Origin of the sequence: Rhizobium sp. NZLR10 (assembly GCF_019685125.1) — a bacterium.
Classification (GTDB): domain Bacteria; phylum Pseudomonadota; class Alphaproteobacteria; order Rhizobiales; family Rhizobiaceae; genus Rhizobium.
In genome coordinates this window covers 1-56,837 of sequence record NZ_JABDWE010000013.1, presented here as the reverse complement: position 1 = coordinate 56,837, position 56,837 = coordinate 1, and the positions used below count along the sequence as shown (strand labels likewise).

General features: G+C 60.4%; 53 protein-coding genes and 2 pseudogenes (1 of these 55 running past the window's edge). 25 read left to right on the top strand and 30 right to left on the bottom strand.

The window, feature by feature from the left end; translation table 11 throughout:
* Positions 1–2,484: the 3' portion of a sensor domain-containing phosphodiesterase gene (locus HJB82_RS19650; RefSeq protein WP_207583238.1), read on the top strand. It extends 429 nt beyond the left edge of the window; the window shows 2,484 of its 2,913 coding nt (coding positions 430–2,913); its start codon lies beyond the left edge, outside the window; the stop codon is at positions 2,482–2,484.
* A 142-nt stretch (positions 2,485–2,626) separates the two neighbouring features.
* On the opposite strand, the gene HJB82_RS19645 is transcribed toward HJB82_RS19650, so the two are convergent.
* From HJB82_RS19645 to HJB82_RS19625, 5 genes are all read right to left on the bottom strand, one after another.
* Positions 2,627–3,109, bottom strand: a complete 483-nt coding sequence (locus HJB82_RS19645) for a hypothetical protein (RefSeq protein WP_221141065.1) — start codon at positions 3,107–3,109, stop codon at positions 2,627–2,629.
* Between the two features lie 653 nt (positions 3,110–3,762).
* Positions 3,763–6,840, bottom strand: a complete 3,078-nt coding sequence (locus HJB82_RS19640) for a type I restriction endonuclease subunit R (RefSeq protein ID WP_221141063.1) — start codon at positions 6,838–6,840, stop codon at positions 3,763–3,765.
* A gap of 8 nt (positions 6,841–6,848) precedes the next feature.
* Complete coding sequence (locus tag HJB82_RS19635) at positions 6,849–7,433, bottom strand: hypothetical protein (protein ID WP_221141061.1); 585 nt, start codon at positions 7,431–7,433, stop codon at positions 6,849–6,851.
* Between the two features lie 2 nt (positions 7,434–7,435).
* Entirely contained in the window at positions 7,436–8,776 is a 1,341-nt protein-coding gene (locus tag HJB82_RS19630; RefSeq protein WP_221141059.1) for a restriction endonuclease subunit S, read from the bottom strand.
* Positions 8,773–11,010, bottom strand: a complete 2,238-nt coding sequence (locus HJB82_RS19625; RefSeq protein WP_221141057.1) for a class I SAM-dependent DNA methyltransferase — start codon at positions 11,008–11,010, stop codon at positions 8,773–8,775. The genes HJB82_RS19630 and HJB82_RS19625 overlap by 4 nt, the downstream gene beginning before the upstream one ends.
* 606 nt (positions 11,011–11,616) lie before the next feature.
* Here HJB82_RS19625 and HJB82_RS19620 point away from each other — a divergent pair.
* The 4 genes from HJB82_RS19620 (at position 11,617) to HJB82_RS19605 (ending at position 15,760) form a co-directional block, all read left to right on the top strand.
* Positions 11,617–12,042 (top strand): hypothetical protein, encoded by a 426-nt coding sequence (locus HJB82_RS19620; RefSeq protein WP_221141055.1) that lies wholly within the window; start codon positions 11,617–11,619, stop codon positions 12,040–12,042.
* A 330-nt stretch (positions 12,043–12,372) separates the two neighbouring features.
* On the top strand, positions 12,373–14,553 hold the full coding sequence (locus tag HJB82_RS19615; RefSeq protein WP_221141054.1) for a methyl-accepting chemotaxis protein: 2,181 nt from the start codon (positions 12,373–12,375) through the stop codon (positions 14,551–14,553).
* A gap of 159 nt (positions 14,554–14,712) precedes the next feature.
* The gene (locus tag HJB82_RS19610; RefSeq protein WP_221141052.1) at positions 14,713–15,021 is read left to right on the top strand and encodes a Dabb family protein; all 309 of its coding nucleotides are present in this window, start codon (positions 14,713–14,715) and stop codon (positions 15,019–15,021) included.
* 154 nt (positions 15,022–15,175) lie between these two features.
* The gene (locus tag HJB82_RS19605; protein ID WP_221116900.1) at positions 15,176–15,760 is read left to right on the top strand and encodes a cation transporter; all 585 of its coding nucleotides are present in this window, start codon (positions 15,176–15,178) and stop codon (positions 15,758–15,760) included.
* 12 nt (positions 15,761–15,772) lie between these two features.
* Here HJB82_RS19605 and HJB82_RS19600 read toward each other — a convergent pair whose 3' ends face one another.
* Genes HJB82_RS19600 through HJB82_RS31665 form a run of 4 tightly spaced genes read right to left on the bottom strand, consistent with a single transcriptional unit; the run spans position 15,773 to position 18,432 of the window.
* Complete coding sequence (locus tag HJB82_RS19600) at positions 15,773–16,672, bottom strand: metal ABC transporter solute-binding protein, Zn/Mn family (RefSeq protein ID WP_221132245.1); 900 nt, start codon at positions 16,670–16,672, stop codon at positions 15,773–15,775.
* 16 nt (positions 16,673–16,688) lie between these two features.
* On the bottom strand, positions 16,689–17,561 hold the full coding sequence (locus tag HJB82_RS19595) for a metal ABC transporter permease (RefSeq protein WP_221116898.1): 873 nt from the start codon (positions 17,559–17,561) through the stop codon (positions 16,689–16,691).
* The gene (locus HJB82_RS19590) at positions 17,558–18,307 is read right to left on the bottom strand and encodes a metal ABC transporter ATP-binding protein (RefSeq protein WP_221116897.1); all 750 of its coding nucleotides are present in this window, start codon (positions 18,305–18,307) and stop codon (positions 17,558–17,560) included. The genes HJB82_RS19595 and HJB82_RS19590 overlap by 4 nt, the downstream gene beginning before the upstream one ends.
* The gene (locus HJB82_RS31665) at positions 18,304–18,432 is read right to left on the bottom strand and encodes a hypothetical protein (RefSeq protein WP_259669774.1); all 129 of its coding nucleotides are present in this window, start codon (positions 18,430–18,432) and stop codon (positions 18,304–18,306) included. The genes HJB82_RS19590 and HJB82_RS31665 overlap by 4 nt, the downstream gene beginning before the upstream one ends.
* Positions 18,433–18,941: 509 nt before the next feature.
* Here HJB82_RS31665 and HJB82_RS19585 point away from each other — a divergent pair.
* Positions 18,942–19,151 carry a hypothetical protein gene (locus HJB82_RS19585; protein WP_221132246.1) on the top strand — a complete coding sequence of 70 codons (210 nt, stop codon included), beginning with the start codon at positions 18,942–18,944 and terminating at the stop codon, positions 19,149–19,151.
* 396 nt (positions 19,152–19,547) lie between these two features.
* Here HJB82_RS19585 and HJB82_RS19580 read toward each other — a convergent pair whose 3' ends face one another.
* Positions 19,548–20,033, bottom strand: coding sequence for a peroxiredoxin (locus HJB82_RS19580; protein ID WP_221141050.1), 486 nt, complete (start codon positions 20,031–20,033; stop codon positions 19,548–19,550).
* A gap of 142 nt (positions 20,034–20,175) precedes the next feature.
* Positions 20,176–21,015 (bottom strand): protein-disulfide reductase DsbD domain-containing protein, encoded by an 840-nt coding sequence (locus HJB82_RS19575; RefSeq protein WP_221141048.1) that lies wholly within the window; start codon positions 21,013–21,015, stop codon positions 20,176–20,178.
* A 139-nt stretch (positions 21,016–21,154) separates the two neighbouring features.
* Here HJB82_RS19575 and HJB82_RS19570 point away from each other — a divergent pair, with 139 nt between their 5' ends.
* From HJB82_RS19570 to HJB82_RS19560, 3 genes are all read left to right on the top strand, one after another.
* Positions 21,155–21,760 carry a YqgE/AlgH family protein gene (locus HJB82_RS19570; protein ID WP_207583225.1) on the top strand — a complete coding sequence of 202 codons (606 nt, stop codon included), beginning with the start codon at positions 21,155–21,157 and terminating at the stop codon, positions 21,758–21,760.
* Between the two features lie 100 nt (positions 21,761–21,860).
* Positions 21,861–22,052 (top strand): CsbD family protein, encoded by a 192-nt coding sequence (locus HJB82_RS19565; protein ID WP_007632797.1) that lies wholly within the window; start codon positions 21,861–21,863, stop codon positions 22,050–22,052.
* A 94-nt stretch (positions 22,053–22,146) separates the two neighbouring features.
* Positions 22,147–23,214 carry a putative zinc-binding metallopeptidase gene (locus HJB82_RS19560; RefSeq protein ID WP_221141046.1) on the top strand — a complete coding sequence of 356 codons (1,068 nt, stop codon included), beginning with the start codon at positions 22,147–22,149 and terminating at the stop codon, positions 23,212–23,214.
* A 288-nt stretch (positions 23,215–23,502) separates the two neighbouring features.
* Here the strand turns inward: HJB82_RS19560 and rnhA are convergent, their stop codons facing one another.
* The 5 genes from rnhA to HJB82_RS19535 all read right to left on the bottom strand — a co-directional run bounded on the left by rnhA (position 23,503) and on the right by HJB82_RS19535 (position 27,194).
* Positions 23,503–23,958, bottom strand: coding sequence for a ribonuclease HI (rnhA, locus tag HJB82_RS19555; protein WP_207583223.1), 456 nt, complete (start codon positions 23,956–23,958; stop codon positions 23,503–23,505).
* On the bottom strand, positions 23,955–24,920 hold the full coding sequence (locus HJB82_RS19550) for a homoserine kinase (RefSeq protein WP_207583222.1): 966 nt from the start codon (positions 24,918–24,920) through the stop codon (positions 23,955–23,957). The genes rnhA and HJB82_RS19550 overlap by 4 nt, the downstream gene beginning before the upstream one ends.
* An 80-nt stretch (positions 24,921–25,000) precedes the next feature.
* Positions 25,001–26,002 (bottom strand): 4-hydroxy-3-methylbut-2-enyl diphosphate reductase, encoded by a 1,002-nt coding sequence (ispH, locus tag HJB82_RS19545; RefSeq protein ID WP_207583221.1) that lies wholly within the window; start codon positions 26,000–26,002, stop codon positions 25,001–25,003.
* A gap of 63 nt (positions 26,003–26,065) precedes the next feature.
* A complete protein-coding gene (locus tag HJB82_RS19540) occupies positions 26,066–26,821 on the bottom strand; it encodes an SURF1 family protein (RefSeq protein WP_207583220.1) in 756 nt (251 codons plus the stop codon).
* On the bottom strand, positions 26,814–27,194 hold the full coding sequence (locus HJB82_RS19535; protein ID WP_207583219.1) for a DUF983 domain-containing protein: 381 nt from the start codon (positions 27,192–27,194) through the stop codon (positions 26,814–26,816). The genes HJB82_RS19540 and HJB82_RS19535 overlap by 8 nt, the downstream gene beginning before the upstream one ends.
* A gap of 119 nt (positions 27,195–27,313) precedes the next feature.
* Between HJB82_RS19535 and HJB82_RS19530 the strand changes: the two genes are divergently transcribed.
* Positions 27,314–27,955: a chloramphenicol phosphotransferase CPT family protein gene (locus tag HJB82_RS19530; protein ID WP_207583218.1), complete on the top strand. Its 642-nt coding sequence runs from the start codon at positions 27,314–27,316 to the stop codon at positions 27,953–27,955.
* Positions 27,955–28,395 carry a GNAT family N-acetyltransferase gene (locus tag HJB82_RS19525; RefSeq protein WP_207583217.1) on the top strand — a complete coding sequence of 147 codons (441 nt, stop codon included), beginning with the start codon at positions 27,955–27,957 and terminating at the stop codon, positions 28,393–28,395. The genes HJB82_RS19530 and HJB82_RS19525 overlap by 1 nt, the downstream gene beginning before the upstream one ends.
* A 31-nt stretch (positions 28,396–28,426) precedes the next feature.
* Here the strand turns inward: HJB82_RS19525 and plsY are convergent.
* The 7 genes and pseudogenes from plsY to coxB all read right to left on the bottom strand — a co-directional run bounded on the left by plsY (position 28,427) and on the right by coxB (position 34,531).
* Positions 28,427–29,103 (bottom strand): annotated as a pseudogene (gene plsY / locus HJB82_RS19520) (glycerol-3-phosphate 1-O-acyltransferase PlsY).
* Between the two features lie 118 nt (positions 29,104–29,221).
* Positions 29,222–30,100 carry a cytochrome c oxidase subunit 3 gene (locus tag HJB82_RS19515; protein WP_207583215.1) on the bottom strand — a complete coding sequence of 293 codons (879 nt, stop codon included), beginning with the start codon at positions 30,098–30,100 and terminating at the stop codon, positions 29,222–29,224.
* Positions 30,101–30,160: 60 nt separating this feature from the next.
* Complete coding sequence (locus HJB82_RS19510) at positions 30,161–30,769, bottom strand: cytochrome c oxidase assembly protein (protein WP_207583214.1); 609 nt, start codon at positions 30,767–30,769, stop codon at positions 30,161–30,163.
* Entirely contained in the window at positions 30,766–30,906 is a 141-nt protein-coding gene (locus HJB82_RS19505) for a hypothetical protein (protein ID WP_207583213.1), read from the bottom strand. Before HJB82_RS19505 ends, HJB82_RS19510 begins: the two co-directional genes overlap by 4 nt.
* Positions 30,906–31,856: a heme o synthase gene (locus HJB82_RS19500; protein ID WP_207583212.1), complete on the bottom strand. Its 951-nt coding sequence runs from the start codon at positions 31,854–31,856 to the stop codon at positions 30,906–30,908. Before HJB82_RS19500 ends, HJB82_RS19505 begins: the two co-directional genes overlap by 1 nt.
* A 66-nt stretch (positions 31,857–31,922) precedes the next feature.
* A complete protein-coding gene (ctaD, locus tag HJB82_RS19495; protein ID WP_207583211.1) occupies positions 31,923–33,629 on the bottom strand; it encodes a cytochrome c oxidase subunit I in 1,707 nt (568 codons plus the stop codon).
* 17 nt (positions 33,630–33,646) lie between these two features.
* Positions 33,647–34,531 (bottom strand): cytochrome c oxidase subunit II, encoded by an 885-nt coding sequence (gene coxB / locus HJB82_RS19490; RefSeq protein WP_207583210.1) that lies wholly within the window; start codon positions 34,529–34,531, stop codon positions 33,647–33,649.
* Between the two features lie 317 nt (positions 34,532–34,848).
* On the opposite strand from coxB, the gene HJB82_RS19485 reads away from it, so the two are divergent.
* The 3 genes from HJB82_RS19485 to HJB82_RS19475 all read left to right on the top strand — a co-directional run bounded on the left by HJB82_RS19485 (position 34,849) and on the right by HJB82_RS19475 (position 37,838).
* Complete coding sequence (locus HJB82_RS19485; protein WP_207583209.1) at positions 34,849–35,514, top strand: invasion associated locus B family protein; 666 nt, start codon at positions 34,849–34,851, stop codon at positions 35,512–35,514.
* A gap of 399 nt (positions 35,515–35,913) precedes the next feature.
* Complete coding sequence (gene tldD, locus HJB82_RS19480; protein WP_221116890.1) at positions 35,914–37,329, top strand: metalloprotease TldD; 1,416 nt, start codon at positions 35,914–35,916, stop codon at positions 37,327–37,329.
* 17 nt (positions 37,330–37,346) lie between these two features.
* Positions 37,347–37,838 (top strand): GNAT family N-acetyltransferase, encoded by a 492-nt coding sequence (locus tag HJB82_RS19475; protein WP_221141044.1) that lies wholly within the window; start codon positions 37,347–37,349, stop codon positions 37,836–37,838.
* A 19-nt stretch (positions 37,839–37,857) separates the two neighbouring features.
* Here HJB82_RS19475 and HJB82_RS19470 read toward each other — a convergent pair whose 3' ends face one another.
* Positions 37,858–38,175 (bottom strand): pyrophosphatase, encoded by a 318-nt coding sequence (locus tag HJB82_RS19470; protein ID WP_207583206.1) that lies wholly within the window; start codon positions 38,173–38,175, stop codon positions 37,858–37,860.
* An 83-nt stretch (positions 38,176–38,258) separates the two neighbouring features.
* Positions 38,259–39,542 carry a D-alanyl-D-alanine carboxypeptidase family protein gene (locus tag HJB82_RS19465; protein WP_207583205.1) on the bottom strand — a complete coding sequence of 428 codons (1,284 nt, stop codon included), beginning with the start codon at positions 39,540–39,542 and terminating at the stop codon, positions 38,259–38,261.
* A gap of 220 nt (positions 39,543–39,762) precedes the next feature.
* Between HJB82_RS19465 and HJB82_RS19460 the strand changes: the two genes are divergently transcribed.
* Positions 39,763–40,800: a polysaccharide deacetylase family protein gene (locus HJB82_RS19460; RefSeq protein WP_221116888.1), complete on the top strand. Its 1,038-nt coding sequence runs from the start codon at positions 39,763–39,765 to the stop codon at positions 40,798–40,800.
* 6 nt (positions 40,801–40,806) lie between these two features.
* Here HJB82_RS19460 and pdxH read toward each other — a convergent pair whose 3' ends face one another.
* Positions 40,807–41,427, bottom strand: a complete 621-nt coding sequence (pdxH, locus tag HJB82_RS19455) for a pyridoxamine 5'-phosphate oxidase (RefSeq protein ID WP_207583203.1) — start codon at positions 41,425–41,427, stop codon at positions 40,807–40,809.
* A gap of 65 nt (positions 41,428–41,492) precedes the next feature.
* On the opposite strand from pdxH, the gene HJB82_RS19450 reads away from it, so the two are divergent.
* From HJB82_RS19450 to HJB82_RS19435, 4 genes are all read left to right on the top strand, one after another.
* Positions 41,493–41,951, top strand: a complete 459-nt coding sequence (locus tag HJB82_RS19450) for an RT0821/Lpp0805 family surface protein (RefSeq protein WP_037079276.1) — start codon at positions 41,493–41,495, stop codon at positions 41,949–41,951.
* A gap of 284 nt (positions 41,952–42,235) precedes the next feature.
* Positions 42,236–43,441, top strand: a complete 1,206-nt coding sequence (locus tag HJB82_RS19445) for a DnaJ C-terminal domain-containing protein (protein WP_221141042.1) — start codon at positions 42,236–42,238, stop codon at positions 43,439–43,441.
* A 122-nt stretch (positions 43,442–43,563) separates the two neighbouring features.
* Entirely contained in the window at positions 43,564–44,382 is an 819-nt protein-coding gene (fabI, locus tag HJB82_RS19440; protein WP_207583200.1) for an enoyl-ACP reductase FabI, read from the top strand.
* A 21-nt stretch (positions 44,383–44,403) separates the two neighbouring features.
* A complete protein-coding gene (locus HJB82_RS19435; protein ID WP_207583199.1) occupies positions 44,404–44,994 on the top strand; it encodes a histidine phosphatase family protein in 591 nt (196 codons plus the stop codon).
* Between the two features lie 14 nt (positions 44,995–45,008).
* On the opposite strand, the pseudogene HJB82_RS31660 reads toward HJB82_RS19435, so the two are convergent.
* Together HJB82_RS31660 and HJB82_RS19430 are read right to left on the bottom strand one after the other, a co-directional pair.
* Positions 45,009–45,203, bottom strand: a pseudogene (locus HJB82_RS31660) (type II toxin-antitoxin system HicA family toxin).
* Between the two features lie 91 nt (positions 45,204–45,294).
* Positions 45,295–45,555: a DUF1344 domain-containing protein gene (locus HJB82_RS19430; protein WP_003569889.1), complete on the bottom strand. Its 261-nt coding sequence runs from the start codon at positions 45,553–45,555 to the stop codon at positions 45,295–45,297.
* Positions 45,556–45,795: 240 nt separating this feature from the next.
* On the opposite strand from HJB82_RS19430, the gene HJB82_RS19425 reads away from it, so the two are divergent.
* The 3 genes from HJB82_RS19425 (at position 45,796) to ribB (ending at position 51,392) form a co-directional block, all read left to right on the top strand.
* Positions 45,796–48,969: an EAL domain-containing protein gene (locus HJB82_RS19425; protein WP_221141040.1), complete on the top strand. Its 3,174-nt coding sequence runs from the start codon at positions 45,796–45,798 to the stop codon at positions 48,967–48,969.
* 209 nt (positions 48,970–49,178) lie between these two features.
* Positions 49,179–50,276 carry a chorismate synthase gene (gene aroC / locus HJB82_RS19420; RefSeq protein WP_207583197.1) on the top strand — a complete coding sequence of 366 codons (1,098 nt, stop codon included), beginning with the start codon at positions 49,179–49,181 and terminating at the stop codon, positions 50,274–50,276.
* A 12-nt stretch (positions 50,277–50,288) separates the two neighbouring features.
* A complete protein-coding gene (ribB, locus tag HJB82_RS19415) occupies positions 50,289–51,392 on the top strand; it encodes a 3,4-dihydroxy-2-butanone-4-phosphate synthase (RefSeq protein ID WP_221116887.1) in 1,104 nt (367 codons plus the stop codon).
* Between the two features lie 168 nt (positions 51,393–51,560).
* Here the strand turns inward: ribB and HJB82_RS19410 are convergent, their stop codons facing one another.
* A complete protein-coding gene (locus tag HJB82_RS19410; RefSeq protein WP_221117811.1) occupies positions 51,561–52,751 on the bottom strand; it encodes a winged helix-turn-helix domain-containing protein in 1,191 nt (396 codons plus the stop codon).
* Between the two features lie 230 nt (positions 52,752–52,981).
* On the opposite strand from HJB82_RS19410, the gene HJB82_RS19405 reads away from it, so the two are divergent.
* The 3 genes from HJB82_RS19405 to HJB82_RS19395 are packed head-to-tail and all read left to right on the top strand — an operon-like array spanning position 52,982 to position 54,852.
* On the top strand, positions 52,982–53,656 hold the full coding sequence (locus HJB82_RS19405) for an energy-coupling factor ABC transporter ATP-binding protein (protein WP_221141038.1): 675 nt from the start codon (positions 52,982–52,984) through the stop codon (positions 53,654–53,656).
* On the top strand, positions 53,656–54,264 hold the full coding sequence (locus HJB82_RS19400) for an energy-coupling factor transporter transmembrane protein EcfT (protein ID WP_221141036.1): 609 nt from the start codon (positions 53,656–53,658) through the stop codon (positions 54,262–54,264). The genes HJB82_RS19405 and HJB82_RS19400 overlap by 1 nt, the downstream gene beginning before the upstream one ends.
* A gap of 24 nt (positions 54,265–54,288) precedes the next feature.
* Positions 54,289–54,852: a biotin transporter BioY gene (locus tag HJB82_RS19395; protein WP_221117813.1), complete on the top strand. Its 564-nt coding sequence runs from the start codon at positions 54,289–54,291 to the stop codon at positions 54,850–54,852.
* Here HJB82_RS19395 and HJB82_RS19390 read toward each other — a convergent pair.
* The gene (locus tag HJB82_RS19390; protein ID WP_207583191.1) at positions 54,825–56,072 is read right to left on the bottom strand and encodes an acyltransferase; all 1,248 of its coding nucleotides are present in this window, start codon (positions 56,070–56,072) and stop codon (positions 54,825–54,827) included. The two genes, HJB82_RS19395 and HJB82_RS19390, sit on opposite strands and share 28 nt — an antisense overlap.
* Positions 56,073–56,837 lie beyond the last annotated feature (765 nt).

Sequence of the window (56,837 nt, the reverse complement as noted above, 5' to 3'; positions counted from 1 at the left end):
GATCGGCAGCCGAGCGACGAGGCCGACGTCTTCCGCATTACGCTGAACCCCGGCGCCGTCATCACCTTCGTTGCCGAGCTGTCGACGCCGGAGCTGCCGCAGATCTATCTCTGGGAACCGAACGCCTACAAGGACACGATCAACGCCTTCACGCTCTATCGCGGCATCGTGCTCGGCATTGCCGGCCTGCTGGCGGTGTTCCTGACCATCCTCTTCGTCGTCAAGGGCACTTCGATGCTGCCGGCGACCGCCGCACTCGCCTGGGCGGTGCTCGGCTATATCTGCGTCGACTTCGGTTTTCTCGGCAAACTGATCAGCGTCGCCTCCGCCGACCAGCGAATATGGCGCGCCTGCGCGGAAGTGGCGCTCGCCTCCAGTTTCGTCATCTTCCTATTTACCTATCTCAACCTCAACCGCTGGCATGCGCATCTCGGCTACGCGACGCTTGCCTGGGTGCTCGGCCTTGCCCTGCTCTTCGGCGTGGCGATCTACGATCCGTCGATTGCCGCCGGCATCGCCAGGCTTTCCTTCGCGCTGACGGCGGCGACCGGGCTGCTGCTGATCATCTATCTCGGCTTCAATCGCTACGACCGCGCCATCCTCCTGGTGCCGGCCTGGGCGCTGACGCTCGTCTGGCTGTTCGGGGCATGGATGACGGTCACCGGGCGGCTCGACAACGACATCATCCAGCCGGCACTCGGCGGCGGCCTGGTGCTCATCGTGCTTCTGATCGGCTTCACCGTCATGCAGCATGCTTTTGCCGGCGGCGCCTTCCAGCAGGGGCTGTTTTCCGATCTTGAGCGGCAATCGCTGGCGCTGACCGGATCCGGCGACATGGTGTGGGATTGGGACGTGGCGCGCGACCGCGTCGTCACCATTCCCGACGTCTCGACCAAGCTCGGCCTTTCCCCCGGCACCATGCATGGCGCAGCGCGCAACTGGCTGCCGCGGCTGCATCCCGATGACCGCGACCGCTTCCGCGCCACGCTCGACGTGCTGCTCGAACACCGGCGCGGCCGGCTGAACCACGAGTTCCGCATCCGCGCCGAGGACGGGCATTTCCACTGGCTGTTGATCCGCGCCCGGCCGGTGCTCGGCTCCAACGGCGAAATCATCCGTTGCGTCGGCACGATCGTCGACGTGACCGAGCAGAAGAACTCCGTCGAACGGCTGCTGCACGATGCGCTGCACGACAATCTGACCGGGCTGCCGAACCGGCAGGTGTTCCTCGACCGGCTGCAGTCGGTCCTGGCGCTGGCGCCGGGCGGCGATACGCTCAAGCCCACGGTGATGGTGATCGACATCGACCGCTACAAGCTGGTCAATGATTCGCTCGGGGTCGCTGCCGGCGACAATATCCTCATCGCGCTGACGCGGCGCCTGCGCCGGCTGTTGAAACCGCAGGACACGCTGGCGCGGCTGGCCGGCGATCAGTTCGGCCTGATCCTGGTTTCCGAGCACAATCCGACCAAGGTCGCCGATTTCGCCGATGCGATCAGCAAGGCGATCATGGTGCCGATCAACTTCGCCAACCGCGAGATCATCCTGACGGCCTCGATCGGACTGACCTCCTGGGTAGACCGTCAGGAGAGCGCCACCGGCCTGCTCAGCGACGCAGAGCTTGCCATGTACCGGGCAAAACGGGCCGGCGGCAACCGTGTCGAGCCATTCCAGCCGGCCTTCCGCGACTTCGGCACCGACCGGCTGCAGCTGGAAACGGATCTGCGCCGCGCCATCGAGCGCAAGGAATTGTCGATGGTCTACCAGCCGATCGCCCGGCTTGAGGATGTCGAGGTCGCCGGTTTCGAGGCATTGATGCGCTGGGAACATCCCAAACGCGGCAACATCCCGCCCTCCGAATTCATCCCGATCGCCGAGGCCTCCGATCTCATCGGCGCGCTCGGCATGTTCGCGCTCGAACAGGCGACCAACGATCTGATGAGCTGGCAGCAACTGACCGGCGAATTGCCGATCTTCGTGTCGATCAATCTGTCGAGCGTGCAGCTGCTCAACAACGAGCTTTATGACGACGTGCGTTCGGTTCTTGCCAAGACGCATTGCCAGCCCTCGCGCCTCAAGCTCGAACTGACGGAATCCATGGTGATGGAAAATCCGGAACAGGCCCGGCTCGTGCTGCAGAAGCTGAAGGAAGCCGGCATCGGCCTGGCACTCGACGATTTCGGCACCGGCTATTCCTCGCTCGCCTATCTCACCCGTTTTCCCTTCGACATGATCAAGCTCGACAAGGCCCTGGTGCGCGACGGCAGCGACAAGAAGGCGACCGTGCTCAGATCGGTGATCGCCATGGCGCGCGAACTTGAAATGAAGGTGGTGGCCGAGGGGATCGAATCCAACGAGGATGCGATCGAGCTCGCCAAGATGGGCTGCAACTACGGGCAAAGTTATCTGTTCGGGCCGCCGATCGCTTCGGAATCGGTGCTGCGGCTGCTGCGGGAGCGGTTTCCGCTGACCAAGCGGGCGTGAGATGACCTGCCGGTTTCATCGGTTACCGGCCTCGGCGGCAAGGGCCACCTTTGGCCACTATTGACCAAGTGATAGGCCCGGAGGGAACCGGGCTTTCAGGGATAATTAGGGGACACGATGTCCCCCTTTAACTTCACTGCCTTTAGTTGCAAAGGTTCACGCCATCCTTGACGATCACTGCCCATTTAGGGCCGAGTACTTCGCGAGCGGACACCGCTTGACTGCTGCCCGGCTCGCCGTCCTTGAACATCACCACGCCAATTGACTGGTCGTGTGAGCCGCCATAGATGATCGGGCCAGGCGTGTAGGTTGTCGTTGCATTGACCGTGCCATAGCCACCGTAAGAGTTTATGGTGCCGTAGGTGTTGTAATGTCCTGGCATCTGAGTTGCCGTCACGTTGCTTGCTGCCGCCGCAGACGTGATGATGTAACGATCATAGCCCGCCTTGATGGTCTCGACTGCAGCCTGCTTCTGCGCAGCCTTCGCTGCCCCCACGCTGCCGCACATCGGCTCTGCGCTGGTCTGAATTATCATTTGGTTCTTGGACACGCGCATAGTGCTCGACTGAACGCAGGAAACCAACAGCACGGCGAAAGCCGCGACCGCAACAGTTGTTCTAAACATAAACATTCCCCAACCTCAACGCGTGCACAATGCCCGGATACATCAACAAGTCAACGGGGTGGCCCGGCTAGCTGTCCACACTTCCGGGCGTTGACATCTGAAAATATTCGAAAAATTGTGGACAATGAGAGAGCGTCCACCATCCGCTTAAAGCCTTGAATTACTTGAACCCGGCCAGCGGCAAGGGAGACACGGTGTCTCCCTCTTGCGTCTATGGTTTGCACAGACCGGCGAGGCATGCAACAGCCACGAGTGATCGCCCCACGGCTTAGAGAAGCCCAACGTGCAAAAAATGCCGATACGAATGGAATGTATGAAATGGTGCCGCTTGCAGGAAGCGTTTCCTGAGATCAAAGGCGTTACAAACCAAGGGCTCTACGGGCGGGCAGTGAAACACGATGTCTCACCTTGATGTACCATTTTTATAGCGACAGAAGGCGCGGCGCAACATGCTGACGTTGAGGGCAGGTCGGTTAACGGTAAAACCCGCAGGACTTTACATGAGGGTGTAGTGGTCAGGGAGGGAGCGCCCACCATCGCTTAAAAGCTGTAGAAACCGGGCCTTCAGGGATGGCTAGGGGGACACGATGTCTCCCTTCTGTGCCCCAATAACAGGGCTGAACGGTCTAAGCAACGGGTTGCATGTGGCCGCTTCAATCAGGCGCCTCACCAGGATCGCCTGATCGTTTGTTGCGATCATTAAGGGTGTCATAGACCCGCTTCACGAGGCCATCAGCTGCAGCTTGTCTAAAACGATCATCGTTCATCAGTTTGGCAAAGATCTCTTCGTTGCCATCCATACGTTCGATGAACATGCCTTCAAGCATCGTATTGAAGACTAGAGAAAAGTTCTCAAGGGTGTTCGCCCGAGCAGCGTCTCGGAGTCGTCCTTTTCCCGTAGCGACCTCGACAACCTGATCAAAGAACAGCTCGTCGGCTTTGTTGAAGTCAGTCCCGAAGCGTTCATTGAGGCTATCCACTAGCAGGCTGAGCTGCACTGCCTCGTCTTTGGAGGCCCCTGACCCCACTTCGGTAGGCCCTTTAAGCGGCGCTGCCTCACCTTCTGAGAGATCAATTGATCCTTCGCTGATCTTCTGCAAACGATAGAACTGCAGCTCAACCTCATCACTTAACTGGAACGGGTTGTCTTCCGCCCGTTTAGGCAGTTTCGGGATCAACAGACGTAAATACGTATAGAGCCTCTCCTGATCAGAGTCTTGATAAGGGACAATCTGCGAAAGGAAGGCGTAGAGGCTTCGGAAGCTGCTCACTTTGCCACGCAGAAGCTCTCGATCAGCCTCCTCCAAGGCGATGAAGCGTTCGACGGCCAGATCTATCACAGCATTCATGTGGCGATGATCTGAGGCAGTAGGCTCCTTCCTGTTCTTAAACCAAATCTCACAGACTTGATCGACCTCGTCAGCGCTGAATACGCGCCATTGCTCGATAGTGTGCTGCAGCTCGTATAGCTGATGTGGGTCGGGGGCCTCGCCAGAGGCAGTCGTCTCATAGTAGTCCTTGAAGGACTGAAATATCTCGTCCCGCTCGTTTACGAAGTCGAGCACGAAGGTATCTTCTTTCCCCGCTGTTCGACGGTTCAAGCGCGACAGGGTTTGCACTGCCTGTATGCCGGACAAACGTTTGTCCACATACATTGTGTGCAGTAAGGGTTGGTCAAACCCGGTCTGGTATTTGTCTGCGACCAATAGGACCTGATATTCCTCGGTCCCAAACTTTCCCGGTAGTTCAGTCTCCTTAATCCCCTTGTTCATTCCGACTTCTGTATACTCCTTATCGGGAAAGTCCGGGTCTTTAACGCTCCCTGAGAAGGCAACCAGTGCTTTGATGTCTCGGTAGCCTTTCGCTTGCACATACTTATCGAAGGCCAACTTGTAGCGCACGGCATGCACCCGGGAGCTAGTCACCACCATTGCCTTAGCCCTGCCACCGATCTTGTGCCGGGTGTGGTGACGGAAATGCTCAATGATGACTTCCACCTTTTGAGCGATATTGTGTGGGTGCAAGCTCATAAATCGGGCGAGCTGTCGTGCAGCTTGCTTGCGCGGCACTGCCGGGTCGTCGTCTATTGACTTGATTAGCCCATAGTAGGCCTTGTAGGTCGTGTAGTTCTTAAGCACGTCCATGATGAAGCCTTCCTCGATGGCTTGCTTCATGGAGTAATGATGAAACGGCGGGCGCCCATTCTGGCCCGGCTCGTTGAAAACAGCGAGCGTCTTAAACTTGGGCGTAGCGGTGAACGCAAAGAAGCTGATGTTCTTCTGGCGCGGACGTTTGAGCATCTCCTGGAACATAGCTTCCTTCGCTTCGTCGGAAAGGCTCACATCCTCGTCGTCGTCAATGACCTGCTCGGCAATGGTCGCTGCAATCCCTTCGCGGTTCAGCACCTTGCGTAGCTCCATCGCGGTCTCACCGCTTTGAGAGCTGTGTGCCTCATCCACAATCACAGCATACGTCTTGCCAGTAGTATCAATTTGTACGCCCGTCCCCTTTTTTTCGAGCGTATCCAACGCCTGGGCGATGAAGGGGAATTTCTGGATCGTAGTAATGACAATAGGAACGCCTCCGGAAAGAGCCCTCGCCAGCTGCTGGGTGTTCTCGTCGATCTTCTCGACCACACCTTGTTTGTGCTCAAACTGATAGATCGTGTCCTGTAATTGCTGGTCCAGCACACGCCGATCCGTGATTACCACAACGGTACTGAACACCTTCTGGTCGTTCTCATCGTGCAGGCTCGATAGCCGATGCGCCAGCCAGGCAATGGAGTTTGATTTGCCAGAACCCGCAGAGTGCTGGATCAGATAGTTATGGCTTGGGCCTTTTGCCTTCGCATCCGCAACCAACTTCCGTACTGCGTCCAGCTGATGATAACGCGGAAAAATCATGGTTTCTTTGCGGTGGGTCTTAATGCCACGCTCGGTAACCACTTTATTTTCAGCAGTCTCCAGATGTAAAAAACGCGCAAGGATATCCATAAGGCTATCCTTGGTCAGAATCTCCTCCCATAGATAGGCTGTACGATAGTTGTCGCCGTTAGGTGGATTACCGGCGCCGTGTCCATGCCCCCTGTTGAAGGGCAAGAAGAACGTCTTCGATCCGTCCAGCCGCGTGGTCATATAGGCCAAATCGGTATCCACGGCGAAATGGACGAGTGCCCGTTCTTTGAAACGGAAGATGGGACAAGTTGGGTCGCGGTCCTTTTTGTACTGGGACTTGGCATGCTCGACTGTCTGGCCGGACATGTGGTTTTTCAGCTCCATCGTCACAATGGGCAAACCGTTGACCGATAGCACTAGATCGAGTGCGAGGCCGCTTCGCTTGGGGTCGAAATGCACCTGCCTTGTGGCAGTCAAACGGTTGGCAGCATAATCCGCCAACGCATCGGGGTTCATTCTGGAGGCCGGTGCAAGATAGGCGAGCTTCCATCTTTTACCAAAGCACTTGAAACCGTAGCGCAGCACGTGAAGCGAGCCCTTGGCCGAGAACTCCTTACAAAGCGAGTCCAGCAAGGTGTCACGGGCACGTAGCCCATGGAACTCCTTCAAGCTGGCCCATCGTTTAGCCTGCGTCGCCTCGATGAATGCAATGACGTCATCTGAGAACAGCCCACGCTCAGCATCAAAACTCCGAGGATCTCCCAAAGTATAGCCGCCGGACGTAGTCAGGCTCTCAATGATGGCATCTTCGAAACGGATTTCTGTGTGCTTGCTCATTTGATCAGTCAGCTAATTGAATAAATGTGCTCGTTCTCCATCTGATCCAAATCCATCAAATCGACCTCGCTAAAGGTGTAATGCCGAATGGATGTGTCTTTCAGGAGATAGCGACCAGTTGGGTCTAGCACTGCGGAAGGGTCGAGACTGGCGGTGAAAAGAAACTTGGAAACCTGCAGACGGCGTTGGGATGTCGTATAGTTTCGGATGGTATTATGCAAAGACTGGCACCATTGATACCCAGAGTTGAGCTGCGGAATGACCTTATCGACCGGGATATTGGTGCGCGCTGTCTTGAATTCGATACAATAAGCACGCATAGCGTTACGGCGGCAGTGAAACACGACAAAATCACAGCGTTTCGACCACGGGTGCCCTTTGTTTTCCAGAAAGTGAAACAATGGCTCTTGAAACTTATCGAGCTTCACCGCGAGAGCCGTCCCAGAAAATGTAAAGCGAACCGTTTGCTTCGGCGATTCCGGCTCTGGCTTTTCGGACAGCACCAGTTGCCCACTCTCGTTGGGTAAAACACAGTATTTTACAGACAACTGGGTTTTTAGCTGGTTGAAGTAGCCCTGTGCGTTGACTGCCATGGCTACGCGACCTTGATCTTACCCGTCACTGCGTCTGTAATGAGCGCTGTTCGGTATTCTTTTAGCCGTTCAATTCCGTAACCGGTCGTTTTCACTACCTTATCAAGTGCCGCAAGTTCTGCGTCCAAGTGTTCAACAATATCATTCTGCATGCTCAGCGGCGGAAGAGCTAAAACTAGATTACCTGCTTGCCGAAAGTTCAGTCCTTCTCGCGAAGTGCCGTTCTCGTTCGAACTAACTTGTTCCTTCCCTGCGCTCGAACAGAAGAATGCATGTAAGAAACGACTTTGCAGTTTTTGAGGGATGGATCTGAAAATACACACGTGCTGGTTTACATTGGCGGTAGCCAAGGTAGCAGGGACGATACTGGATCTTCCAATAGATGCACCTGTGATGTTGAGAAGTACATCACCCTCCCTGACCCGAGTATTGCGCTGCAACGCTTCAACTTCTTCCGGGACGAAAGCGACATCGTTCAGCCGCAATCCGTCATCGTAGACGTTCTGGCTGCGTAAAATCATCACGCCCTCATCGGTATAGATTTCTGCTCCACCGCGCGGGGTTTTTCCACTACCAATGTAGCTAGCCAAATATTTGATCTTCTTCACCTCCCATCCCTCCGGCACATCTCCGAGCCAGTCGATGCCGCTGGGCTTCATGGGGGTGTCGGGGTTGAGGCCTTTGGTGACAGCGTGGGTGATCAGCGCGGTGCGTTGTTCGGACAGACGGCGCAGAAGCTCCCTCATCCTGGCGATCAGACTATCAATCTCTGCGGTCTTCTCATCCAAAAACCGCGCAATGGCCATTTGCTCATCGAGTGGGGGAAGCGGCAAGGGAAACTTGCGAATATCCGATTGGAAAAGGTGAGGAACGCCTTGCCCATCCTTCATTTCCTGGATTTTCGACTGGATGATATCGGCTTCAATCCACCTGAAAATAAATGCACCGTCAATGTTGTTCTTTCGCGGCCTGACAATAGCGATCGAGCTGTTCACCGTTGCTGGTCTTGGTAGAGAACGCACGAAGTTTGTCGTGCCGAGGGTCGATCCATCTTTTGCAAGCAGAACATCTCCTGGCTCGATCATTATCTCTGGAGATTCTAGGTACCTCTGTTCGTTGATGTAATTGACGTTTTCAAAGTCTATCTCTTTTCCTTTGATGTTTGGCGTGGCAAGGAAGACGTAGCCCTCATCAACATACTCGGACGCTGTCAGGCCTTTCCACCCGAGGCGGGCCTTAACGGTACATTGGAAGTCAATCCGACTGGTCTCCCAGCCCACTGGCACTAGCCCAAGCCGTGGGACGCCACTGTCCTTATATGCTGGATAAGGCGCGTAGCTCATGAGGTGATCCCCTTAAGCATTTCCATGATGTCGCGGGTAACTCCCTCGATATCCGCTTCAATCTCTTCCAACGGGCGCGGCGGTTCATATACATAGAAATGCCGGTTGAGCGGGACTTCATAGCCCATCTTGGTTTTCTTGTGATCGACCCAGGCGTCAGACACATGCGGATGCACCTCGGCGGCCAGATAGGCCTCGACATGGTCAAACACAAGTTCGGGCAGCTCATCATCATTCAGTTCACCTTCGCCAGCGTTAAGCAAGGGAAGCTCAATATCTGTGGGTAGCGGCACCAGTTCGGTATCGCGCAGCTCAGTATCCGGCTCGGGGTTGCGTTTGGCATCAAGGCAGGTGTCGGCGGACTCATCACGTTCCGATAGAGCACTCAGGATCGCATTACGGACCGGCCCTTCCAGCTTAACCGCTGAAGCATTGAAGGCAACATTGAGTAACTTGATGAAGCTGGGACGGTTCTTCACCAAAGTGTCAGGCATGCTTGCCAGCACGGCGATGATCTGATCTTGCAGAGCCTTACCGGCCTTTTCCTCCGCAGCGACAACAGCCGCGTCTTTGCGCTTTTTACTTTCAGCCAACTTTGTAAAAGCCGTCTCACCAGCAAGCCGCGCGATACGGTCGGCGCTGGCCTGGAAATTTAACTTGAGGGGCCGCTCAACGATTATCTTGAGATAGCCAAAGTCACGGTTGTCGAAGATCTTTGAACAAATGCGCTCTTTAGTCTCACCATCGATGATCACGCGTGAGGTGTCGTCGTGTTTGAACGCAGCATATAGGCGGGTAATCTCATTGATGTGATCATCGCTGAGTTCATTGCGCTTGTTGCCCAGGCTCTTACGCATTTTCTGGAAATGTTTGGTGGCGTCAATTAGCTGCACCTTGCCGCGCCGTTCGGGACGCTTGCGGTTCGTGACCATCCAAATGTAGGTCAATATGCCGGTGTTGTAGAACATCTGGTCCGGCAGCGCGATGATCGCATCCAGCCAATCGTTCTCGATGATCCAGCGGCGGATATTACTTTCGCCAGATCCGGCGTCGCCTGTGAAGAGTGGCGAGCCATTGAAGACAATCGCAATCTTGGAGCCGTCTCCGCCTTCTTCGGGGCTTGGGCGCATCTTACTGATCATTGTCTGAAGAAACAGCAACGCACCATCGTTGATACGCGGCGTACCTGCGCCAAAGCGTCCAGAGAACCCAAGGGTATCGGCTTCCTTTTGAACGATGGATTGCTGGGTCTTCCATTCGACGCCAAACGGTGGGTTGGCCATCATGTAGTGAAACTTCTTGTCCGCATGGCCGTCTTCCGTCCTGCCATCGCCGAGCGTGTCACCGAAATGGATGTTGTCGATGGGCTCATCCTTGATAAGCAAATCGGAGCAACAGATCGCATAGGATTCGGCATTATACTCTTGACCGTAGAGGATCAGGTTTGCCTGCGGGTTCTGCTCGCGGATGTACTCTTCAGATAGGGAAAGCATACCCCCGGTTCCACACGTAGGGTCATAGATCGTTCTTGCAATGCCGGGCGTATAGACCTCCTCGTCGTCGGTATACATCAGATGGGCCATTAACCGAATGACTTCACGAGGTGTGAAATGGTCCCCGGCTTCCTCGTTAGCCTGTTCGTTGAACTTGCGAACCAGCTCCTCGAAGATATATCCCATCTGTAGATTACTTATCTTTTTTGGGTGTAGATCAACTTCAGGCTTAGCGAATTCCTGTATAATCAGAAATAATCGGTTGGCATTGTCGAGCTTTTCAACCTCCTGTTCGAAACCAAATTTGTCAAATATGTCCCTGGCTTTGGGCGAAAAGCTATCAATGTAAGTGATTAGGTTACGCGCAATCTGATCTGGTTCTCCGAGAAGATTTTCGAAGTCGTACTTGCTGGTATTGTAAAGCGGCTGATCCCGGCCCTCGGTTGCGGACTTGCCGAGGATCTTATGGATTGCTTCTTCGCTGTGACCTTGGGCTACCAGCTTTTCATACTGCGCGCGTACTTTGGTTCGAGCCGGAGCGAGGACACAATCCATACGACGCAACACGATCATAGGGAGCATCACGCGTCTGTATTGCGGGGGGCGATAAGGGCCGCGCAACTTATTCGCGATGTTCCAGATGAAGCCTACAAGTTGATCATGGTTATGGCTCACACGATTTGTCCCATTGAAAGAATCACGTTTTACAAGGAGTTGGTAATCTGCATAGACTGAGCGCATCAGAGTCCTCAAGGCGGAATACCACAAGATTTGATAGCGAACTTGCTTCTTTGCTCCGCCGCAGTGCGCTATTCCTTCTTAAATTGCTTCGGCGGTGATCGGAGGGCTACTGATCACTGACAGGTCGCGTTTCGGAATCTGATAAATTTTTGCGAGGGGGTATTTAAGTTGCCTTGTACATCCAGTTCCCCCATGGACGCGCTTGTTGGACGGCTTCCAATATATGCCCGTCAATGAGTACAGTCTCTGTACCAGCTTTAGCCCTGACGGAAAGGGTATAAGCGGGATGGGGGCTTGTACGCTGGGGTATAGCTTTGCGTACACAGCAGGCTTATGTGGTTTACGTGTCCGAAAGGGTTAAGTACTCAATTTCGGCAGCGCCGTCAGCGTACTGAACCTCTATGGTCGCTCATCGTCTGAACGTCCGCAATCGGTGCAATCCGGCCGGTTTGAGTTGAGGGAAAGAGTTGGTGTATTGGCTACACAATTTCGGATTTTCCGGGTGGCGCGGCAATTTCCATAAAGAGCGCCCCTTCCCTCCCATAAAGGGTCATTGACCAACGGCCGGCGATGTGCGCCTCTCATTGCTTGCACAAGGAAAATCCCATGCTCAAGTTTCTGCTCACCCTGTCCTTGGGTGTTTTTTGCGTCGCGCCGCTTCAGGCCGGCGAACTCACTCCCGTCACCAAGAGCTGCCTGCCGGGGGAAAAACAGGGACATTGCGAGCGCTGGGTCAAGGATTTCAAGACGGCCATGGAGCTGGCTGGTAAAGGCGATCACGGCGCACAGGTAACCGTCGCCTTCTGCCTGTCCACCGGTTGCCACGGTGCCGTTGCCATCGACAAGGTCGCGTCCTGCAGTTGGCACCTCGTCATCGCCAATTCGGGTGCCGCGACAGTGCTCGATGGTTCCAACATCCGGAACACCTGCCGGCCGATGACGGCGGCTGAGAAAGACCAAGCCCGCGTCTTGTCCCGCGATCTGGTCCAGAAGATCTACAAGCGCCCGATGGTCACGACCGATCAGATGTAGTCTTCATCTCGCCGATTTTGATTGAATTTCCTGGCCCTTAAACTTTTATTCACAGCCTGCTGATCTTGTACTGACCGCAATGATGATCGTCATCGCAGCCGGCAATGTTGCCGCTCCCGATGACGATCCGCACGGCGCGCGGTGATGTTTCCGCTTGCATCTTCGGGATGAACCCGCCGAAATTTTCAATTCGCCTGGTTTCGAAGACAGAGACGCGTGCTCACCCGCACGCATGCGTGGCTCGCCTATCCCTCATTCAGCGCCGCCAGCCTTCCTCGATGACCTCGCGCCCGAAGCAGATTTCATCAGCCGACATGAAGGGCTTTTTAGATGATCAGAACCGTTTCAGCGAAACTCATCCTTGCGACCGGCACTGCGATCGCCGGCGTCCTGATCGCTTACACCGCCTTCAATGCGGTGAGTGTGAAGACCAATACCGAGCGGGAGGTCATGGCGCTTGCGACCGAGCAGGCGGCCGTGGTCAGCCAACAGGTGGCAACCAATATCACCGAGGCCACCTCGGCCGGTACGGCTCTGGCCGCAAGCCTCTCCGGTTTCGTCGACGGCGGATCGAAAAGCCGGGCCGACATCGTTGCGATGATCAAGGCCGTGGCTCCGCAATATCCGAGCGTGTTCGGCGCCTGGATGTGCGAATTGATCGACGGTCCCCACCCGACAACCGGCACGGATGCCTTGAACAAGGAGGGCATTTTCACGCCGTATTGGACCAAGGGCGATGACGGCAAGATGGAATTCTCGACATGGAGCATCAAGCCTGAGGACGAATATTACAGCGCGCCCCTGAAGAGCGGAAAGGCGATCATCACCTCTCCCTATCTGACCAACATGAATAAGCTCGTCACCTCGGTTTCGGTGCCGATGCAGGTGAACGGGACTGTCGTTGGCCTGGCTGGCGTCGATATCAAACTCGATGATCTCACAGCCGCCTTGACGCAGATGCACCCCTTCGATGGCGGGCGGGTCATGCTGCTTGCCAATGACGGCAAGTGGCTCGCCCATCCCGACAAAGACAATCTGATGAAGGACTATGCCGATGCCGGCGCGGATGACGTCAAGCAGGCGCTGGCCGACGGCAAGATGCGGGTGATATCTGGTTTGCCTGATGGCGCCGTCCGCCTGGTCTATCCGTTTACCGCCCGCGGAATGAACACCACCTGGGCAGCGGTCCTGGATGTGCCGGCCGCAACCTTCTCGGCGCCGGTTTGGCAACAGATCTATAATACGGTCATTGGCGGACTTCTTATTCTGGCCGTGATGCTCGGCGTCATTCTGACGGCGAGCCGCACCCTGATCGGCAAGCCGCTGAAGGGCATTCTGAGCGCCGTCCAGAAGATGGCGGGCGGGAATTATCGCGAGCAGATCGACCATAATGGCAGCGCCGACGAGCTTGGAAGCCTGAAGAGCGCGCTCGAAAAATTCCGCCATCAACTCGCCCGCGGCGAGGCGCTCAAGGACGAGCAGGAGACGCTTCAGGCGCAGGTCGAAACCGACCGCAAACGCCAGGGCGACCTCGAGCAGGCCAAGGCCGAGGATCTGCACCATTTCGTCGAAGTCGTGCAGAGCCGGTTCGGCCTTCTGGCTTCGGGCGATCTGACCGTCAGGATGAACGACAAGGTGGCGCCGGAATTCGAGACGATCCGGGCGAACTTCAATACGTCGGTTTCCGCATTGGAAGACACCATCCGCAACGTCGTCCACGCCGTTTACACCATCCGCTCAGGCCTCGGCGAGATTTCGACGGCGTCGAACGATCTTGCGCGGCGCACGGAACAGCAGGCCGCCTCACTGGAGGAAACGGTCGCGGCACTCGGTGAGGTCACCCGCGGCGTCAACGACACGTCCGAAGGGGCAAACAGCGCGCAGCAAACGATGAAGCTTGCCCGCGCCGATGCCGAAAAGGGCGGCGAAGTCGTTGCCCGTGCGATCGAGGCGATGACCGAAATCCAGGGCTCCTCCGGCAAGATCGGCAATATCATCCGGGTGATCGACGAAATCGCCTTCCAGACCAACCTGCTGGCGCTCAATGCCGGCGTCGAGGCAGCGCGGGCCGGTGAAGCCGGCAAGGGCTTTGCCGTCGTCGCCCAGGAGGTCAGGGAACTGGCGCAACGCTCCGCCCAGGCGGCAAAGGAAATCAGCGGGCTGATCTCGATGTCGTCGTCGCAGGTTCAGACCGGCGTCAACCTGGTCGAAGAAACCGGTGTGGCGCTCTCCAAGATCGTCGATCGCGTTGTCGGCATGAGCGATACGGTCAATGAAATCGCCACCAGCGCGCAGGCGCAGGCAATCAGCCTGCGGGAAGTTTCCGCCGCCGCCGATCTGATGGACAAGGTTACCCAGCAGAACGCCGCCATGGTCGAAGAGACGACGGCCGCAGCACAGGGGCTTGCGCAGGAAACGGAGAACCTGGCAGCGGTCGTCGGCCGCTTCGGCCTCGGCGGCGCAGTTTCGCGCGCCAGCCAGTCGCCAGCAGCGATGAAGCTGGCGAGCTGATCAATGCATGTCATCAGGACGTGTGCAGCGGTTCCGAGACACCGACCTGCATAAACAAAAGAGCCAGCTTCACGCCGCAACGCCGGCGTGGAAATAATCTCATTGCCCTCCCGGCTTTCGCGGCTATTCTGCCGACACAGAAAATCGGGAGGAGCACTGATGATCCTGCACTGCGTATTCCTGCGGCTGAAGACCGCGATGACGAGCGACGACAAGCAGTCGCTGTTTGCGGCGATCGCCGCCCTCAAGCAGGTTATTCCCGGCATCCTTGATATCAAATACGGGCCGAACGTTTCGCCCGAGGGGCTGCATGGCGGCTTCGTCGACGGTTTTGCCGTGACCTTTGAGAGTGCTGAGGCTCGCGACGCCTATCTCATCCATCCCGAGCATGCGACCGTTGGCGAGCGCATCGTCTCTTCGACGGATGGAGGCCTTGCCGGCATCCTGGTCTTCGACCTCAATCTCTAAGAGCCGCAAGCGGTCTACGCGAAAACGGGATCGGCCCGAGCGGCCCTCCCCTTGTGCTGCAAGGACATGCTGCACTTAGGCTTGCAGCAGTGTCTCGCAGCCGCGAGCAAACAGCGCCGTCCTCGGCTGATTTATGGAAAAGACTGATACGGATATGCAAAGTTCCGCCCTTCGCCGCGCCGTCACGATCGTCGCGCTCGCGAACCTCGCCTATTTCGGAATCGAGTTCACGGTCGCCCTTTCGATCGGGTCTGTCTCGCTTTTCGCAGACTCGGTCGATTTCCTCGAAGATGCCTCGGTCAATCTGTTGATCCTGATGGCGCTCGGCTGGTCGATGCGGTCGCGAGCCCGCGTCGGCATGGCACTCGCCGCAATTCTGCTCGCACCGGCGATCGCCACGATCTGGACCGCTTGGCAGAAGTTCACCGTGCCTGTTGCGCCCGAGGCCTTTGCGTTATCCCTGACTGGCCTCGGCGCCCTCGTCGTCAATCTGGGCTGCGCCTTGCTGCTCGCCCGCTTTCGTCATCACGGCGGAAGCCTGACGAAGGCGGCCTTCCTGTCCGCCCGCAACGACGCGGTCGCGAATATTGCAATCGTCGGTGCGGGATTGATCACCGCGTTTTTCTGGACGTCGGCGTGGCCCGACCTGATCGTCGGGATCGGCATCGCAATCATGAATGTCGATGCGGCGCGCGAGGTGTGGACTGCGGCCCGTGACGAGCACCGGGCCGCACCCTGACTGTGCGCCGGCTCAGCTCGATTTCGCCATGGCGGCGGCGAGCTGGTCGACATTGTAGCGGAACATCTTCTCATAGGTCGGCGCCGGACCCTTGGCGTCGGAGAGGGACTCGACATAGAGCTCGCCGCCGGGCTCGGCACTGGTTGCCTTGGCGACCTGCTTGACGAGGCGGGGATCGTTGGAATTCTCGAAGAAATAGGCCTTCACGTGCTCGCCCTTGATCTGCTCGATCAGCTTGGCGACGTCGGCGGCCGATGCCTCGCTTTCGGTGGAAAGGCCGAGGGGCGCGAGGAAGCTGACATTATACTCGCGGCCGAAATAACCGAAGGCATCATGGCTGGTCAGCACCTTGCGGCGATCGTCGGCTACCTTGTCGAATTTCGCGTGGGCGTAGGTGTTCAATTCGTCCAGCCTCTTTGTATACGTCTCGGCATTGGCCTTGAACGCCGCGGCATCGGCGGGGTCGGCAGATGACAGCGCCCTTTCGATATTGGCGACCCAGATCTTGACGTTGACCGGGCTGTTCCAGACATGCGGATCGGTGATCTTTTCGCCGTCCTCATCCATGGTGCGGGTGTCGATGCCTTCGGAGACGGTGACCGGCTTGCCCTTGTAGCCCGAGGCGGTGATCAGCCGGTCCATCCAGCCTTCCAGCCCTTCGCCGCTGACGAAAGTCACTTGAGCCGCGTTCAAATTCTTGGCGTCGGCCGGGGACGGCTCGAATTCATGGGGATCGCCATTCGGCCCAACCAGGCTCTTCACGTCAACATGGTCGCCGCCGACTTGTTTGACGACGTCGGCAAGCACGGTGAAGGAGGCAACCACCTTCAGCGTTTCGGCGGAGGCCGGCATGGCCGACAGCGCCATCAGAGCGGGGATTGCTGCGGAGAGAAGCAGTCTTTGCGGGGTCATCGAAGTCTCCTTGGGATCAGCCCTTCAGATGCGGGCGGGGAAAGAAGCGCCTGGCGAGGCCGGAGGGCGCGAAAAGGATGGAAAAGGCGTAGAGGATCGCCGCCGTCATGATGATCGTCGGGCCGGAGGCGAGTTCGAGATGGTAGGAGGCGATCAGGCCGAGATAGCCGGAGGCGGCGGCACTTGAAGCAGCGATCGCCATCATCACGGCTAAGTTGCGCGACCAGAGCTGGGCGACCGCCGCCGGCAGCATCATCAGGCCGACGGCCATCAGCGTGCCGAGCGCCTGGAAGCTGGCGACGAGGTTCAAGACCACCAGCAGCAGGAACAGCACGTGATAGACCGGCCCGCGCCCGCCGACGGCGCGCAGGAAACCGGGATCGAAGCATTCGGCCACCAGCGGGCGGTAGATGAGGGCGAGGATGACAAGGGTCAGCGAGGTGATCGCGCCGATCAGATAAAGGGCCGGAGCATCGATCGCCAGAATGGTGCCGAAGAGCACATGCAGCAGATCGATATTCGAACCGCGCAGCGAGACGATCAGCACGCCGAGCGCCAGCGACGCGAGATAGAAGCTGGCAAAGCTCGCATCCTCCTGCAGCACGGTCATCCGGCTGACGGCGCCGGAAAGCAGCGCCACCGACAGGCCGGCGACAAGGCCGCCGAGGCCCATCGCCGTCAGCGACAGCGAGCCGGCGACGAGGTAACCGATCGCCGCCCCCGGCAGCACGGCATGGCTCATGGCATCGCCCATCAGGCTCATGCGCCTGAGCATCAGGAAGACGCCGATCGGCCCGGAGCCGAGTCCGAGGCAAAGGCAGGCGACCAGCGCCCGGCGCATGAAACCGAAATCGGCAAACGGCGCGAAGAAGAGATCGTAAGCCGTCATGCCGCCGGCGCCTGTTCAGGGCCGCAAGCCTCGGCATCCTCATCCCAGCGCTCGGCCATGGCGCGGGCCTTCAGCAGATTGACTGAAGACATGACCTCGGCGGTCGGGCCCCAGCCGACAAGCTCGCGGGCAAGCAGCAGGGTCTCGGGAAAATGCGCGCGCACGAGCTCGAAATCATGCAGCACGGCAATCACCGTGCGGCCCTCGCCATGCCAGCGGGTGACGATATCGATCAGGTCCCTGGTGGTGCGGGCATCGATTGCCGTAAACGGCTCGTCGAGCAGGATGATGCCGGCATCCTGCAGCAGCAGGCGGGCAAACAGCACACGCTGGAATTGGCCGGCCGACAACGATCCGACATGACGTTTTCCAAAACCTTCGAGGCCGACGGCAGATAGCGCCTCGCCTGCCCTCTTCACCTCGGCCGCAGCAATTCGACCGAAGGCTCCTGCCGTCTTCCAGGCGCCGAGCATGACGGTGTCGATGACCGAGATCGGAAAACGCCGGTCGATCTCGGCCGCCTGCGGGAGATAACCGAACTCCGCTCGCCCCAGCCGGTGCTCGACCCTGCCTTCGGCCGGGCGAAGCTCACCCATAATCGCCTTCAACAACGTCGACTTGCCCGCCCCATTCGGCCCGGCAATCGCCGTCAGGCTGCCCGGCGCAAAGGCGCCGGAGACATGGTGGATGGCGGGATGCCGGTTATAGGCGACCGTCAGATTGTCGAGACGGATCGCCGGCGTCATGGCAGCAGAACCGCCCAATGAATGGCCAGCCAAAGGGCGGCAACGACCAGCGAGATGCCGATCACTCTGGATAGAGCCGACTGTCCCAGCAGGCTGACGAAGGGGCGGTCGGGACTCGGGGGCATGGCTCATCCTACAAATGTAATAACATTACGGTTATGTTATAACGATTGCGGCGAGATTGAGGCGCGGCTTCGTCGCGAAGTTGTTATTGCGGGATAGCGAGGTGCGGCCATTTGACAGCCAAGTGCGTCAGGCCAGACTTGCTCCATGATCAGGCCGGAGTGGAGGCTGAACCTGTCGAAGCAGCGTCGGCCAGCAGCGACATTGTGCTCGAGGCCAAGCCCGAGCCTGCCGGACGTTAGCGAGGGCGACCGACGAGAAGCACAATGGGCGTGCATCCGGCCAAACGCCGCGGTCCTAGCTCCAAAAGCCACCCCACCCTCCGTCCTCTTCGGGCTTGACCCGAGGATCCACTCTGCTCTCGATCGGCACCGGGCGTGGATCCCAGGCTCGGAGGCCTGGGATGAAGGAGATTGGGAGCGTGGTTCTGCCAAACTCGCCGTTGGCGTGCGCTGCACTCAGGATGCCGAAACATCATTGATGAATTTCAACGAAGTTGTAGTGTCTGGCCATGACAAGCGCCATATTCTTTGCCGCAGCAGGCGTGACGTTCGTTATTGTGCTCTGGCTGATGTTTCCAGCCATCACGAGCCGTCGCGACCCGATGAAAATGACTCCCGGCGAACACGGCTGGTATGCAAAGCGGGTTTTTCCGCTGATGCTGCTGTTTGGCGCGTTTGCCACTATCGGAAGCCTGGCTGGGCAATGGGGATGGCCCTGAGAGCCGCCGAAACCCGCTCGCACTTTTCTGCATCACACCTCAGGACTGCCCAAACAATTGGAAAAGGCCGACTGAACGGCCGCGCCTTCATCTGTTGATGCGCGCAGGCGCAGCGCTCCAGCTTAGATGTCGCACCCAATACCGAGCGTTCGGTTCCTCTGGTTGATCACAATGCAACTTGTCCCCACACGTCGCTGCCCTTGCTCCAAAAGCCGCCCCACCCTCCGTCGTCCTCGGGCTTGACCCAGGGCTTGACCCGAGGATCCACTTTGTCCTCGATCAGCGCCGGGCGTGGATCCCAGGCTCAAGGCCTGGGATGACAGAGGGTTGGGGGCCAATAGGCCAAACTCAGTGCGTCGATTTCCAGGTATTAAGTGGCAGATACCCATCGAAAGCTCAGAGCAATTCCAGCATCGCGGCTGCACCCGAGACCGTGGCCTGGCCGGGGCTTTCCTCGATGTTGAGGGCTTTGACCACGCCGTCTTCCAGCAGCATCGAATAACGCTTGGAGCGCAGGCCGAGGCCGCCGGCGGAGAGGTCGGTGTCGAGGCCGACGGCCTTGGTGAAGCCGGCGTCCCAATCGGCGAGGAAGTGGATCTTGCCCATGCCGCCGGAGGATTGCGCCCAGGCGCCCATCACATGCCAGTCGTTGACAGAGACAACGGCGATGTCGTCGACGCCTTTGCCGAGGATGGTGTCGCGGTTTTCGAGATAACCCGGCAGGTGGTTCAGCGAGCAAGTGGGCGTGAAGGCGCCCGGCACGGCAAACAGCACGACGCGTTTGCCGGAAAAGAGCTGGTCCGTGGTGATTTCGACCGGGCCGTCAGCGGTCTTTTCCTTGAAGGTGGCAGCAGGAAGCTTGTCGCCGATTGCGATGGTCATGGTTTTCTCCTTGAGTTCCGGCTTTGGAGGGCCGGCTTGTTGAGGTTCTGGCATTGGCGGCGGCGGGCACCGCAGAAGGATCTGCGGCGACTATAAGATCGGCTCCTTCAAAGGCAAGGCCGAGCGTTCAAAGGCAAGCCCGTCACTCAAAAGGAACGGTCGTCTCCATTGCCCTTTCGCCATTGATTACCAGCACGCCCCAGCGCTTGCCTGATATGTCGTAATCCTTCGGCAGTTTGCCGATGGCGACATCGGTCTTGAAGACAGCGCCGTCGCGTTTGCCGCCGATCTGCTTGGTGAAGGCATAACCGCTCGGCCCGGTGACGATGATATCGGGCGCGCCCGTCCCTTCGCCCGGCAAGGCCAGCGTCAGCGACAGCGTCTTCCGGTCAGCCGCCATCGCATGCGCCGTCACATCGAAATCGGCCGATGGCGCCTTCGGCAGGCTTGCATCGGCCGCCGCAAGGATCGCCTCCTCTTGGCGGTGCGACTGGATGGCAGGGCCAAGCTTCAGCTGAAAATTCGCCTGGAAGGGAATGCAGATATCTTTGCAGATGCCGATGAAGGCCAAGGCGTCGATCTCGACTTCGCCTTTGCCTGCCGCTTTCAGCGACAGCGGCAGCGTTACCGGCGCGTCATAGCCGATATCCTCGACCACGCCGTTGAAGAAATGCTTCGGAACGGGATAGCCGATGGCATCGAGCGTCACGCCGCTGCCCGCCGCGATGGTGAACTGAGGCGGAATGCCGCTGTTTCCGGGCTCTTTCCAATAGGTGATCCAGCCTGCTTTCGGCTCGATCTGCAGAGCGGCGCGGATTTTGCCGGCGGCATCGGGCGCCAGTGCGACGAGGCGCATACGGCCGCCTTCGTTCTCCGCCCAGGCGCTCATTTCCGCGTGGGCCGAACAATGGGCGGCGAGGGCTGCGCCCATTGAGACGACCGCAATTAAAAGCCGGCGCGGGACCGAGGAAATAATCATCATGGAACAAAGGTTTATCGAAAGTGCTGTTTGGCCGCCAGAAGTCGCGGCGATTTAAATCTTCATTTTTGGTTGATTGATGTGTGACATTGGCCCATGTTTCTCTTGTCAAGCCTCGGTGCGGTTGGCAGCAGGAGGAACGATGTCCTTATCGACGCTGAAGAACAGACGGGAACGTGGCTTCTTCGATGGCCAGTTCCTCATCGCCATGCCCGGCATCGAAGACCGCAATTTTGCGCGCACGGTGATCTATATCTGCGCTCATTCGGATGCCGGCGCCATGGGCTTCGTCATCAACCGCCCGCAGAACCTCACCTTCACCGATGTGCTGCTGCATCTCGATATGATCAAGCAGGAAGATTCGATCGTGCTGCCGAAGCGAGCGCGCGACTTCCCGATCCAGACCGGCGGCCCGGTGGAAAGCGGCCGCGGCTTCGTGCTGCATTCGGACGATTACTCCAGCGATTCCTCGATCCCCGTCAGCGACGACATCTGCCTGACGGCGACGCTCGACATCGTACGTGCCATCTCCAAGGGCGATGGGCCAACGCGCGCGACGATGCTGCTCGGCTATTCCTCCTGGTCGGCCGGCCAGCTGGAAAACGAGGTCGTCAACAATGGCTGGCTCACCTGCGCGGCCAATGAGGAACTGATCTTCGACCGCAGCCTCGACGACAAATACGAGCGGGCGCTCGCCGGCATGGGCGTTACCGCTGCCATGCTTTCGGCCGAAGCCGGGCATGCCTGAGCCGACTGGCCTGAATGTGGCGGGAACGAATAGTTGCGATTGACGTTTCACTTCGGCAAACACGGGCAAGAGGCCCGTGCTGACGAAGGAGACATCACCTATGGGTAGCACCAGCGACAAGATTTCCGGCAAGGCAAACGAAATTGCCGGCAAGACCAAACAGGCCGTCGGCAAGGCCACGGATGATCGCGAAATGCAGGCCAAGGGCACCGTTCAGGAAGCCAAAGGCAAGGGACAGGTCGCAACCGGCAAGGTCAAGGACAAGCTCAAGGGCGCCGTCGACCGGCTCTGAGCCGCAAGCTCATCCGTCATGAACCATGCCTGCTGCGCCCCTCGCGCGGCAGGCATTTTTAATCCACCACACTCAGGCTGTGCAGAGATATACGATGAAGCTTTTCGCCTGCGACAATTGCGATCAGGTCGTCCACTTCGACAACCGCCAATGCGTCCGTTGCAACCATCGCCTCGGCTTCCTGCCCGGCGATCTCGCCATGCATGCGCTGGAGCCGCGCGACGAAACGCTTTGGCAGCTCGTTTCGGACCCCGACCGTGAAGTCCGCTTCTGCGCCAATGCCGGCCTCGATATCTGCAACTGGCTGGTGGATGGCGATGGCGAAAGCGAATTCTGCGTTGCCTGCCGCCATAACCGGCTGGTTCCGAACACCGATACCCAAAACGGAATCGATCGCTGGCGGCGCATCAGCCAGGCGCAGCGTCATCTGTTTTATTCGCTGTTGCGCTGGAGGCTGCCGCATCCCGATCGGGCGCAAGATACGAAAGGTGGCCTGGTGTTCGATTTCCTCGAAGATTCGATCGAGAGCAACGGCTACGTCGTGCCGGCCATGACCGGCCACGAGGAAGGGCTGATCACCATCCGCGCCGCAGAGGCCGACGATGCGACGCGCGAGCAGGCGCGCAGTTCGATGAACGAACCCTATCGCACCCTGCTTGGCCATTTCCGCCATGAGACCGGCCATTTCATCTGGAACAAGCTGGTGCGCGACCGCAACGGCCAGGCGGATTTCCGCGCCGTCTTCGGCGACGAGCGGCAGGATTATGCAGCCGCCCTGCAAAACCACTATGCCGGCGGCGCGCCCTCGGGATGGCAGGACAATTTCATCAGCGCCTATGCTGCATCCCACCCCTGGGAGGATTTTGCCGAATGTTTCGCCCACTACCTCCATATCGTCGATACGCTCGAAACCGCCCGCGCCTTCGGCATCGCCATCGATCCTCGCGGCCATGAGGAAATCGCCGGCGAGGTGGATTTCCTCCCCTACCGGGCAAGGAGCGCCGAACAGCTGGTCAGCGCCTGGGTGCCGCTCAGCCTGGCGATCAACGCCATCCAGCGCAGCATGGGCCAACCGGATTCCTACCCCTTCGTGCTCTCCTCACCTGTCGTGGCCAAGCTCGAATATCTGCACCGGCTGATCCAAGGCGCGGCGGCATCGTAGCAGGCGGCGGCGCGAGAGAGCTGCTGCTTGCTTCCTCTTCTCCCCAGCGGGGGTCCGAAGGACGGGTCGAGACCTGTGGCTCGACCGCGGTCGGTGGCCCGAAGGGTCTGATGAGGGTGCACGCACGGCGTGCCCTTCATCATTGCCCTTCGCTCGCGCTCAGCGCATTCGCGCTCGCCGCTCACCCCCTCATCTGCCTGCCGGCATCTTCTCCCCGCTGGGGAGAAGGGGAATCGTGGCAGCGCCTCGAGCAGCAGGAGAAACAATCCTGCCCATTATCCGGCTTACTTAGAACGAAACCGCCTTGCCCTTCTTGAACGGCTCCATGCCCCTGCGTGCAAGTTCATCGGCGCGTTCGTTTTCCGGGTGGCCGGCGTGGCCCTTGACCCAGTGCAGCGTCACCGTGTGGCGGTTGCGGGCTTCTTCCAGCGCCTGCCAGAGCTCGGCATTCTTCACCGGCTTCTTGTCGGCGGTCTTCCAGCCGTTTTTCTTCCAGCCGAAAATCCACTTGGAGATGCCGTCCTTGACATAGGCGCTGTCGGTATAGAGATCGACCTCGCACGGGCTCTTCAATGCCTGCAACGCCGAGATTGCCGCCAGCAGTTCCATGCGGTTGTTGGTGGTATCCGCCTCGCCGCCGCACAGCTCTTTTTCGGTGTCGCCATAACGCAGCACCGCGCCCCAGCCGCCGGGGCCGGGATTGCCGGAGCATGCGCCGTCGGTGAAGATATCGACGTGTTTCATAGGCTCAATCCATATTCGGCCGGCGATTTGATCTGCCGGTGGAAGCGCAGTTTGCGGAGATATTCAAGCGGGTCCTTCTTGGTGACCATGGCGCCCTCAGGCGTCGTCAGCCAGTCATAGAGCCGCGTCAGGAAGAACCGCAGCGCCGAACCGCGCGACAGCACCGGCAAGGCGGCGATTTCGGCTTCGCTCAACGGGCGCACGCTCTGGTAACCCTCGAGCATCGCCGTGCCCTTGGTGATGTTGTAAGCGCCGTCCTTTTCGAAACACCAGGCATTCAGGCAGATCGAGACGTCATAGGCGAGCAGGTCGTTGCAGGCGAAATAGAAATCGATCAGGCCGGAGAGCCGATCGCCGAGGAAGAAGACATTGTCGGGGAAGAGGTCGGCGTGGATGACGCCAGCCGGCAGGCCCTTCGGCCAGGCGGCGGAGAGGAAATCGAGTTCGCTGCGGATCTCGTTCTGCAGGCCGGGCTCGACCTCGCCGGCGCGTGCCTCGGACTTCTCCCAGAGCGATTGCCAGCCGTCGATCGAAAGCGCGTTCGGGCGCTTCAGCGCGAAACCTTCGCCGGCGACATGCATTTCGGCCAGCGCCCGGCCGACCTCGCGGCAATGCTTGGCTTCCGGCTTTCTGAGCCACATGCCTTCGAGGAAGGAAATCAGCGCCGCCGGGCGGCCGGAAAGCGAACCGAGCAGCGCGCCATCGCGGCGCGGCAGCGGCAGCGGGCAGGACAAGCCGCGGGCGGCAAGATGCTGCATCAGGCCGAGAAAAAACGGCAGATCGGTCTTTTCCACCCGCTTCTCATAGAGCGTCAGGATCAGCGGGTCCTTGGAGGTGTGCAGCAGGAAATTGGAGTTTTCGACGCCTTCGGCGATCCCCTTGTAGGAGAGCAGCGTGCCCGCGTCATATTCCGTCAGGAACCATTTCAGATCGTCTTCGGCGATATCGGTATAGACTGCCAAGTGAGGTCTCGCCTTCATGCATTGCTGTTATTGGATCCACCGGACTGACGATCCGGGGTCGCGATAGGGTTTTAAAATGATCAGCCGTTGACGAAGGCCATGTCGGCCGCCGTCAGCTCGATGCTGCGCAATTCGCGATTGACGAGGAAATTTTCGGTCTCCCGCACCGTTTCGGCCAGCTCGACGCGGGCGTCGAAGCGGGCGCGGAACGCCTCGATGATCTCATTGACGATGACCTCGGGAGCGGAGGCGCCGGCGGAAAGGCCGAGCGTCGAAATCGTGCCGATCTCGTTCCAGTCGAGTTCGGCGGCGCGCTGCACCAGGATCGATTTCTTCGCCCCTGCCCTCAGCGCCACTTCGACGAGGCGCCTGGAATTGGAGGAATTCGGCGCGCCGACGATGATGAAGAGATCGCAGCCGGGAGCTGCCTGCTTCACCACTTCCTGGCGGTTGGTCGTCGCATAACAGATCGAGTCCGCTGCCGGCGCCGTCAGATTCGGGAAGCGCTCGTGCAGGCGGGTGATGACGCCGGCGGTATCGTCGACCGACAGCGTCGTCTGGGTGACATAGCCAAGATTGTCGGCGTCAACGGGAACATAGGCGTCGGCATCCTCGATCGTCTCGATCAGCGAAACCGAACCCTCCGGCAGCTGCCCCATCGTGCCGATCACCTCGGGGTGGCCGGCATGGCCGATGAGGACGACATGGCGGCCGAGGCGATTGTGGCGCATCGCCTGCTTGTGGACCTTGGAGACCAGCGGGCAGGTGGCGTCGAGATAGAACAGGTTGCGGCTCGCCGCATCCTCCGGCACGGATTTCGGCACGCCATGGGCTGAAAAGACCACCGGCTGGGCGCGATGCTCGGCCGGGATCTCGTCGAGCTCCTCGACGAAGACGGCGCCCTTGGCCTCCAGCCCCTCGACGACGTAGCGATTGTGGACGATCTCGTGGCGCACATAGACTGGCGCGCCATAGGATTTCAGCGCCAGCACGACGATCTGGATGGCGCGGTCGACGCCGGCGCAGAAGCCGCGCGGGCCGCAGAGCCTGATCGTCAAAGGAGGTTTCGCCGCAATATTCATGTCTGTTCCGGGTTGAGAGATTTAGGGACCTCTAGCCCAATATAAGCGAGAATTGAAGCGATACTATTGCGCAGGCTGCTTGCCGGGTTTGCGGAACCAGGAGATCCCGACCACGGTGACGAGCACGGCGGCAAGCCCGTACCAGGTGAAGGCATATTGCAGGTGGTCGTTCGGCAGAGCCACTTGGGTGACGCCGCCGATCGGCAGGCCGGCCGGATTGGGGGTGGAATCTGCATCGACGAAAAACGGAATGACGCGCGCCTTGTCCAGCCCGACGCTTTCGGCCATGACGTCGAGATCTTTCCAGTAGAAGATGTTCTTGGCGACGTCGTTGTCCGGCACCACCCAGGAGGGTTTGCCGGGAAGTTTTTCGCGGGCCAGGCCGGTGACGGTTTGCTGGTCGGTCAGCTGGCCCTGCATGCGCATTTCCGGCTCCTTGTTCTCATAGGGAACGAAGCCGCGATTGACCAAGAGCGTGCGCCCGTCGGCAAGCTCGAGGGGCGTATAGACGTAGAAGCCGGTCTGGCCGCGCCAGGTGGCGAAGAAGTGCCGCTCCTTGTTGTTGATATAGCGGCCGGTGGCGGTGACCCTGCGATATTCGATGTCGCCGCCGCTTGCTGCCATCGCCTCGATATCGGCAAGCGGAACGGGGGCAGCCAGCTGGCGCGCGGCGATATCGGCAAGCAGGCCTTCCTTCCAGTGGAGGCGTTCCACCTGCCAGGTGCCGAGCGAAATCAGGATGGCAAGGGCGATCAGTACCAGGATGCCGGTGATGACAGGCAGCCGGCGGCGCGGCATTACGTGCTCTATATCAGTCACTCAGGCGTCCTTCGCGGGCATTATGGCGGTATTGCATGGCGATCAGGATGCCCTTGAACCAGCGCAGCGTCAGCAGCGACAGGATAATCGTCAGCGGCCCGAAGAGCAGGATGTGCACCCAGATCGGCGGCCCGTAATTCACCTGCAGCCACAATACCATGCCTATGACGATGAAGCCGACGATGAGGATGACGAAAACGGCCGGGCCGTCACCGGAATCGGCGAAGGAATAATCGAGGCCGCAGGACGCGCAGCGCGGCTTGAGCCCGAGCAGACCATCGAACAGCTTGCCCTGGCCGCAGCGCGGGCAGCAGCCCTTGATGCCTGTCTTGACCGGGTCGACGGGGGGATAATGGGCGCTATCTTCGCTCATGCCATTCCTTCTCGGCAGTCCATGCTGCCTTAACTCTCCCATAAAGTATTCGCATCCCGAATGGAAATGCCTGCGCGTCCACCTGTTGGTGATTCGCGCCAAACAGAAGAAGAAAACTGATGACGAGCGATAACCATGCCGGACAGATCATTATCCTGAACGGTGCGCCGAGAAGCGGAAAATCCAGCATTGCGCGCGCAATCCAGGAGGAATTCGAGGGGCCGTGGATCAACCTCGGCGTCGACAGCTACAATACCATGACGCCGAAGCGTTTCCTGCCCGGCATCGGCCTGAGGCCCGGCGGTGAGCGGCCGGAACTCGAAGAACTGGTGCCGTTCCTCTATGCGGCCCTTTATGAGTCGATCGCCATCCACGCCGGATTGGGGCTCAATGTAGTGGCCGATCTCGGCCATCATGACAGCTACTCGCAGCCGCTCGGCATCCTCGGCGACTGTACCCGACGCCTGGAAGGCTTTTCCGTGCTGTTCGTCGGCGTGCACTGTCCGATCGAGACGATCATGCAGCGGCGGGAATTCAAACAAGAAGGCCGCGAGACACTCTATCTCCGCGCCAGCGAAGCGGTGCCGGTCCCCGAGCCGGTGCAGCGCTGGCAGGATGAAGTGCACCGGCCGGGCATCTATGACATGGAGGTCGATACGTCGGTGCTCACCGCGCTCGAATGCGCCGAGGCGATCCGCTTGCGGCTGGATCTCGGCATTCCAGTGCCTTCGGCTTTCGAGCGGATTGCTGGCGCGCGCTGATGGCTATAGAACTTCAGCAGGTGAAAGAGGCCGCGGGCTGGCAAGCCTATCATGCCATTCGGCGGCATGTATTGTTCGAACTGCGCGGCCTCGACAGTTACGATGACCAGCATCCGGATGAGCATGAGGCGCGCCATATACCGCTCCTGCTGAGGAAGGACGGCGTTGCTCTCGGCACAGTCCGCCTCGATCTGTCGGATGGTGTGACCGGTGTCGTGCGGCTTGTCGCCATCCTGCCGGAACACCAGAGACAAGGGTTCGGGCGGATTTTGATGTCCGAAGTCGAGAAACTATCGGCCAAGCACGGCCTCTGCCGCCTGGAGGTCCATGCCGCGCCGGATGCCGTGCCTTTCTACGAAAAGCTCGGCTGGGTCATGGTCGACACCGACAGAAGCAGTCCGCTCATGGTGAAGGACATTCAATCCGTTCGAGGCACCTGATCGGGCAACAGTCCAGGTCGCGGCTCTGAATTCACGCAGACGTTTTCGATTCCGGGCTGCTTTGCCCCAGGCGCGGCTCCGTCCCCGCCAGCAGTCGCTGGGTGTTGGCGCGATGGCGCGCAATCACATAAACGCCGCCTGCAATCACCAGCAAGCGATAGGGCACCGGCTGCTCCAGACTGCAGATGAGGGCGATCGCGGTCAAAGCCGCCAGCATCGAAGCAAGGGACACAATCCTGAAGACGGCGAGGACGCCGCGAAAAACCGCCACGGCGCCCAAACCCACCGGCCAGGATATTGCGAGCAATACGCCGAGCCCGGTCGCAACGGATTTTCCACCTTTGAAATTCAGCCAGATCGACCGGCTATGGCCCAGCAACACGGCCAATCCGGCCAGGCAAACAGTCCAGGCCAGCCAGGTTTCCAGATCAAGCCCTGGCGGCGTGCCGTACAGCAATCTGTGGAACCAGGGATAAAACCAGCAGGCAAAGAGGATTGCCCCCACGCCTTTCAGCACATCCACCAGGAGAACGGCCGACGCAGGCCACTTCCCCAGCGTTCGCAATACGTTGGTTGCGCCAATCGACCGAGACCCGTGCTCCCTGATATCGATGCCCCTGAGCAGTCTCCCCGCGAGATAACCTGTCGGCATGGAACCGATGAGATAAGCGATCGCCAAACCAACCACGCAGTTATCCAGAAAACCATGGAGGCACCTCGCCGCTCGAATGTCAGGCAATCATCATTTCGTCGTTTTCGGGCGACACGCATCAAGCCATAAAAAAGGCGGGCACGAGGCCCGCCTTCTATTTGAATATCGCTGCAATCAGCCGGCTGCGACCGGTGCGCCCCAGCCGCCCCAGACGTAGATGCAGAAGAACAGGAACAGCCAGACGACGTCGACGAAGTGCCAGTACCAGGCGGCCGCCTCGAAGCCGAAATGCTGTTTCGGGGTGAAGTCGCCGCGCATCGCGCGGATCAGGCAGACAGCCAGGAAGATCGTGCCGACGAGGACGTGGAAACCGTGGAAGCCGGTCGCCATGAAGAAGGTCGCGCCGTAGATCGAATTCTTGAAGGCGAAGGGCGCGTGGGCATATTCATAGGCCTGCACGCAGGAGAACAGCACGCCGAGCAGCACCGTCAGCGTCAGGCCCTGGATCAGGCCCTTGCGGTCGTTGTGCAACAGCGCATGGTGCGCCCAGGTGACCGTCGTGCCGGAAAGCAGCAGGATGACGGTGTTGTAGATCGGCAGGTGCCAGGGATCGAGGACCTCGATGCCCTTCGGCGGCCAGGTGCCGCCGGTATAGAGCAGGCGCGCGGCCTGAATCGCTTCGTTCGGATAGAGGCTGGCGTCGAAATAGGCCCAGAACCAGGCAACGAAGAACATCACTTCGGAAGCGATGAACATGATCATGCCATAGCGCAGGTGCAGCGAGACGACGCGGGTGTGGGCGCCCTCATGGGCTTCCTTCACCGTATCGGCCCACCAGCCGTACATGACGTAGAGAACCAGCGCGAAGCCGATGTAGAAGAGCCAGGGATTGGCGAGTTCGAAGCCGGCGACCTTGAACGAGCCGCCGTTCAGGTAACGCATGTAGCAGACGCCGCCGATCGCCATGAGGAAGGCGCCGAGCGAGGCGATAATCGGCCACGGGCTCGGATCAATGATGTGATAGTCGTGATTTTTCTGATGAGCATCGGCCATGTATTATCCCCGGATGTCTTCCTTCACTCGGCTCCCGGCTTAGCCGGAAACGAGCCTTGATCAAAGTTTCTTTTCAATCTTTACCGCTCCACCCTCATTCGAAGCCAGCGGCTTCGGACCCTCTTTCGGGTAGAACGTATATGACAGCGTGACCGTACGGATGTTCTTCGATTCCACGGCCTTGACGATTTCCGGATCGATGTAGAACACCACCGGCATGTCGAGCTTCTCGCCCGGCTTCAGGTCCGTTTCCGTAAAACAGAAACATTGCACCTTGTTGAAATAGACGCCCGCCTCGCCCGGCGTGACGTTGAAAACCGCCTGGCCGCGCTGGGTTTCGTTCGAACGATTCTCGGCGGTGAAATGGACCTTTATCGTTTCGCCAATCTTCGGATTGACCTCGCGCTCGACCGGCTTGAAGTCCCATTGCAGGCCGGGCGCGACATTGGCGTCGAAGGTGACGCGCATCGTGCGGTCGAGCACGACGCTCGACACCTGGTCGACGCGCTGGGTCGTACCGTTATAACCGGTGACCTGGCAGAAGATCCGGTAGAGCGGCACGGCAGCGTAGCTCATCGCGCCCATGCCGAAAACGAAGCTCAGGCACATCATCACCACGGCGCCGTTGTTGCGGCCCGGCTTTTTCGGTGCGGCGGCGTTGTCGCTCATCCCGCCGTTCCCCCGCCGATCTTCACGATTGCCATCACGTAGAAGAGAACGACGAGGCCGGCAAGCACCAGCCCCAGGGCGATGTTGCGGTTGCGGCGCGACCTGAGTTGCTTTTCCGTGAGCTTGACCAATTCCATCAGAACCAACCTCCCGTATGCGAGACCAGCACCGACGCCAGCCGGTCGATCATCAAGGCGGAGAACACAGCGAAAAGATAAAAGATCGAGAAGCCGAAGAGCTTCTTTGCCGGGATCATCTTCAGATCGCCGTCGGGCATCCGCCAGACGGCGATGGAACAGTAGATGAAGATCGCGCCGAGGGCGGCGGCCACCAGGCCATAGCCGAGGCTGGCGAAGCCGAGGAAGGTTGGCAACACCGCGCAGACGGCGGTCAGCACTGCATAGGCGACGATCTGATGTTTGGTCACCCGCTCGCCGGCGACGTTCGGCAGCATCGGCACGCCGACGGCCTCGTAATCGCGCATCTTGAACAGCGCCAGCGCCCAGAAATGCGCCGGCGTCCACAGGAAGATGATCAGGAAAAGCACGGTGCTCTCGATCGTCACACTATCGGTCACGCAGGCCCAGCCTATCATCGGCGGAAAGGCGCCGGCAGCACCGCCGATGACGATGTTCTGCGGCGTCGAGCGCTTCAGCCACATGGTGTAGACGACGGCGTAGAAGAAGATGGTGAAGGCAAGGATGCCGGCCGAGAGCCAGTTGACGGCAAGGCCGAGGATCACCACCGAAAAGCCCGAAAGCACCAGGCCGAAGGCCAGCGCTTCCGAGGGGGCGATGCGGCCGGCCGGGATCGGACGATTGGCGGTGCGGCTCATGATGGCATCGATGTCGGCATCGTACCACATGTTCAGAGCGCCGGAGGCGCCGGCGCCGACGGCGATACAGAGAATGGCGATCAGGCCGAGGACGGGATGGATGTGGCCCGGCGCCAGCACCAGGCCGGCAAGGGCGGTGAACACCACGAGCGACATCACCCGCGGCTTCAGCAATTCGAAATAATCGCGTGCACTCGCTTCCGACAATTCGCCGTCCTTTGCAAGCGTCCCGTGATTGTCGATGACCGTCATCATTCCGTCCTGAATGTCAGAATATCAGGACGCCGTATCGAATGCGGCGTCCTGACACCCGCGCAATTACTTGATGCGCGGAAGCTGTTCCCACTGGTGATAGGGCGGCGGCGAAGGCAGCTGCCATTCGAGCGTCGTCGCACCCTCGCCCCACGGATTGTCGCCGGCGACGCGCTTCTTGGCGAAGGCTTCGAAGACGCCGAAGAGGAAGATCAGCACGCCGAAGGCCGAGATGTAGGAGCCGATGGAGGACACATAGTTCCAGCCGGCAAAGGCATCCGGATAATCGATGTAGCGGCGCGGCATGCCGGCAAGGCCGAGGAAATGCTGCGGGAAGAACACCAGGTTGACGCCGATGAACATGACCCAGAAGTGCAGCTTGCCGACCAACTCGTTGTACATGTAGCCGGTCATCTTCGGGAACCAGTAGTACCAGCCGGCGAAGATCGCGAAGACGGCGCCGAGCGACAGAACGTAGTGGAAGTGGGCCACGACGTAATAAGTGTCATGCAGCGAGCGGTCGAGACCGGCATTGGCGAGCTGGACGCCGGTAACGCCGCCGACCGTGAACAGGAAGATGAAGCCGATCGCCCAGAGCATCGGCGTGCGGAATGAGATCGAGCCGCCCCACATCGTCGCGATCCAGGAGAAGATCTTCACACCGGTGGGAACGGCGATGACCATCGTCGCGAAGACGAAGTAGCGCTGCGCGTCGAGCGACAGGCCGACCGTATACATGTGGTGGGCCCAGACGACGAAGCCGACGGCGCCGATCGCGACCATGGCGTAGGCCATGCCGAGGTAGCCGAAGATCGGCTTCTTCGAGAAGGTCGAGATGATGTGGCTGACCATGCCGAAGCCCGGCAGGATGAGGATGTAGACCTCGGGGTGACCGAAGAACCAGAACAGGTGCTGGTAGAGGATCGGGTCGCCGCCGCCTTCCGGAGAGAAGAAGGAGGTGCCGAAGTTACGGTCGGTGAGCAGCATGGTGATACCGCCTGCCAGGACCGGCAGCGACAGCAACAGCAGGAAGGCGGTGATCAGCACCGACCAGGCAAACAGCGGCATCTTGTGCAGCGTCATGCCGGGAGCGCGCATGTTGAGGATCGTGGTGATGAAGTTGATCGCACCGAGGATCGACGAGGCGCCGGCAATATGGAGCGCGAAGATCGCAAGGTCGACCGCCGGACCGGGCGTACCGGTTGTTGCCAGTGGCGGATACATCGTCCAGCCGCCGCCGGTACCGTAAGCGCCTGCCGGGCCCTCGACGAACATCGACAGCAAGAGCAGCGCGAAGGCCGGAACGATCAGCCAGAAGGAGATGTTGTTCAGACGCGGGAAGGCCATGTCGGGCGCGCCGATCATGATCGGCACCATCCAATTGGCGAAACCGCCGATCATCGCCGGCATGACCATGAAGAAGATCATGATCAGCGCGTGGGCCGTGGTGAACATGTTGAACATCTGCTTGGCGCCGTCGATGGCGGCATCGCCCTCATAGCCGTAGACCATCGAGGCCAGGCCATGGAAGATCTGGATGCCCGGCTCCTGCAGCTCCATGCGCATGGCGACGGAAAGCGCGCCGCCGATGATGCCGGCAATGATCGCGAAGATCAGATAAAGCGTGCCGATGTCCTTGTGGTTCGTCGAGAACAGCCAGCGATTGGCAAAGCTCGGCTTGTGCGCATGGTGATCACCGTGCCCATGATCGTGATCATCATGCGCGTGGTCGTGATCATGAGAATGATCGTCGTGAGCGGAAGGTCCAGCCATTGTCCCGGTCCCCTTAATTACTGTGCTTCGGCGACGTCGAGGGTCTTTGCGGGACCATCGGTTGCGGCCATGAGTGTCTTGTAGGCGCCGGGCAGGTCGCTGGCGGCTGCGGTCAGCCACTGCTTGTACTTGTCCTCGGAGACGACGCGGATGGCGATCGGCATGAACGCATGGTCCTTGCCGCAGAGCTCGGAACACTGGCCATAGAACAGGCCTTCGCGCTCGGCCTTGAACCAGGTCTCGTTCAGGCGGCCCGGCACGGCATCGATCTTGACGCCGAAGGACGGCATGGCGAAAGCGTGGATGACGTCGGTCGGGGCAGAGGTCACGAGAACGCGGACCGTCTTGTTAACCGGCAGGACCAACTCGTTATCGACGGCGAGAAGCCTGGGATAAACCGACTTGTCTTCCTTGCCGGCCGCGGCGCGGTCCTGATCCTTCAGCAGGTAGCTGTCGAAAGCGAGCGGGCTGTCGCCCGAACCTTCATATTCGTAGTTCCACTGCCACTGGGTGGCGGTTGCCTTGATCGTCACATCGGGGTTTTCGGGCAGCGTCAGCTGCGCCGTCAGCAGGTTGAACGAGGGAATCGCAAGAAGAAGCAGCACCAGGACCGGCCCCACGGTCCAGGCAATCTCGATCAGCGTGTTGTGGCTCGTCCTCGAGGGAACCGGGTTCGCGCTGGCGCGGAACTTGAAGCAGACGACGATGAGCAGGACCAGAACGAAGAGCGTGATCGGAACGATAAACCACAGGGTATATTGTTCGAACCAGTGGATCTCCCGCATGATCGGCGTTGCCGCCGGCTGCAGCGTCGCCTGCCACGGCATTGGCTGGTCGGCATATGTGCCGGAAGCAAAAAGCAGACAGACCAGCGCGGTCAGAGCTGCATAAGCCTTCTTCATCACCTTATTATCTCCCTCGAGCGCTTGACCTGCAAAATAGGACGCAGAATCCTTGCCATCTTCAGCGCTTCAAACCACAGTTTGGCATTTGCCGCAACAGGTCAGAGCAATTGTCTATGCGGCATTTTTGCTGAAAGCACAGGCAGGCCAGAACGGCAAAACATCCCAAGTTTTTCATCAGCATATGAAAAATCGGCTTTCCGGCCAACCCGCGCGCCACACATTATTTCCGAAAGGTCCAATTTCCGCCGCAGTCCCCCGGTTTTCACGGGGTGGGGCTTTTCATTTTTGGTGGGCAGCTTCAACAATAGCCGCAAATGATTCGATATCCAGAGGTTTCCATGGGTTTCCGTTCCCTCGCGCAGTCGCTTCTCGTGACCGCCAGCATCGCGGCCGCAGCGACGACGCCCGTTTTCGCACAACAGCAACCCACGCCGGCCCAGGCCAAACCGCCGGCTGCCGCCCCTGCCCCGGCTCCCGCTACGACGCCGCAGCAGCCGAGTGCGGCCAGTCCGAATATCCAGGTGACACCCGGCCAGACCCAGCCGCAGGCGCCGGGCACGGTGAAATCCAATCACGGCGCATGGTCCGTCGTCTGCGACAAGCCGGCAGGCGCCTCGACCGAACAATGCGCGCTGATGCAGAACGTCATCGCCGAGGATCGGCCGGAGGTCGGGCTTTCCGTCGTCGTGCTGAAGACGGCCGACCGCAAGTCGAAGATTCTCCGCGTGCTGGCGCCGCTCGGCGTGCTGCTGCCGAACGGCCTCGGCCTCAATGTCGACGGCAAGGATATCGGCCGTGCCTATTTCGTCCGCTGCTTCGCCGATGGCTGTTATGCCGAGGTCGTGCTCGAGGACGAACTGCTGAAAACCTTCCGCAGCGGCGCCCAGGCAACCTTCATCGTCTTCCAGACACCCGAAGAAGGCATCGGCATCCCGGTCGACCTCAAGGGCTTCGCCGAAGGCTTCGACGCCCTGCCTTGAGGGCTATGCGAGCGTAGCGCAACTACGCTCGCCCCCTCCCCCGTCGCTGTACTTGCTCCATAGGCTTATCCCACCCTCCGTCATGCTCGGGCTTGACCCGAGCATCCACGCGGCACCCTCGGTGGCGGGGATGGATCCTCGGCTCAAGGCCGAGGATGACGGAGGATAGGGTGACGTTCCAGCCAAACTTGACGCTGGCGCGGGGAAAGCCATCCGGCGGGAACGCCCCTGCAGGGCAATGCGACAAAACACTTATATCTCCTTCGCGCGCACTCCCATCTCCTGAGATGAACTTGCTCAACAAAGAAAATTCGACGGCAGGGCTTCACTCCTTATCAATTGGAGCCCTATCTAAGTGCGTAAGCGCATTTCTGAACGCATGCCCATTGGAGCCAGACCATGACCACCGATCTCCTGACGCTATTCGATGCCGACGAAGCCACGATGCGTGGTCTGGTCGCCGAGGCGCTCGCCGGCGCCGATGATGGCGAGCTGTTTATCGAGCATGCGCAGGCCGAAGCGCTGACCTTCGACAATGGCCGGCTGAAGGGCGGCAGCTTCAACACCGAGCAGGGGTTCGGCCTGCGCGCCGTTGCCGGCGAAGCGGTCGGTTTCGCGCATGCCGGCGATCTCTCGGTGGCGGCGCTGAAGCGGGCGGCGGATGCGGTCGGCGCAGTGACACGCGGCTACTCCGGCACTTACGCCGCCGCCCCCCAACGCACCAACAAGAAATTCTACGGCGACCAGAACCCGATCGGCCAGCCGAGCTTCGAGGAAAAGGTCAAGGTCCTGCAGGACATCGACGCCTATCTCAGGGGCAAGAACGACAAGGTGCGGCAGGTGACGGCCTCGGTTGCGGCGAGTTGGCAGGTGGTCGACATCCTGCGCGCCGACGGGCACCGCGTGCGCGACATCCGGCCGATGACGCGCATCAACATTTCGGTGATGGTCGGCGAAGGCGATCGGCAGGAAAGCGGCTCCTACGGCAGCGGCGGGCGCGTCGGCTTCGGCGACTTCATCGCCGAGGGCAGCTGGCAATATGGCGCCGACGAGGCGCTGCGCCAGGCGCTCGTCAACCTCGAGGCGATCGATGCGCCGGCGGGTACGATGGATGTCGTACTCGGCTCCGGCTGGCCGGGCGTGATGCTGCACGAGGCCGTCGGCCACGGGCTAGAAGGCGATTTCAACCGCAAGAAGACGTCGGCCTTTGCCGGCCTGCTCGGCCAGATGGTCGCCGCCCCCGGTGTCACCGTCGTCGACGACGGCACGATCGACAACCGCCGCGGCTCGATCACCATCGACGATGAGGGCACGCCCTCCGGCTATAATGTGCTGATCGAGAACGGCAAGCTGGTCGGCTATATGCAGGATCGCCAGAATGCTCGGCTGATGGGTATGGCGCCGACCGGTAACGGCCGCCGCCAGGGGTATGCCCATGTGCCGATGCCGCGCATGACCAACACCTATATGCTTGGCGGCGACAAGCCGCCTGAGGAAATCATCGCCTCGGTGAAGAAGGGCATCTATGCCGTTTCCTTCGGCGGCGGCCAGGTGGATATCACCTCCGGCAAGTTCGTCTTCGGCTGCACCGAGGCCTATCTGATCGAAAACGGCAAGGTCGGCGCGCCGATCAAGGGCGCGATGCTGATCGGCAACGGCCCGGATGCGATGAAGCGGGTATCGATGATCGGCAACGACATGAAGCTCGATACCGGCATCGGCAATTGCGGCAAGGGCGGCCAATGGGTTCCCGTCGGCGTCGGCCAGCCGCATCTGCGCATGGATCAGGTGACGGTCGGCGGCACTCAGACCTGAGGCGAAAGGAGCCTGTGATGGCGGAGGTCGAGATCAGGCGTTTCACGGAAGACGACGCCGATGCCGTGCTGTCGGTGATCCTGACGATCCAGCGCCAGGAGTTCGGCATCGATATATCAGCCGATGCGCAGCCGGATCTGCGGGTGATCCCGGATTTCTATCAGTCCGGCAAGGGGCAGTTCTGGGTCGCGGTCGAGGATGGCGCGATCGTCGGCACGCTCGGGCTCAAGGATATCGGCAATCATCAGGCGGCGCTGCGCAAGATGTTCGTCGCCGCCGCGGTTCGCGGTGGCGAACACGGGGTGGCGGCGCGGCTCCTCGACCGGATGTTTTCCCACGCCAGGGATGCCCGCCTCACCGAAATTTTCCTCGGCACGACTGACAAATTCGTCGCCGCCCACCGCTTCTACGAGAAGAACGGCTTTACCGAGATCGCCAAGAGCGCCCTGCCCCGCTCGTTTCCGTTGATGGCGGTGGACAGTAAGTTTTATCGACATAAGGTCGACTGACTCCAGCGGCCGGCATGCCTCAGCCCTTCAGCACCTCCGCCGGCTGAAACAGCCACTTCCGTTCAATCGCCGCGGCAAGGTCGATATCGTTGCGGCGGGCAAACAGCAGAAGGTGGCCGAGAAGGTCGGCCGTCTCGTCGGCCAGATCGCGCCGCATGTCTTCAGGCGAGCGGCCTTTCGCACGGCCGCGGCCGGTCAGCCGGTTCCATGCCTGGGTCAGCTCGCCCATTTCCTCCTGCAGTTTCAGCAGAAACCAGTCGGCGTCGCGTTCGATGCCGTTGGCGGCGACATGCGCCGAGGAAGAGATTTCGAACTGGTCGGCAAGACGACGCAACATCGGCGTTCTCCTTTTGTTTATGGAAGAGACGCTGATTCCCGATGTGTGTCCAGAGGGGATTGCCCGAGTGGGTGATTTGACGATCAGCCGTGCTCTGGCAGCAGCATGCAGTCATAGGAGCGCTGCTTCAGCGCAGCGCAGGCGGAGACCGCGGCGTCCTTGCTGGCGAAGCCGACGAAGCGGGCGCGGTAGATCTTGTTGGCGCCCTTCCCGACCGCCTCGGTATAGGGCGAGGCGGAAACGAGCGGCGCGCCGCCCTCAGACTTCGCCTGGGCGAGAAGCGCCCGGGCCGCATCGGCGCTCGGAGCGGCCGAGATCTGGATCTGCCAGTCGCCATCGCTCTTCTCTGCCGACATCTTCGGCGCCTTGCCGGCGTTCAGGATTTCGTCCATCGCGACCGGACGCTCCAGCGGCACGACGGTGTCATCGGCATAGGCCAGGCTCTTGGCTGCGAGATCGTCGGCCTGGCGTGGTGCGCTGAGCGGCACCGGAACATCGGAATCGTCGGCGGCCGACGCGACTTCGACAGGCTCGCTGGCGCCGACGCTCGCCACCAGCTTTGCACCGCCGGAAGACGAGGCACGGCCGAGATAACGATCGAGCAGACCGGCCATCTTGTCGTCGCGGCTGCGGGCGGTACGGCCGCCGAGCACGACGCCGACGACCCGGCGGTTGCCGTCCCTGACGGCGCTGACGAGATTGAAGCCGGAGGCGTTGGTATACCCGGTCTTGATGCCGTCCATGCCCTGGTAGCGATACATGAGATTATTGTGGCCGCGCACGGTCCGGCCGCGGAAATTGAAGCTCGCCGTCGAAAACAGCCGGTATTCGTTCGGATAATTCTTCATCAGCGCGATGGCGAGCGTCGACATGTCACGCGCCGTGGTGACCTGACGACCGTCCGGCAGGCCTGAGGCGTTGACGAAAACGGTGCGGCTCATACCGAGCTGGCGGGCTTTGGCGGTCATCATCCCGGCAAAACCGCTTTCCGAGCCGCCGAGCTTTTCGCCCATGGCGGAGGCTGCATCATTGGCGGATTTGATGATCATGCCATAGACCGCCTCGCGCACGGTGATCGTACCACCAGCCTTGACGCCAAGCTTGGTCGGCGGCCGGGAAGCGGCGTATTTCGACATCTTGATCGGCGTATCCCAGGCGATCTTGCCGCGCTTCAGAGCTTCGAAGGTGAGATAGAGCGTCATCATCTTCGTCAGCGAGGCCGGATGGTTCAGCGTATCGGCGTTTTCGGCGACGAGAACCTTGCCGGTGCGGGCATCGAGGACCAGCGAGGCGCTGCCGGCAAGGGCTGCAAGAGGCGCCGAAACGGCAAGCGTTACGGTCAAAACAGCCGCCAAAAGCGTTCTCATGCAGTTCCCCTTGATGCGTCGGCTCTCGAATGGATCGGCCTTTGTGCCGTAATGTGACAGAAGCCGTAAGTTTGGCGCGACTTTGAGGCAACGCCTATCATTTTTCTAGTCTTTTCATCGTCTTGGTTAACAGGAAATGGGAGGCCTGTGCAAAATCGGGATTCAGCAAGCCTTAAGTCGCGCTTGCTATTTTCCCGCAAATGTTGGGGACAGGCGCCTGATGACGGGACATTTGAAGCGACTGGCAAAACGCGCAGCGATCGGCGCCGGGCTCGAGCTCTCCTGGCTTCTCGCCGCCGCCGGGCTGATGCGCGAAGCCCGTGGGCGCGGCGTCATCTTCACGCTGCATCATGTCCGCCCGCACGTGCCGGAGGCTTTCGAGCCGAACGCGCATCTCGAAATCACCCCGCGTTTTCTCGATACCGCGCTGCGGCGGCTGCGGCGGGAGGGCTATCGCTTCGTGCCGCTCGATCAGGTGCCGGCGCTGCTGGCCGAGCCCGAGGGCGGAAAGCCTTTCGCGGCCTTCACGCTCGACGACGGCTACATCAACAATCTGGAGCATGCGCTGCCGCTGTTCGAACAGCATCGGGCGCCGTTCACGGTGTTCGTCGCCAAGGGTTTTGCCGAGGGCTCGCACAGCATCTGGTGGGAGACGCTCGCCGTCCTGTTGCGCCGGCAAAGCGAACTCCGCTTCGATTTCGGCCGCGGCAGCGAACGACTGATGCTCAACAATCCGCAGCAGCAATGGGGTGCCTTCGACCGCTTCGCCGCCTATATCCACCGCTCCGACGAGGCGCGGGCGGTCGCCGCAATCGACATGCTGGCCCGGGAAAACGGCATCGAGCCGACCGATATCACCCGCGAACTGGTGATGCAGCCTGGCCAGTTGCAATGGCTGGCGACCCATCCGCTTGCAACCCTCGGCGCCCATACGATCAGCCATCGGGCGCTGGCCCGCCTGCCGGAAGCCGAAGCGCGGATCGAGATGCAGGTTTCGGCCGATTACGTCGAGGCGCTGACCGGCATCCGCCCCGTGACGATCGCCTACCCCTACGGCACACCGGAGGCTGTGACCGCGCGCGAGGCGGCGATTGCCCGCAATCTCGGCTTTCAGGCTGCCGTCACCACCCAGCCGGGCCTGCCGGCGGCGAAGCAAACCGCCTATCTCTCACGCATTTCGCTGAACGGCTTCTACCAGAAGCGACGCTACGTCTCCGCCCTTGCCTCCGGCATTCCGCTGAAGCTAATGGGCAAATAGCGCCGCTTATGGATACATCCTGACCTTGTCCCATGCGCCTTCCGGCGAGGGCCGGCGGAATTCGACCCGGTCATGCAGGCGGAATTTCTGATCTTTCCAGAATTCGATCGAGGTCGGCCGGATGCGGAAGCCCGACCAGTGGGCGGGGCGTGGAATATCGCCGATGGCATATCGCGCGGTATATTCGGCCACGGCCTTTTCAAGTGCGAAACGGCTTTCGAGCGGGCGGGATTGTTTCGAAGCCCAGGCGCCGATGCGGCTGCCGCGCGCCCGCGTCTTGAAATAGGCATCGGCTTCGGCATCGGTGACGATCTCGACCGGGCCGCGCAGCCTTACCTGGCGGCGCAGGCTTTTCCAGTGAAAGCACATGGCGGCCTTTTTCTGGCCCAGAATTTCAAGGCCTTTATGGCTCTCGAAATTGGTGTAGAAGACGAAACCGTCTTCGTCGAATCCCTTCAGGAGAACCATGCGGACATTGGGAAGACCATCCTCATCGACCGTTGCCAGTGCCACGGCGTTCGGGTCGTTGGGTTCGGAAGCCTCCGCTTCTCCAAGCCATTCGGCAAAGAGCTTGAAGGGTTCGCCACTTTCGGTAAAGTCACCGCTTGTTAACTCGTTTGCCGACATATTGGTTCAAATGCCCCGGATTATTCAAAACTCGCCCAGCTTTCGATAACTGGACAGGATGCAGGGTGGAAGTCATAGCAAAGTCATATCGCCATACAAAGGGCCTGCGGCGACGCAGCAGCGTGTTCTTCGTCATCGGCGTTGCAATGCTTTCGCTTTCCGGCTGCCTTGCAGGCGGCATGGATTTTCTCAGTGAAGCCAAGGTCGACCGGTCGGTGGCAACCGGCACCGTGCCGCAGACGCCGCCGAGCACCGATACGCTTTCCGACGAGATGACCGTGCGCAATGCCGTAACCTCGGCCGATGTGCAAAGGCTCGAGGGCCAGCCGCTTCCCTGGGCGAATGCATCGACGGGCAGCGCCGGCGTCATCGATACGATCGTCGAGAACAACGAATCAGGCCAGGTCTGCCGCCAGTTCCGCACCACGCGGCATTCCTATGTCGGTATCGCCAAATTTTACGGCAAGACCTGCCTCGTCGGTGGCGGCAACTGGCAGCTTTTGAGCTTTCAGCCGGAAAGTTAATTCGGGCAAACGAGCTGATCCGGCATCGCCGACAGGTTAACGCCTGCGGGCTTTCTGCCAAATGCTTAGCAAAGAGCTAACCATTCGACGCAAAACATCGCACATCTCCCCACAGAAATAAGAAGTGATTAGCAACTCCGACGCACGATCAGCGTTGAGAGGGGTTGTCTTTGCCTTTGCGGCGGGATGGCGCGTTCCGAGTTGATATTGAGCTTTTACTATTGAAATTTCGGGATGCCGGGCAAGGACGTGGCTTCCCGCATCGCAACACCGGCGGTTTTGACATGCGCGATCCTTATAAAATTCTGGGCGTCAGGCGCGACGCGGCAGCAGACGAGATCAAGGCGGCTTGGCGCAATATGGCCAAATCGGCCCATCCCGACCACAATCAGAGCGACCCGACGGCGACGGCCCGGTTCGCCGAGATCGGCCGCGCCTATGAAACGCTGAAGGACCCGCGCAAACGCAGTCTGTTCGACAATGCCGTGCGGATGACGGAAGCCAAGAAAAACGAACAGACGATCATGCAGCAGCGGCACGCCGCGCGCGAGGCTGCCGTGCGCGCCAAGGCGGCGCAGGCCAATGCCGAGCGGGTGATGGAAGAGCTTGCGCGCGCCGCCCAGAAGGCGGCTGCCGAAGGCCCCAGACAACAGGCGGGATCGGCTGAGCCCGCCGACGAGATGGTCGAACGCATTTTCGGCGCCCAGACACGCGCTGCCGGCGGCGGCCAGGCGCAGGGCCGCGCACAACAGGCGCAATACCAGCAGGCCCAAAACCAGCAGACCCAGAATCAGCAGGCCCAGAATCAGCAGGCGGGCGAGGCCAGCAGGCGCGTGGACGGTGACGCCGCGGAGGCCGACACCAAGGGCGACGAGGAGGCCGGCGAGGCTGGGCCAAATGCCGGCGCCAACCTGCCGCTGCCGCTCAGCATCCTGACCTCCCTGGTGCGCCGTTTCACCGGCGCCAAGGATACCGGCCTGGAAAAAGCACCGGATGAGGTGGCGACGGCAACGGTGACGATCGACGACGTGTTGAAGAGCGGCTGGATCACCGCGTCACTGCCGGAGGGTCGCGAGATCGGCTTTGCATTGCCGGCCGGCACAAGGGATGGCCACGAACTGCGGCTCAAGGGACAGGGCTTCAAGCTGCCGGGCATGCAACGCGGCGATGCCGTCATCAATATCCGCATTGCGCCCGATCCGCGCTTCACGGTCGACGGCTTCGACCTGCACGCCGTGCTGCCGCTCAGCATCGAAAATGCCGTTCTCGGCACCGAGGCGCGCATCGAGGGACCGAGCGGGCCGCTCAACATCACGGTCCCCGCGTGGTCGGGCTCGGACAAGACGATCAGCATCCCCGGCCAGGGATTGCCCCGCGAAGAGGGCGGCAGAGGCGATCTAGTCGTCGAATTGCGCATTATCCTGTGGGAAAAACCCGACGACAAAGTCACCGATCTGATGCGGAGCATGCGCGAAGGCCTGTTCCTGTGAAATATTTATGACTTTCGCACCCTTTGTTACGATACCTAACAGTTGATGATCCAGGCCAAGCTTGAACCGATTAGCGGCCTATGCCATAGGCAGGATCAATCAGAATTCCTAGGGAGCGAAATATGGCTCAAGCATCCGGCCTCATGGCAGGCAAACGCGGCGTCATCATGGGTGTCGCCAACAATCGTTCGATTGCGTGGGGTATTGCCAAGGCCATTCATGCGCAGGGCGGAGAAGTCGCGCTGACCTACCAGGGCGATGCGCTGAAGAAGCGCGTCGAGCCGCTCGCCGCCGAAATCGGCGCGACGCTGGTCGGCCACTGTGATGTTGCCGACGAAGCCACGATCGACGCCGTTTTCGAAAACGTCGAAAAGCTCTGGGGCAAGATCGATTTCCTCGTGCATGCGATCGGCTTCTCCGACAAGGACGAGCTGACCGGCCGTTACGTCGACACCTCGGCCGACAATTTCGCCAAGACGATGCAGATCTCCGTCTATTCCTTCACCTCGGTCGCACGCCGCGCCGAGAAGCTGATGACGGATGGCGGCGCCATGCTGACGCTGACCTATTACGGCGCCGAAAAGGTGATGCCGAATTATAACGTCATGGGCGTCGCCAAGGCCGCGCTCGAAGCGAGCGTCAAATATCTGGCCGTCGACCTCGGGCCGCAGAACATTCGCGTCAACGCCGTCTCGGCCGGGCCGATCAAGACGCTTGCCGCCTCCGGCATCGGCGATTTCCGCTACATTCTGAAGTGGAACGAATACAACGCGCCGCTGCGCCGGACCGTCACCATCGAGGAAGTCGGCGATGTCGGCCTCTATCTCCTGTCGGACCTGTCGCGCTCCGTCACCGGCGAAGTGCACCATGCCGACAGCGGCTATCATGTCATCGGCATGAAGGCGGTCGACGCGCCCGACATTTCCGTCATCAAGGACTAAAGCATTTCCGGAGCCGAGACCGTGCTTATCTACGTGATCAGACACGGCCAGACTGCCTGGAATGCCGAGCGCCGCCTGCAGGGTCAGAAGGACGTTCCGATGAATGCCACGGGCCTGGAACAGGCCCGGCAGAACGGCATCGCGCTTGCCGGGATTCTCGGCGACACCGTCGATGAATTCGATTTCGTCGCGAGCCCGCTCGGCCGCACCCGCGCGACGATGGAAATCATGCGCACCGCCATGGGCCTGCCGCCGCTTGCCTATCGCACCGATCCGAGGCTGGTCGAGATTTCCTTCGGCGACTGGGAGGGCTCGACGATCAAGGAATTGAAGGCGACGCAGCGCGAGCGGGTGGCCGAACGCAACGCCTCGAAATGGGATTTCATCCCGCCCGGCAATGACGCGGAGAGCTACGAGATCCTCTCCTGGCGCACCGGCTCATGGCTGCAATCCGTCGATCGCCCGACGGTCTGCGTCACCCACGGCGGCGTCATCCGCACGCTGTTCCAGGCGATTTCCAACCTGCCGAAGAGCAGCGCTGCCGAAGGCGCAATCCCGCAGGACCAGATCGCCAGGATCGACACCGCCGAGCGGACGATCGTCTGGCTGTAGGCATTGCATCTGAATCAAAATGCTTTCGGAAGTCCCGCCTGTTTCAGCATTTCATTGGCTGTATGGCGTGATTTTACCCCATGATCGACCGTGAAATGGCGGTTGGAAATCGGGCTTTACCAGATTTCGTGATCACCCTTTCCCGGTCGCACATATTCGCAGCCGGCTTTCAACAGTAGCTCTTTGAGTTCACGTAGATAGCCGGCCATGCGCTCAGTAGGTCGGATTGGCCGGCGTGTCATAGTGTATGTAGTAGCTGAATGAAGAGGAATTTATAGCCGCTCTCGACGGTTAGGCTTCCTACTTGACGATATCGAGATCGTTGATGACGCGCTTGCCGTCGACTTCGGTATAGAAGACGATCACCTTCACGCCGGCTTCCAGGCCATCGAAATTGAATTCCTCGGGCGCCTGATAGGTTTTGCCGTCATCGAGCGTCAGCACGAGATTGGCGGTGTCGACCTTCTTGATCGTCGCCTCGACATCGGCGCTCTCGGCAAAACCGCTCATCGGCGACAGGAAACTTGCTGTTGCCAAAAGCGTGGCGACGACGAAACGCATGGCGACAATCCTTTTCAAACGCTGCACGAGAACATGACTGGCCACACATAGCCTCCTGAATATGGCGAAAATTGCCCGTAAGAATGTCTTTTCCCGCCTAATTGATGAATAGGATTTTAAATATAATCAAGGTGCCGCGTTAACCGCGGTTTTCCCTTCCCATGATTTTTGGCATCGCCTGCGGGCAATCGTAAATTAACCCCCGCCCCCTACAGTTGCCCGGACGATGGGGGTTTCATTTTGCTATCCAGGCTGAGCGACAACAAGCAGTTGCGGCGCGTGTTGAGGAATACCCGCGTCTCGTTCCTGGTTTCATCGTTTGCCGCCCTTGTCGTCATCATGGTCGGCTTCGGCCTCGACCGCGCGAATACGGCATCTTATGAGCGCGAACTTCATATCCGCACCGAAAGCGAGGCTAACCTCATCCGCGCCCGGGTCATGGCGGAGATCCACATGGACCTCAGCATCGTCCGCGACCTGACCAATCTGATCTCCGTCAGCGCAGCAAACGGAGAGGAGATGGAGCGGCAGATCAATTGGCTGCTGATTCAGAACCCATCCTTCATTCATATCGCCGTCGCCCCCGATTTCATCGTCAGCAACGTCTATCCACCGCAATCGGGCAATCCGCGAATCGGCCGCGACGTGCGCGAAGCGCTTTTTTCACGCCAGGCGATCACGCCTGCGGCCGGCGATCAGTCGGCCCGCTTCTATGGCCCGATCAGCGCCGAGGGCCGCGACGCCTTTGCCATATTCTTCCCGGTTTTCATCAAGGAGAACGGCCAGCGGCGGATCTGGGGAGCGGTTGAACTCATCATCGACCAGCAGATGTTCTACGAGGCGACCGGGCTGATGCCGGCGCGCGACCGCGAGAACCGGGAACGTTATCCGCATCTCGACCATCTTTCGATCGCCATCCGGGATATTGGCTCGCCGGCGAGGGCCGTGACAGCCGCGCCCTTCTTCGGGTCGTCCGATATCGACAGCAGGGATCCGATGCGCCAGAAGATCGGCTTTGCCGGCGGCAAGTGGGAACTCTCCGTCGTCCCGAACAGCGGCTGGGACGCGATACCGGAAAACCGAACCGAGTTGCGCCTGATCGTCGCTGCCGCCGGCTGCATTATCATCATCCCGATCTTCTTCGCCACACTCCTGCTCGGCGAGCGCAATCGCAACATCACCGAGCTGGAGACGCGCGAGGCGAAACTCAAGGAACTGTCGCAGCGGCTGAATCTGGCGCTGAAATCCTCGAATATCGGCATCTGGGAGCTGCAGGATCATACGAGCAGCCTGCTCTGGGATGCGCGCGCCGCAGCACTGCACGGCAAGCCGGCGCAGGAAGGAAGCCGGGCGCTCGACGAATGGCTGGCGGCGATCCTGCCGGAGGACCGAGACATCGCCGAAGTGCATTTCTTCAGCTGCAGCATCGCCGGTACTGCCTGCACGGCGCAGTACCGCATCCTGCTTGCCGATGGCGGCATCCGGCACCTGCGCTCGGTCGGGGCCTTCTATACGGATGCCGGCGGCGTCAGCAAGACGATCGGCATCGTCTGGGACGTGACCGCCGATGCGGTGACCACCGACATGCTGCGCAAGGCCAAGGATACAAGCGAGGTCAAGAATGCCGAGCTGGAGCTGGCGCTTGAAGAGCTTTCCAGCCGCGAGGGGCAGCTCGCCGAGCTGTCGAGCCGGCTCGACCTGGCGCTCAATTCCTATCAATGCGGCATATGGGAAGCGCGGCCCCACCGAGGCGGCTCGATCTGGAACGAGCGGATGCACGAACTCTATGGGCTTGGGCCGCGCAACGGCTTCATGACCGAGGAGACCTGGCTTTCGCGCATCCATCCCGAGGATCGGGCTCTGGCGCTCGAAAGCGCACGCCACTTCAAGCAGAACGGCGATACGCACACCCTCGTCTGCCGGGTGATCGTCGACGACGGCTCAGTGCGTTACGTGCGCTCGGTCGGCAAGGTCCACCAGACGGGGACCGGCGAGATGAAGATCATGGGCATCGCCTTCGACGCCACCGAAGACGTGCTGATGACGATCCGGCTGAAGGCGGCCAAGGACGAGGCGGTCGCCAAGAATATCGAGCTCGAGCTTGCCAAGAACAGGATCGAGCACAATTCGCTGCACGACCCGCTGACCGCACTCGCCAATCGCCGCAAGCTCGACATCGCGCTTGAAGAACTGACCAATGACGGCCGCCGGCAACGGCAGAAATTCTCGATCCTGCACATCGACCTCGACCGCTTCAAGGACATCAACGACACGCTTGGCCATGCCGCCGGCGATGCCATGCTCGTGCACGCCTCGAAGGTGCTCGCCAAAAATGTCCGCGGCAGCGACATCGTGGCGCGCATCGGCGGCGACGAATTCGTCATCCTCGCGCTTGAGGTCGGCGACAAGGAGATGGCGCAGCTTTCGACCAGGATCATCGAGGAGATGCGCCAGCCGATCGATTTCCAGGGTTTTTCCTGCCGCTGCGGCGTGTCGATCGGCGTGGCGCTCGCCAACGGCATTCATGTCGACGCACGCAAGGTGCTGATCAATGCCGATATCGCGCTCTACCGCGCCAAGAGCATGGGCCGCAACCGCTTCGAATTCTTCAACCACAATCTCCAGGCCGATATCATCAACACCAAGCGCACCGCCGACGAGATCCTCGCCGGCATCGACAATGGCGAATTCACCGCCTGGTATCAGCCGCAATTCTGCGCCCGGACGATGGAGCTGACGGGTGTGGAGGCGCTGGTGCGCTGGAACCATCCGGTCAAAGGTCTGCTCGCGCCCGACAAGTTCCTGCGCATTGCCGACGAGATCAATGTGGTGCAGATGCTCGACCGGATCGTGCTCGAAACGGCGTTGCGCGACAAGATGCGCTGGACGGCGCTGGGGATTGCCGTGCCCAAGGTCTCGGTCAATGTCTCGGCGCGGCGGCTGCATGACGGCAGCCTGCTGGAATCGCTTACAGATCTGCAGATCCGCCCCGGCGAGATCTCCTTCGAACTGGTGGAATCGATCTTCCTCGACGAGAGCGAGGATGTGGTCTCGCACAACCTCGAGCGCATCAAGGCGCTCGGCATCGATATCGAGATCGACGATTTCGGCACCGGCCATACCTCGATCGTCAGCCTGTTGAAGCTGAAGCCGAAGCGGCTGAAGATCGACCGCCAGCTGGTGCAGCCGATCGTCAATGCCTCGCAGGAGCGGGCGCTGGTCCGCTCGATCATCGAGATCGCCCGCTCGCTCGGCGTCGAGACAGTGGCCGAAGGGGTGGAGACGGCGGCGCATGCCGAACTGCTGCGCGATCTCGGCTGCGATATCCTGCAGGGCTTTGCCTTCTCCCGGCCGCTCTCCTTCGATGATTTCACCAACGAGGCGACAGGAACGGGATGGCGGCTGGCGTCGTGATCGACGTCCGCTGATCGCCCTCGTCCTCGGCTCTTTCGGCTGGCGGAGTGAAGGTGGCGTAACGATGCGCGCTCCATCCGGAACAGCATTCCCGCGACTGCCGGTTTGGCGCAAAGAAAGGCTTTTGCCTCGACGGTTTTTTGGCCTATGAGTGTCGCGCCTTTTCAAGCAATGGCGCGACCGGCTTTGGCGCGCCACCGTGGGAACACATGTCGCACAATACATTCGGTCACCTCTTCCGCGTAACCACCTGGGGCGAAAGCCATGGTCCGGCGCTCGGCTGCGTCGTCGACGGCTGCCCTCCGGGGCTGCGCTTCACGCTCGCGGATCTGCAGGTCTGGCTCGACAAGCGCAAGCCCGGGCAATCCCGCTTCGTCACGCAGCGGCGCGAGGACGATCTGGTCAAGGTACTATCCGGCGTCATGCTCGATGCCGATGGCGAGACGATGACATCAACCGGCACGCCGATTTCGATGCTGATCGAAAACACCGACCAGCGCTCCAAGGATTACGGCGAGATCGCCAGGCAATACCGCCCCGGCCATGCGGATTATACCTATGACCTCAAATACGGCATTCGCGATTATCGCGGCGGCGGCCGTTCCTCGGCGCGCGAGACCGCGGCGCGGGTTGCCGCCGGCGGCATCGCCCGTCTCGTCGTGCCTGGCGTCACCGTGCGCGGCGCGCTGGTGCAGATCGGCAAACACAAGATCGACCGCCGCAACTGGGATTGGGACCAAGTCGGGCAGAACCCGTTCTTCTCCCCCGATGCGGCCATCGTGCCGGTCTGGGAGGAATATCTCGACGGCATCCGCAAGAACGGCTCGTCGATCGGCGCGGTCGTCGAAGTGATCGCCGAAGGTGTGCCGGCCGGTCTCGGCGCGCCGATCTACGCCAAGCTCGACCAAGATATCGCTTCGCTGCTGATGTCGATCAACGCCGTCAAGGGCGTCGAGATCGGCAATGGTTTTGCCGCTGCCGAGACCAGCGGCGAAGACAATGCCGACGAAATGCGCATGGGCAATGACGGTGTGCCGATCTTTCTTTCCAACAATGCCGGCGGTATTCTCGGCGGCATCTCGACCGGACAGCCGGTGGTGGCGCGTTTCGCCGTCAAGCCGACCTCCTCGATCCTGACAGAACGCCAGTCGATCGATGCCAGCGGCAACAATGTCGATATCCGCACCAAGGGCCGGCACGACCCCTGCGTCGGCATCCGGGCCGTGCCGATCGGCGAGGCGATGGTCGCCTGCGCCGTCGCCGACCATTATCTTCGCGACCGCGGCCAGACCGGCCGCCTGAAATAGGAGTGCTCGCTCATGTCTTATGACCAGAAGCGCGTCGTCGACGCCATCAGGGCCTTCGAGGCCGGCGAGATCGTCGTCGTCATGGACGACAATGACCGCGAGAACGAAGGTGACCTGATCGTTGCCGCCGTCCATACCACGCCGGAGAAGATGGCCTTCATCGTGCGCCACACTTCAGGCATCGTCTGCGCGCCGATGCCGAAGGAGGAGGCCAGGCGCCTCAACCTCAACGCCATGGTGGCGGAAAACGATTCGGCCCATACGACGGCCTTCACCGTCTCGGTCGATTTCAAGCATGGCACGACGACCGGCATCTCCGCCGACGACCGGACGCTGACGGTGCGCAACCTTGCCAACCCGAATGTCGGCGCTGCCGATTTCGTCCGTCCAGGCCACATCTTCCCGCTGGTTTCCCGCGAGGGCGGCGTGCTGATGCGCTCCGGCCATACGGAAGCTGCCGTCGACCTCTGCAAGCTCGCCGGCCTGCCGCCGATCGGCGTCATCTCCGAACTCGTCAACGATGACGGCACCGTCACGCGCGGCCCGCAGGTGGTCGATTTCGCCGAGCAGCACGGGCTGAAGCTCGTCTCCGTCGCCGATCTCATCGCCTATCGCCAGCGCAAGGAAACGCTGATCGAACTCGGCACCAGTTTCGATGTCGACACGCCGTTCGGCAAGGCCAAGGCCCATACCTATTCCCTGCCCTGGGACCCGATGCAGCATCTCGCCGTCGTCTTCGGCGATATTCGCGACGGCGTCGATATCCCGGTGCGCCTGCATCCGGAAAATGTCGCCGAGGATCTGTTTGGCAAGAACAGCCCGGTCGATTTCTACATGCAGAAGATTTCCGAGGAAGGCCGCGGCGTCATCGTCTATCTGCGCGAAGGCTCGGTCGGCGTCGGCCACCACGACAATGGCCGCAAAGCCCGCAACCAGGGCCGCGAGGCCCATGCCGAAGCCCAGACGCGCGACAGCGAATGGCTGGAAATCGGCCTCGGGGCCCAGATCCTCAAGGACCTCGGCGTCAGCTCGATCAAGCTGCTGACCAGCCGCGAGCGCCACTATGTCGGCCTGGAAGGCTTTGGGATCAAGATCAGCACGACGGAGATCTGCTGAGGGTTTCCCCCTTCTCCCCAGCGGGGAGAGATGTCCGAAGGACAGATAAGGGGGTGAGCGACGCTAGGAGCGAATGCACTGAGCGCGAGCGAAGGGCAATAATGAGCGGCGTGCTATGAAGCCCCCTCATCCGGCTGCCGCCACCTTCTCCCCGCTGGGGAGAAGAGATTACCCTCTCCATCCGTCGAGCAACACGACCTTCTCCACCCCCGCAAACCTGGCCACCCGGTCCAGTTCAGCCTCCAACCTCTCCAGCCGCCCGGTCGAAGCCTTGACGCCAGGCTCCAGCCAGAGCCGCCGGACATCAAGCGTCGATTTCTTCCGATCGGCCTTCATATCGATACGGCCGATCAGCCGGTCGCCTTCGAGCAGCGGGAAGACGTAATAGCCATATTCGCGCTTCGGTTCGGGCACGAAAATCTCGATGCGGTAGAAGAAGCCGAACAGGCGTTCGGTGCGGTTGCGGTCGCGGATCATCGGGTCGAACGGGCTGAGCACGCGGATGCGCGGCGGCGCGCCGGGGTAATTGTCGAGCGTCGAGAGGAAATCGGCGAAAGCCCAGGAGGGGCGCGGCTTGGCGCCGAGCGCCGGTTCGATCAGCACTTCGATCAGCTCATCGCGATGGGCTGATACCCAGGCCTTGGCTTCATCGGGCGAGACGAGGTTCCAGAAGGCTGAGATCTCGCCATGGGTGGCAAAGCCGAGGCGGGCGAGCGCGCTGCGGCAGGCCCAGTCGATAAATTCCTCGCGGCTTACCTCCGGCTCGCGGAATTCGGCCGGGATGACACGCTCCGTCAGGTCATAGATCTTCTGGAAGTTCGACCGGCCGGCGATGGCGAACTTGCCGGTGTGCCAGAAATATTCGAGCGCGGTCTTGTTCGGATGCCAGTTCCACCAGCCGCCGGAGACATGGCCGTCGGCCTTGATGTCGCGGGCGAGGATCGCGCCGTCGCGCTCGACGCGCTCATAGGTCTCCTCGAAAGCCGTCTCGAAACCCTCGCCGCGCCATTTGCGCCAGCGTTCGATGATGACCTTTTCCTGATGGCGGAACTTGTGTTTCCAATAAACGAAGAAGGTGCTCGGCAGGATGGAGGCGTCATGTGTCCAGTGCTCGAACAGCGCGCCGTCCTTTTCGAGCAGCGCAGTCAGGTGCTCGCGCCGGTAGGTCTGGTTGCGGGAAAACAGGATCTGATGATGTGCACGCTCCACCGTCTGGATGCTGTCCACCTGGACAAAACCCAGCTCGCGGATGAGCTGCAACAGGCCGTCCTTGGTCAAGGCGCGGTTCGGCGGGGCGCTGAGGCCCTGCTTGGCAAGAAAGACACGGCGGGCGTCGGAATTGGAAAGCAGATTCGTCATGGCGACATCATAATCCGGAAAATCTTCCTAGCGCATTCCGTTTTTCTCCGAATCACGGAAATGCTCTAGGCTTTTGTTTCCACGCGATCCCGGACGCAAAACCGCTGCGCACTTTTGCTGGGATTCCTCCAGCCACCCGATATTCGGTGGATATCGAAAGCGAGATTTGCTCTTTCATCCCCCCGGCGTCTCCGTATAGAAAGCGGCATCGCATGGATGTGAGGGCTGGTTTGGATATTGTTTTCGAAGGTGCCGGGGTCAGTTTCGGGGCACGGGTGGCGCTGGAGCCGCTGACGCTCGGCATTTCTGGGAAACGTGTCGGCGTCATCGGGCTGAACGGTTCGGGCAAGACGACTTTCGCGCGGCTGATCAACGGGCTGAGCAAGCCGACGGTCGGCCGCGTCACCGTCAACGGCCGCGATACGGCCGACGAGAAGACGGCTGTGGCCGATGTCGGCTTCATCTTCCAGTCGCCGCAGAACCAGATCATCCTGCCGATCGTCAGGGACGACATCGCCTTCGGGCTGAAGCGGCGCGGTTTCACCAAGGCGGAGATCGAGGCGAAGGTCGAAGCCGTGCTTGCCCGCTTCGGCGCCGAGGCGCTCGCCGGTCGCCGAGCGCACGAGCTTTCCGGCGGCGAGCTGCAGGTGGCCGCTCTCTGCTCGGTGCTGGCGACGGGACCGGGCATTCTCATCCTCGACGAGCCGACCAACCAGCTCGACCTGAAGAACCGGGCGCTGGTCGAAGGGATTATCGCCGGGCTGCCGGAAAGCGCCATCGTCATCACCCATGACCTGGAATTGATCGCCGATTTCGAGCGAGTGCTGCTGTTTCATGAAGGGCGGCTTGCCGCGGATGCGCCGGCCATTGAGGCGATCGCGCGCTACAGGGAGATCGCCGCCTGATGCAATCGCTCTATGTCGAAGGCAACAGCGTGATGCACCGGCTTTCGCCGCGGCTAAAGCTGCTGTCGCTTGCGGCCTTGAGCGTCGTGCTGTTCATTACCGACAATCTCGCCGTGCTTTCCACCGCCGTGCTGCTGACGGCGGTTTTCTACCGCATGGTCGGCCTGCCGTTTGCGGATGCGCTCAGGCGGCTGCGGCCGATCTTCCTGACGATCGCCGTCGTCGCGCTCTTCAACCTGATCTTCAATCCCTGGCACGAGGCGCTCGTGCCGCTGCTGCGGCTGACGGCGCTGATGCTTTTCGCCGCCACCGTGACGGCGACGACGTCGATCACCGAATTTATCGACGAGGTGACGGCGCTTGCCCGCCCGCTGGAGCGCACCGGCCGGGTGCAGGCCGACGATATCGGCCTGGCGCTTGGGCTGGTGCTGCGCTTCGTGCCCGAGATCGTCACGCGTTATCAGGCGATCCGCGAGGCGCACAGGGCGCGTGGGCTGAAGGCCCGGCCGGCGAGCCTGCTTGCGCCACTGATCATTCTGACGCTCAAGGATGCGGATAATATCGCCTCGGCGATTGACGCGCGCGGCATTCGGCGGCATGGAAGTTAACCAATTTTAACCACGGAATTCATGATGAGCACCCGCGACCTCGTTCTCACCGCCCTCTTTGCCGCAATCATCGTGGCGCTGGGCCTGCTGCCGCCGATCCCGCTCGGCTTCATTCCGGTACCGATCACCGCGCAATCGCTCGGCGTCATGATGGCCGGCGTCGTGCTAGGCGCCCGGCGCGGCGCCATTGCCGTGATGATCGTGCTCCTGCTCGTCGCCATCGGCCTGCCGGTGCTTTCCGGCGGCCGCGGCGGGCTGGCGATCTTCGCCTCGCCGACCGCCGGCTTCCTGATCGGCTGGATCTTTGCCGCCTTCGTCACCGGCTATCTCAGCGAGCGGCTGGTCAATGACCGGCAGTCCGGCCTGGTGCAGACGGTGAGCTTCTTCCTCACCGCCGTGGTCGGCGGCGTCGTCGTGCTCTACGCCTTCGGCATCACCTATCTCGCGACGGTGGCTGGTCTCGGCTTCACGAAGGCTTTCATCGGCTCGATGGCTTTCGTTCCCGGCGATGTGGTCAAGGCCTTCGTCGCAGCCCTCCTCGGCCGCGCCGTCATGGTCGGCTATCCCCTGCTGCCGCTGCGCGCGTAAGGCGTAGGCACGCTATCACCTGCACCGACAGCCGCCTTCGGCTCGAAGGCGGCTGTCGCTTGTTGACGGCTGCTTTCAACATCGATTGAATTATTGGCCAAATCCAGCGACCGGTGAGCAAGCCTATCAAAAACCATGCGCAGAACTCTGCGGATGGGCGGCTCTCCCCATTTGCATACGACGAGCGACATTGCACAGACGATCGCGACGGCCAAACCGAGTGCCGGCAGGGGTGTCATGCCCAGATCGGTCAGCCAATCGAGAAGCTGGATGCCGATGGCGAAATGCAGGAGATAGAGCGGGTAGGTCATCAAGCCGAGGGTTTTGACCGATTGGAGCAAGGCTTTCGGGAGACGACTGATCTGCCGGCTATAGCCGACGCTGGCCGCGATGAAGACCAGCCCCGCCGCCCAGATCAAGATTGCCGGAAGCGGCGAGAATGAATGACCCGCCACGGCGAGCGTACGATCGCTGGTGCTGCCGGCTGCCATGTAAATCTGAGTAGCCCCGGTCACCAGCGCGCAGATCAAACCCACCCAGGAAATTGGGCTCATCCGCGTTCGAGACAAAAGCCAGATGTAGATGTAGATGCCGATGGCAAACTGGCAGCCGTAATAAAAGGGAACGGCCCGCCAGGCGGTGTCGGTGAATATGGCCAGGATCTCAGAATCGGGAAATGCGTTTAACAGAGCGATGAAAGCGGTACTTGCCAACGACAGGCCGAGCGCCAGCGCAGGCATCCTCGCCCTACGACCGGTCGCACACAGGATGAAGACAAGGGCATAGAAACATATCTCGCAGGCCAGTGTCCAATATTGACCATCGATCCATGGACCGCCCGGATAGAGCGTGATCGACCGCAGATAGTTCTTGATGACGCGCCTGTTGATATCCTGCGTCGCGATGAAGATCAGCGTCAGTGACGCGCAGATCCACACCGCCGGATACAGCCGCAGGACCCGTCCCTTCAGGAACGACATGGCGGTGGCCGAGGCGGCGGAGTTGATGATCACGAGCCCGGATATGACGAAGAACAGTTCGACGCCAACCCATCCCGGTTGGGCAACATTCTCGATCGCGGGCATTTTGTAGGGTCTCAGATATAAGGGCGACGCCCAGGAAGCAAATCCGAGATGAAACACCGTTACCATGAGCGCGCACACAAATCTGAGTGCGTCGATACCGTAAATATACGGGCTGGCAGTGTCGGATTTCGACATATCTGTTCTCCCAATATCTGAGGCAGTACTACCCTGGCTGGGATATTGATGCAAGGCACACGCAGAACGCGCGGCAATCGACGATTGCGTGATGGATCAGTTCGTCAGCTTTCTCGGTCAGAGATCATCAAGACGAGCGGCCACAGCCTCCCGTTCTTCCCCGGCGAGATCGTCAAGCGGGGTATCGCATACGCCCATTGGGGCGCGGTTCACGAAGCGGTATTGGCATCGAAATGTGGAGAGCGCGCGTCGCGCATGAGGAATTTCCAACGAAAAACCGTCTCCACGCTGTCGGAACGTCTGGCGTTCCGGTCCATTGCCGGCCTCTTACGGCTTGGAAAATCGGCAACAAAAAAACCGCCTTGAGGCGGTCGGGCATACTATCGATTTCAGTTCAGCTAGTCTCCACCTCCACCATCTCCCCCTCCTCCGTCACCATCGTCACAGGCGCCACCGTGGCAGTCGCCGCCATGTGAAAAGTCGCCCCCATCTCCACCGCCGTCGCCAGAACTACCCGGCTTGTGGCTATTGGCAGAGATTCCGACACAAAACAGAATGAAGTAGATGATGAGCAGGCCATTCGAGAACAGTGTTTCCAATCAGTATCCTTTCGTTCGTTTCAGGAAATCTTGTTTCCTTGACCTGCCACTGAACTTTCATCCAGCTGCGATTAGAGCCTCGGGGGTTTTGAATACGCCAAGTGGCGCGGTGTGAGCAACCGGCGGAAACGCGAAGCTTTCATCTTGCGCAGCGTTGGAGCCGGTT

Coding starts and splice junctions, on each gene's coding strand:
- HJB82_RS19580 (WP_221141050.1), bottom strand. CDS start 20,033: ATGACCATCGCAATCGGCGACAAGCTTCCTGCTGCCACCTTCAAGGAA.
- HJB82_RS19605 (WP_221116900.1), top strand. CDS start 15,176: ATGCAAAGTTCCGCCCTTCGCCGCGCCGTCACGATCGTCGCGCTCGCG.
- HJB82_RS19635 (WP_221141061.1), bottom strand. CDS start 7,433: ATGGCAGTCAACGCACAGGGCTACTTCAACCAGCTAAAAACCCAGTTG.
- pdxH (WP_207583203.1), bottom strand. CDS start 41,427: ATGTCGGCAAACGAGTTAACAAGCGGTGACTTTACCGAAAGTGGCGAA.
- HJB82_RS19610 (WP_221141052.1), top strand. CDS start 14,713: ATGATCCTGCACTGCGTATTCCTGCGGCTGAAGACCGCGATGACGAGC.
- HJB82_RS19590 (WP_221116897.1), bottom strand. CDS start 18,307: ATGACGCCGGCGATCCGTCTCGACAATCTGACGGTCGCCTATAACCGG.
- HJB82_RS19505 (WP_207583213.1), bottom strand. CDS start 30,906: ATGGAATTGGTCAAGCTCACGGAAAAGCAACTCAGGTCGCGCCGCAAC.
- HJB82_RS19390 (WP_207583191.1), bottom strand. CDS start 56,072: ATGTCGAAATCCGACACTGCCAGCCCGTATATTTACGGTATCGACGCA.
- HJB82_RS19640 (WP_221141063.1), bottom strand. CDS start 6,840: ATGAGCAAGCACACAGAAATCCGTTTCGAAGATGCCATCATTGAGAGC.
- HJB82_RS19510 (WP_207583214.1), bottom strand. CDS start 30,769: ATGAGCGACAACGCCGCCGCACCGAAAAAGCCGGGCCGCAACAACGGC.
- HJB82_RS19560 (WP_221141046.1), top strand. CDS start 22,147: ATGAAGCTTTTCGCCTGCGACAATTGCGATCAGGTCGTCCACTTCGAC.
- HJB82_RS19525 (WP_207583217.1), top strand. CDS start 27,955: ATGGCTATAGAACTTCAGCAGGTGAAAGAGGCCGCGGGCTGGCAAGCC.
- HJB82_RS19445 (WP_221141042.1), top strand. CDS start 42,236: ATGCGCGATCCTTATAAAATTCTGGGCGTCAGGCGCGACGCGGCAGCA.
- HJB82_RS19465 (WP_207583205.1), bottom strand. CDS start 39,542: ATGAGAACGCTTTTGGCGGCTGTTTTGACCGTAACGCTTGCCGTTTCG.
- rnhA (WP_207583223.1), bottom strand. CDS start 23,958: ATGAAACACGTCGATATCTTCACCGACGGCGCATGCTCCGGCAATCCC.
- HJB82_RS19530 (WP_207583218.1), top strand. CDS start 27,314: ATGACGAGCGATAACCATGCCGGACAGATCATTATCCTGAACGGTGCG.
- aroC (WP_207583197.1), top strand. CDS start 49,179: ATGTCGCACAATACATTCGGTCACCTCTTCCGCGTAACCACCTGGGGC.
- HJB82_RS31665 (WP_259669774.1), bottom strand. CDS start 18,432: ATGCCCCCGAGTCCCGACCGCCCCTTCGTCAGCCTGCTGGGACAGTCG.
- HJB82_RS19645 (WP_221141065.1), bottom strand. CDS start 3,109: ATGTTTAGAACAACTGTTGCGGTCGCGGCTTTCGCCGTGCTGTTGGTT.
- HJB82_RS19485 (WP_207583209.1), top strand. CDS start 34,849: ATGATTCGATATCCAGAGGTTTCCATGGGTTTCCGTTCCCTCGCGCAG.
- HJB82_RS19600 (WP_221132245.1), bottom strand. CDS start 16,672: ATGACCCCGCAAAGACTGCTTCTCTCCGCAGCAATCCCCGCTCTGATG.
- HJB82_RS19565 (WP_007632797.1), top strand. CDS start 21,861: ATGGGTAGCACCAGCGACAAGATTTCCGGCAAGGCAAACGAAATTGCC.
- HJB82_RS19575 (WP_221141048.1), bottom strand. CDS start 21,015: ATGATGATTATTTCCTCGGTCCCGCGCCGGCTTTTAATTGCGGTCGTC.
- HJB82_RS19430 (WP_003569889.1), bottom strand. CDS start 45,555: ATGCGTTTCGTCGTCGCCACGCTTTTGGCAACAGCAAGTTTCCTGTCG.
- HJB82_RS19410 (WP_221117811.1), bottom strand. CDS start 52,751: ATGACGAATCTGCTTTCCAATTCCGACGCCCGCCGTGTCTTTCTTGCC.
- tldD (WP_221116890.1), top strand. CDS start 35,914: ATGACCACCGATCTCCTGACGCTATTCGATGCCGACGAAGCCACGATG.
- HJB82_RS19620 (WP_221141055.1), top strand. CDS start 11,617: ATGCTCAAGTTTCTGCTCACCCTGTCCTTGGGTGTTTTTTGCGTCGCG.
- HJB82_RS19615 (WP_221141054.1), top strand. CDS start 12,373: ATGATCAGAACCGTTTCAGCGAAACTCATCCTTGCGACCGGCACTGCG.
- HJB82_RS19395 (WP_221117813.1), top strand. CDS start 54,289: ATGAGCACCCGCGACCTCGTTCTCACCGCCCTCTTTGCCGCAATCATC.
- HJB82_RS19460 (WP_221116888.1), top strand. CDS start 39,763: ATGACGGGACATTTGAAGCGACTGGCAAAACGCGCAGCGATCGGCGCC.
- HJB82_RS19630 (WP_221141059.1), bottom strand. CDS start 8,776: ATGAGCTACGCGCCTTATCCAGCATATAAGGACAGTGGCGTCCCACGG.
- ispH (WP_207583221.1), bottom strand. CDS start 26,002: ATGAATATTGCGGCGAAACCTCCTTTGACGATCAGGCTCTGCGGCCCG.
- HJB82_RS19570 (WP_207583225.1), top strand. CDS start 21,155: ATGTCCTTATCGACGCTGAAGAACAGACGGGAACGTGGCTTCTTCGAT.
- HJB82_RS19625 (WP_221141057.1), bottom strand. CDS start 11,010: ATGCGCTCAGTCTATGCAGATTACCAACTCCTTGTAAAACGTGATTCT.
- HJB82_RS19470 (WP_207583206.1), bottom strand. CDS start 38,175: ATGTTGCGTCGTCTTGCCGACCAGTTCGAAATCTCTTCCTCGGCGCAT.
- HJB82_RS19585 (WP_221132246.1), top strand. CDS start 18,942: ATGACAAGCGCCATATTCTTTGCCGCAGCAGGCGTGACGTTCGTTATT.
- ctaD (WP_207583211.1), bottom strand. CDS start 33,629: ATGGCTGGACCTTCCGCTCACGACGATCATTCTCATGATCACGACCAC.
- HJB82_RS19535 (WP_207583219.1), bottom strand. CDS start 27,194: ATGAGCGAAGATAGCGCCCATTATCCCCCCGTCGACCCGGTCAAGACA.
- HJB82_RS19515 (WP_207583215.1), bottom strand. CDS start 30,100: ATGGCCGATGCTCATCAGAAAAATCACGACTATCACATCATTGATCCG.
- fabI (WP_207583200.1), top strand. CDS start 43,564: ATGGCTCAAGCATCCGGCCTCATGGCAGGCAAACGCGGCGTCATCATG.
- HJB82_RS19475 (WP_221141044.1), top strand. CDS start 37,347: ATGGCGGAGGTCGAGATCAGGCGTTTCACGGAAGACGACGCCGATGCC.
- HJB82_RS19595 (WP_221116898.1), bottom strand. CDS start 17,561: ATGACGGCTTACGATCTCTTCTTCGCGCCGTTTGCCGATTTCGGTTTC.
- HJB82_RS19500 (WP_207583212.1), bottom strand. CDS start 31,856: ATGACGGTCATCGACAATCACGGGACGCTTGCAAAGGACGGCGAATTG.
- HJB82_RS19400 (WP_221141036.1), top strand. CDS start 53,656: ATGCAATCGCTCTATGTCGAAGGCAACAGCGTGATGCACCGGCTTTCG.
- ribB (WP_221116887.1), top strand. CDS start 50,289: ATGTCTTATGACCAGAAGCGCGTCGTCGACGCCATCAGGGCCTTCGAG.
- coxB (WP_207583210.1), bottom strand. CDS start 34,531: ATGAAGAAGGCTTATGCAGCTCTGACCGCGCTGGTCTGTCTGCTTTTT.